This is a genomic window from Actinoplanes sp. NPDC048967, from assembly GCF_040649415.1.
GTDB lineage: Bacteria > Actinomycetota > Actinomycetes > Mycobacteriales > Micromonosporaceae > Actinoplanes.
Genome location: NZ_JBEZFL010000006.1, coordinates 390,355 through 447,008 on the forward strand (window position 1 = coordinate 390,355; position 56,654 = coordinate 447,008).

General features: G+C 71.9%; 48 protein-coding genes and 2 pseudogenes (2 of these 50 only partly in view). 23 read left to right on the forward strand and 27 right to left on the reverse strand.

Translation table 11 applies throughout. The features are described from left to right. From AB0C12_RS27385 to AB0C12_RS27415, 7 genes are all read right to left on the reverse strand, one after another. A protein-coding gene (locus AB0C12_RS27385) for an ATP-binding cassette domain-containing protein (RefSeq protein ID WP_360552680.1) crosses the window boundary here: on the reverse strand, window positions 1-596 show its 5' portion. Its footprint begins 154 nt before the window's first position; 596 of the gene's 750 nt are visible here — the first part of the coding sequence; its start codon is at window positions 594-596; its stop codon lies off the left edge, out of view. Next, window positions 593-2,539, reverse strand: a complete 1,947-nt coding sequence (locus tag AB0C12_RS27390) for a dipeptide/oligopeptide/nickel ABC transporter permease/ATP-binding protein (RefSeq protein WP_360552681.1) — start codon at window positions 2,537-2,539, stop codon at window positions 593-595. The genes AB0C12_RS27385 and AB0C12_RS27390 overlap by 4 nt, the downstream gene beginning before the upstream one ends. A gap of 1 nt (window position 2,540) precedes the next feature. Next, complete coding sequence (locus AB0C12_RS27395; protein WP_360552682.1) at window positions 2,541-3,578, reverse strand: ABC transporter permease; 1,038 nt, start codon at window positions 3,576-3,578, stop codon at window positions 2,541-2,543. Beyond that, the gene (locus tag AB0C12_RS27400; RefSeq protein WP_360552683.1) at window positions 3,575-5,137 is read right to left on the reverse strand and encodes an ABC transporter substrate-binding protein; all 1,563 of its coding nucleotides are present in this window, start codon (window positions 5,135-5,137) and stop codon (window positions 3,575-3,577) included. Before AB0C12_RS27400 ends, AB0C12_RS27395 begins: the two co-directional genes overlap by 4 nt. Before the next feature lie 62 nt (window positions 5,138-5,199). After that, window positions 5,200-6,603: a serine hydrolase domain-containing protein gene (locus AB0C12_RS27405; protein ID WP_360552684.1), complete on the reverse strand. Its 1,404-nt coding sequence runs from the start codon at window positions 6,601-6,603 to the stop codon at window positions 5,200-5,202. Between the two features lie 120 nt (window positions 6,604-6,723). Further along, the gene (locus AB0C12_RS27410; RefSeq protein WP_360552685.1) at window positions 6,724-7,599 is read right to left on the reverse strand and encodes a hypothetical protein; all 876 of its coding nucleotides are present in this window, start codon (window positions 7,597-7,599) and stop codon (window positions 6,724-6,726) included. A gap of 139 nt (window positions 7,600-7,738) precedes the next feature. Continuing rightward, entirely contained in the window at window positions 7,739-8,977 is a 1,239-nt protein-coding gene (locus tag AB0C12_RS27415) for an alpha/beta fold hydrolase (protein ID WP_360552686.1), read from the reverse strand. Window positions 8,978-9,082: 105 nt separating this feature from the next. Between AB0C12_RS27415 and AB0C12_RS27420 the strand changes: the two genes are divergently transcribed. The 5 genes from AB0C12_RS27420 to AB0C12_RS27440 all read left to right on the forward strand — a co-directional run bounded on the left by AB0C12_RS27420 (window position 9,083) and on the right by AB0C12_RS27440 (window position 13,171). Continuing rightward, entirely contained in the window at window positions 9,083-9,541 is a 459-nt protein-coding gene (locus AB0C12_RS27420; protein WP_360552687.1) for a hypothetical protein, read from the forward strand. A gap of 11 nt (window positions 9,542-9,552) precedes the next feature. Further along, entirely contained in the window at window positions 9,553-10,569 is a 1,017-nt protein-coding gene (locus AB0C12_RS27425) for an alpha/beta fold hydrolase (protein WP_360552688.1), read from the forward strand. 50 nt (window positions 10,570-10,619) lie between these two features. Next, complete coding sequence (locus AB0C12_RS27430; RefSeq protein ID WP_360552689.1) at window positions 10,620-11,252, forward strand: methyltransferase domain-containing protein; 633 nt, start codon at window positions 10,620-10,622, stop codon at window positions 11,250-11,252. A 21-nt stretch (window positions 11,253-11,273) separates the two neighbouring features. After that, window positions 11,274-12,137: a TIGR03620 family F420-dependent LLM class oxidoreductase gene (locus AB0C12_RS27435; protein ID WP_360552690.1), complete on the forward strand. Its 864-nt coding sequence runs from the start codon at window positions 11,274-11,276 to the stop codon at window positions 12,135-12,137. 98 nt (window positions 12,138-12,235) lie between these two features. Then, window positions 12,236-13,171 carry a cyclase family protein gene (locus AB0C12_RS27440; protein ID WP_360552691.1) on the forward strand — a complete coding sequence of 312 codons (936 nt, stop codon included), beginning with the start codon at window positions 12,236-12,238 and terminating at the stop codon, window positions 13,169-13,171. A gap of 21 nt (window positions 13,172-13,192) precedes the next feature. Here AB0C12_RS27440 and AB0C12_RS27445 read toward each other — a convergent pair whose 3' ends face one another. After that, window positions 13,193-13,498, reverse strand: a complete 306-nt coding sequence (locus AB0C12_RS27445; RefSeq protein ID WP_360552692.1) for a MarR family winged helix-turn-helix transcriptional regulator — start codon at window positions 13,496-13,498, stop codon at window positions 13,193-13,195. A gap of 281 nt (window positions 13,499-13,779) precedes the next feature. On the opposite strand from AB0C12_RS27445, the gene AB0C12_RS27450 reads away from it, so the two are divergent. The 3 genes from AB0C12_RS27450 to AB0C12_RS27460 are packed head-to-tail and all read left to right on the forward strand — an operon-like array spanning window position 13,780 to window position 16,403. Continuing rightward, window positions 13,780-14,721 carry a TerC family protein gene (locus AB0C12_RS27450; RefSeq protein ID WP_360552693.1) on the forward strand — a complete coding sequence of 314 codons (942 nt, stop codon included), beginning with the start codon at window positions 13,780-13,782 and terminating at the stop codon, window positions 14,719-14,721. A gap of 37 nt (window positions 14,722-14,758) precedes the next feature. Then, window positions 14,759-15,271, forward strand: coding sequence for a hypothetical protein (locus AB0C12_RS27455; RefSeq protein WP_360552694.1), 513 nt, complete (start codon window positions 14,759-14,761; stop codon window positions 15,269-15,271). A 34-nt stretch (window positions 15,272-15,305) separates the two neighbouring features. Then, a complete protein-coding gene (locus AB0C12_RS27460) occupies window positions 15,306-16,403 on the forward strand; it encodes a hypothetical protein (protein WP_360552695.1) in 1,098 nt (365 codons plus the stop codon). Window positions 16,404-16,436: 33 nt separating this feature from the next. Here the strand turns inward: AB0C12_RS27460 and AB0C12_RS27465 are convergent, their stop codons facing one another. Together AB0C12_RS27465 and AB0C12_RS27470 are read right to left on the reverse strand one after the other, a co-directional pair. Further along, entirely contained in the window at window positions 16,437-16,637 is a 201-nt protein-coding gene (locus tag AB0C12_RS27465) for a hypothetical protein (protein ID WP_360552696.1), read from the reverse strand. A 79-nt stretch (window positions 16,638-16,716) separates the two neighbouring features. Further along, window positions 16,717-17,769 carry a nitroreductase family protein gene (locus tag AB0C12_RS27470; RefSeq protein WP_360552697.1) on the reverse strand — a complete coding sequence of 351 codons (1,053 nt, stop codon included), beginning with the start codon at window positions 17,767-17,769 and terminating at the stop codon, window positions 16,717-16,719. Between the two features lie 206 nt (window positions 17,770-17,975). On the opposite strand from AB0C12_RS27470, the gene AB0C12_RS27475 reads away from it, so the two are divergent. From AB0C12_RS27475 to AB0C12_RS27495, 5 genes and pseudogenes are all read left to right on the forward strand, one after another. Then, window positions 17,976-18,395: a cupin domain-containing protein gene (locus AB0C12_RS27475; protein WP_360552698.1), complete on the forward strand. Its 420-nt coding sequence runs from the start codon at window positions 17,976-17,978 to the stop codon at window positions 18,393-18,395. Between the two features lie 599 nt (window positions 18,396-18,994). Continuing rightward, window positions 18,995-19,732, forward strand: a pseudogene (locus tag AB0C12_RS27480) (alpha/beta fold hydrolase); the annotation flags it as partial. A gap of 95 nt (window positions 19,733-19,827) precedes the next feature. Next, on the forward strand, window positions 19,828-20,292 hold the full coding sequence (locus tag AB0C12_RS27485; protein WP_360552699.1) for a GyrI-like domain-containing protein: 465 nt from the start codon (window positions 19,828-19,830) through the stop codon (window positions 20,290-20,292). Window positions 20,293-20,407: 115 nt separating this feature from the next. After that, window positions 20,408-22,864: a glycosyl transferase gene (locus AB0C12_RS27490; RefSeq protein ID WP_360552700.1), complete on the forward strand. Its 2,457-nt coding sequence runs from the start codon at window positions 20,408-20,410 to the stop codon at window positions 22,862-22,864. Between the two features lie 105 nt (window positions 22,865-22,969). Continuing rightward, on the forward strand, window positions 22,970-24,616 hold the full coding sequence (locus AB0C12_RS27495) for a glycoside hydrolase family 44 protein (protein ID WP_360552701.1): 1,647 nt from the start codon (window positions 22,970-22,972) through the stop codon (window positions 24,614-24,616). Window positions 24,617-24,668: 52 nt separating this feature from the next. Here AB0C12_RS27495 and AB0C12_RS27500 read toward each other — a convergent pair. The 4 genes and pseudogenes from AB0C12_RS27500 to AB0C12_RS27515 form a co-directional block, all read right to left on the reverse strand. Continuing rightward, window positions 24,669-25,630: pseudogene (locus tag AB0C12_RS27500) on the reverse strand (FAD-dependent monooxygenase). A 47-nt stretch (window positions 25,631-25,677) separates the two neighbouring features. After that, window positions 25,678-26,793 carry a hypothetical protein gene (locus AB0C12_RS27505; RefSeq protein WP_360552702.1) on the reverse strand — a complete coding sequence of 372 codons (1,116 nt, stop codon included), beginning with the start codon at window positions 26,791-26,793 and terminating at the stop codon, window positions 25,678-25,680. A 2-nt stretch (window positions 26,794-26,795) separates the two neighbouring features. Then, window positions 26,796-27,236, reverse strand: a complete 441-nt coding sequence (locus AB0C12_RS27510; RefSeq protein ID WP_360552703.1) for a hypothetical protein — start codon at window positions 27,234-27,236, stop codon at window positions 26,796-26,798. 273 nt (window positions 27,237-27,509) lie between these two features. Then, window positions 27,510-27,992, reverse strand: a complete 483-nt coding sequence (locus tag AB0C12_RS27515; protein ID WP_360552704.1) for a hemerythrin domain-containing protein — start codon at window positions 27,990-27,992, stop codon at window positions 27,510-27,512. 87 nt (window positions 27,993-28,079) lie between these two features. Here AB0C12_RS27515 and AB0C12_RS27520 point away from each other — a divergent pair, with 87 nt between their 5' ends. Then, the gene (locus AB0C12_RS27520) at window positions 28,080-28,790 is read left to right on the forward strand and encodes a helix-turn-helix domain-containing protein (protein ID WP_360552705.1); all 711 of its coding nucleotides are present in this window, start codon (window positions 28,080-28,082) and stop codon (window positions 28,788-28,790) included. Further along, the gene (locus AB0C12_RS27525; protein ID WP_360552706.1) at window positions 28,787-29,557 is read left to right on the forward strand and encodes a YwiC-like family protein; all 771 of its coding nucleotides are present in this window, start codon (window positions 28,787-28,789) and stop codon (window positions 29,555-29,557) included. The genes AB0C12_RS27520 and AB0C12_RS27525 overlap by 4 nt, the downstream gene beginning before the upstream one ends. A gap of 131 nt (window positions 29,558-29,688) precedes the next feature. Here AB0C12_RS27525 and AB0C12_RS27530 read toward each other — a convergent pair whose 3' ends face one another. From AB0C12_RS27530 to AB0C12_RS27550, 5 genes are all read right to left on the reverse strand, one after another. Beyond that, on the reverse strand, window positions 29,689-32,541 hold the full coding sequence (locus AB0C12_RS27530; protein ID WP_360552707.1) for a glycoside hydrolase N-terminal domain-containing protein: 2,853 nt from the start codon (window positions 32,539-32,541) through the stop codon (window positions 29,689-29,691). Window positions 32,542-32,561: 20 nt separating this feature from the next. Next, complete coding sequence (locus AB0C12_RS27535; RefSeq protein ID WP_360552708.1) at window positions 32,562-34,259, reverse strand: ThuA domain-containing protein; 1,698 nt, start codon at window positions 34,257-34,259, stop codon at window positions 32,562-32,564. A gap of 26 nt (window positions 34,260-34,285) precedes the next feature. Continuing rightward, window positions 34,286-37,102, reverse strand: coding sequence for a PQQ-dependent sugar dehydrogenase (locus AB0C12_RS27540; protein WP_360552709.1), 2,817 nt, complete (start codon window positions 37,100-37,102; stop codon window positions 34,286-34,288). A 297-nt stretch (window positions 37,103-37,399) separates the two neighbouring features. Continuing rightward, window positions 37,400-38,410, reverse strand: coding sequence for a molybdopterin-dependent oxidoreductase (locus tag AB0C12_RS27545; RefSeq protein ID WP_360552710.1), 1,011 nt, complete (start codon window positions 38,408-38,410; stop codon window positions 37,400-37,402). A gap of 245 nt (window positions 38,411-38,655) precedes the next feature. Next, window positions 38,656-38,889: a hypothetical protein gene (locus tag AB0C12_RS27550; protein WP_360552711.1), complete on the reverse strand. Its 234-nt coding sequence runs from the start codon at window positions 38,887-38,889 to the stop codon at window positions 38,656-38,658. A 46-nt stretch (window positions 38,890-38,935) separates the two neighbouring features. Here AB0C12_RS27550 and AB0C12_RS27555 point away from each other — a divergent pair, with 46 nt between their 5' ends. The 5 genes from AB0C12_RS27555 (at window position 38,936) to AB0C12_RS27575 (ending at window position 43,258) form a co-directional block, all read left to right on the forward strand. Continuing rightward, window positions 38,936-40,198, forward strand: a complete 1,263-nt coding sequence (locus AB0C12_RS27555) for an amidohydrolase (protein WP_360552712.1) — start codon at window positions 38,936-38,938, stop codon at window positions 40,196-40,198. Window positions 40,199-40,292: 94 nt separating this feature from the next. After that, window positions 40,293-41,075: an SAM-dependent methyltransferase gene (locus AB0C12_RS27560; RefSeq protein WP_360552713.1), complete on the forward strand. Its 783-nt coding sequence runs from the start codon at window positions 40,293-40,295 to the stop codon at window positions 41,073-41,075. A gap of 10 nt (window positions 41,076-41,085) precedes the next feature. Continuing rightward, on the forward strand, window positions 41,086-41,640 hold the full coding sequence (locus tag AB0C12_RS27565) for a hypothetical protein (RefSeq protein ID WP_360552714.1): 555 nt from the start codon (window positions 41,086-41,088) through the stop codon (window positions 41,638-41,640). 83 nt (window positions 41,641-41,723) lie between these two features. Then, a complete protein-coding gene (locus AB0C12_RS27570; protein ID WP_360552715.1) occupies window positions 41,724-42,071 on the forward strand; it encodes a YciI family protein in 348 nt (115 codons plus the stop codon). A 2-nt stretch (window positions 42,072-42,073) separates the two neighbouring features. Next, on the forward strand, window positions 42,074-43,258 hold the full coding sequence (locus tag AB0C12_RS27575) for a sigma-70 family RNA polymerase sigma factor (protein ID WP_360552716.1): 1,185 nt from the start codon (window positions 42,074-42,076) through the stop codon (window positions 43,256-43,258). 426 nt (window positions 43,259-43,684) lie between these two features. On the opposite strand, the gene AB0C12_RS27580 is transcribed toward AB0C12_RS27575, so the two are convergent. Further along, window positions 43,685-45,568 (reverse strand): DUF4132 domain-containing protein, encoded by a 1,884-nt coding sequence (locus AB0C12_RS27580; RefSeq protein ID WP_360552855.1) that lies wholly within the window; start codon window positions 45,566-45,568, stop codon window positions 43,685-43,687. A gap of 158 nt (window positions 45,569-45,726) precedes the next feature. Further along, window positions 45,727-46,941: a hypothetical protein gene (locus AB0C12_RS27585; RefSeq protein ID WP_360552717.1), complete on the reverse strand. Its 1,215-nt coding sequence runs from the start codon at window positions 46,939-46,941 to the stop codon at window positions 45,727-45,729. Window positions 46,942-47,039: 98 nt separating this feature from the next. Here AB0C12_RS27585 and AB0C12_RS27590 point away from each other — a divergent pair, with 98 nt between their 5' ends. After that, window positions 47,040-47,504, forward strand: coding sequence for a hypothetical protein (locus AB0C12_RS27590; RefSeq protein WP_360552718.1), 465 nt, complete (start codon window positions 47,040-47,042; stop codon window positions 47,502-47,504). 2 nt (window positions 47,505-47,506) lie between these two features. On the opposite strand, the gene AB0C12_RS27595 is transcribed toward AB0C12_RS27590, so the two are convergent. Next, complete coding sequence (locus AB0C12_RS27595; RefSeq protein ID WP_360552719.1) at window positions 47,507-48,010, reverse strand: putative immunity protein; 504 nt, start codon at window positions 48,008-48,010, stop codon at window positions 47,507-47,509. Beyond that, complete coding sequence (locus AB0C12_RS27600; protein ID WP_360552720.1) at window positions 48,010-48,567, reverse strand: putative immunity protein; 558 nt, start codon at window positions 48,565-48,567, stop codon at window positions 48,010-48,012. Before AB0C12_RS27600 ends, AB0C12_RS27595 begins: the two co-directional genes overlap by 1 nt. 95 nt (window positions 48,568-48,662) lie before the next feature. Here AB0C12_RS27600 and AB0C12_RS27605 point away from each other — a divergent pair, with 95 nt between their 5' ends. Next, complete coding sequence (locus tag AB0C12_RS27605) at window positions 48,663-52,205, forward strand: hypothetical protein (protein ID WP_360552721.1); 3,543 nt, start codon at window positions 48,663-48,665, stop codon at window positions 52,203-52,205. Here AB0C12_RS27605 and AB0C12_RS27610 read toward each other — a convergent pair. Further along, the gene (locus AB0C12_RS27610) at window positions 52,196-52,672 is read right to left on the reverse strand and encodes a hypothetical protein (protein WP_360552856.1); all 477 of its coding nucleotides are present in this window, start codon (window positions 52,670-52,672) and stop codon (window positions 52,196-52,198) included. The genes AB0C12_RS27605 and AB0C12_RS27610 overlap by 10 nt on opposite strands. Further along, window positions 52,606-53,058 carry a helix-turn-helix transcriptional regulator gene (locus tag AB0C12_RS27615; RefSeq protein WP_360552722.1) on the reverse strand — a complete coding sequence of 151 codons (453 nt, stop codon included), beginning with the start codon at window positions 53,056-53,058 and terminating at the stop codon, window positions 52,606-52,608. Before AB0C12_RS27615 ends, AB0C12_RS27610 begins: the two co-directional genes overlap by 67 nt. 145 nt (window positions 53,059-53,203) lie before the next feature. Here AB0C12_RS27615 and AB0C12_RS27620 point away from each other — a divergent pair, with 145 nt between their 5' ends. Then, the gene (locus AB0C12_RS27620; RefSeq protein WP_360552723.1) at window positions 53,204-53,890 is read left to right on the forward strand and encodes an SDR family NAD(P)-dependent oxidoreductase; all 687 of its coding nucleotides are present in this window, start codon (window positions 53,204-53,206) and stop codon (window positions 53,888-53,890) included. 1 nt (window position 53,891) lies between these two features. On the opposite strand, the gene AB0C12_RS27625 is transcribed toward AB0C12_RS27620, so the two are convergent. Together AB0C12_RS27625 and AB0C12_RS27630 are read right to left on the reverse strand one after the other, a co-directional pair. Continuing rightward, window positions 53,892-55,094 (reverse strand): hypothetical protein, encoded by a 1,203-nt coding sequence (locus AB0C12_RS27625; RefSeq protein ID WP_360552724.1) that lies wholly within the window; start codon window positions 55,092-55,094, stop codon window positions 53,892-53,894. Beyond that, window positions 55,094-56,654: the 3' portion of a hypothetical protein gene (locus tag AB0C12_RS27630; RefSeq protein WP_360552725.1), read on the reverse strand. 80 nt of this gene lie beyond the right edge of the window; the window shows 1,561 of its 1,641 coding nt (coding positions 81-1,641); its start codon lies off the right edge, out of view — the gene reads right to left on this strand; its stop codon occupies window positions 55,094-55,096. Before AB0C12_RS27630 ends, AB0C12_RS27625 begins: the two co-directional genes overlap by 1 nt.

A 56,654-nucleotide genomic window follows, 5' to 3' on the forward strand; every position in this document is an offset into this window, starting at 1 on the left:
CGGACGACGGCCAGGTTGTGCGAGATGAACAGGATCGACAGGCCGAGCTCGCGTTGCAGCTCGCGGACGAGGTTGAGGATCGCGCCCTGGATCGACACGTCCAGTGCGGAGGTGATCTCGTCCGCGATGACGACCCGCGGCCGGCCGGCCAGGGCCCGGGCCAGCGCCACGCGCTGGCGCTGCCCGCCGGAGAGCTGTCCCGGGTAGGCGCCCGCCCGGCCGGGGTCCAGGTGTACCAGCTCCAGCAGCCGGGCCACCTCGGTGCGGCGCTGCGGCCGGGACATCCCCGGCGGGATCGCCTCGGTGATCGTCTCGCCGATGGTCATCCGCGGATCCAGCGACGAGTACGGGTCCTGGAACACCATCTGCAGGGGGCGGTGCCGGCCGTGGGCCCGGATCGGCTCGCCGTCCAGCAGGATCCGGCCGCCGGCCGGGGCGACCAGGCCGACGGCGGCGCGGGCCAGCGTGGACTTGCCGGAGCCGGACTCGCCGACCAGGCCCAGGACCCCGCCGGCGGGCACGCTCAGCGTCACGCCGTCGACCGCCGTCAGCCGTCCGTAGCGGACGGTCACGTCCTCGAAGGTCAGTTCGCTCATGACGTCTCCACCACCGAGGCCGGCCGGACGGTTTCCGCGTGGACCGGTTCGGGACGCGCGTGCCAGCACGCCACCCGGTGGCCCGACGGGTGCTGCGCGAGCGGCGGGTCCTCGTCCCGGCAGCGCTGCGAGGCCAGCGGGCACCGGGCGGCGTACGCGCAGCCCGGGGGCACGTCGGCCGGGTCCACGGGACGTCCCGGGATCACCGGCAGCGGCCGGTCCAGCGGCGAGTCCATCCGCGGCACGGCGGCGGTCAGGGCCCGGGTGTACGGGTGCAGCGCGCCGGTGGTCAGCCGGTCCGTGGGCAGGTCCTCGACGATGCGGCCGGCGTACATGACCAGCACCCGGTCGCAGACCTCGCTGACCACGGCGACGTCGTGGCTGATGAGCAGCAGGGCGACGTCGTCCGACCGGCGGATCGCGGTCAGCAGGTCGAGCACCTGCCGCTGGACCGTGACGTCCAGGGCCGTGGTCGGCTCGTCGGCGACGATGAGCGCCGGGGAGCCCATGAGCCCCATGCCGATCATCGCGCGTTGCCGCATGCCGCCGGAGAACTCGTGCGGGTACTGCCGGGCCCGGCGGGCCGGGTCGGTGATGCGTACGGCCCGCAGCCGGTCGACCGCGCGGCTGAACGCGGCGCGGCGGCCGAGGCCGTGGTGATGCCGGGAGGTCTCGGCGAGCTGGCGGCCGATCCGCTGGGTCGGGTTGAAGGAGCTGGCCGGGTCCTGGAAGACCATGGCCAGGGAGCTGCCGAGCAGGCGGCGCTGGCCGGCGGAGTCGGGCTCGCGCAGGTCGGCGCCGAGCAGGTGGAGGCGGTCGGCCTCGACCCGGCCGGCCGCGTCGATCAGCCGGGACACGGCCAGGGCGGTGAGCGACTTGCCGGAGCCGGACTCGCCGACGACGGCGACCGCCTCGCCCCGGCGGATCGAGAACGTCACGCCGCGTACCGGCCGGATCGGTCCTCCGGCGGCGGGGAAGCTGACGGTGAGGTCCCGGACGTCGAGGACCACGTCGGACGCCGGGCTGTCGTCCGTGCTCTCGGGTGCGGGTGGCGCTGTGCCCATGGGCGCGGCCGGGGAGGGGTGCGCCGAGGCGGGCAGGCCGACCAGGGCGTCCATCCCGAAGCCCTTGGCCACCGACTCACCGAGCAGATTGAGGGCCAGGCCGGCGACGAGAACGGCCAGCGCCGGGGCGATCGCGGCGGCCGGGTTGAGGTAGAGCACGCCGATGCCGTCGTACAGCAGCCGTCCCCAGTCGTAGGCGGGCGCCTGCACGCCCAGGCCGAGGAACGACAGGCCGGCGAACGCGAGCAGCGCTCCCCCGGCGCCCATGGTGGCGTTGACCACCAGCGGCTCGGCGATGTTGGGCAGCAGGTGGCGGATCAGGATGCGGAAGCGGCCCACGCCGGCGATCCGCGCGGCGGCGACGAAGTCCCGGGCCGCGACCCCGGCCAGCAGGGTCTGCACGAGCCGGGCGAACGTCGGCGCCCCGGCCAGCCCGATGGCCAGCACCGCCCCGGTCGCGCCGACGCCGAAGACGACCGCGAAGAACAGCGCGAGCAGCAGGCCCGGGAAGGCGATGGCGATCTGCACGGCTCCGGTCACCAGCCGGCCCAGGCGCCGCCCGAGCAGCCATGGCGCGGTGCCCAGCAGGAGTCCGACCAGCACGCCGATGGCGGTGGCGGCCAGCGCGAGACCGACCGAGAGCCGGGTCGCCTCCAGCACCCGGAACGCGATGTCCCGGCCCAGGTTGTCGGTGCCGGCCCAGTGCCGCCCCGACGGGCCGGCCAGGATGTTCGCGGTGTCCACGGCGTCCGCGCGGGCGTTCCACGGCGCCGGCCCGATGACGGCCAGGACCAGGACCACGAAGACCAGCGCGGCCGCGGCCCGGCCCATGGGCGTGCGCAGCACGCGGAGCCAGCGATGCGCGGTACGGCGGTTCACCTCAGTCCTCCCGGATCGTCGACCGCGGGTCGAGCAGCGCGAGCGCGACGTCGACGGCGGTGTTGATCAGCAGCACGCCCAGGCCGTAGACCAACACGATGGCCTGGACCAGCGGATAGTCCTTGCTGAGGATGGATCGCACGATCGTGGTGCCCAGACCGGGCCAGGCGAAGACGTTCTCGACCAGGACGGTGCCCGCGACCATCGCGCCGAGGATCAGGCCGCTCAGCGTCAGCGAGGCCGTGGCGGCGTTGGGCAGGGCGTGACCCAGGTACAGCGAGCGGGCCGGCAGGCGCTTGGCCCGGGCCGTCCGCAGGTAGTCGGCGTCCAGCACGGCGACCATCTCCACCCGCAGGATGCGCGCGAGGATCGCGGCCGGGCCCACGGCCAGGGACAGCACCGGCAGCACATAGCCGGCCGGGGTGGCGTTGCCGGCCACCGGCAGCCATTGCAGCGTGACGCCCAGCAGGTAGACCAGGCCGACGCCGAGCAGGAAGTCCGGGATGGTGCCGAGCACGATGGTGCCGGAGGTGAAGGCGGCCTCCGTCCTGCGGCCGTGCCCGCGCCGGGTGAGCACGCCGATGACGACGCCCACCGGGACGGCGATCACGACGGCGGCCAGGAACGCCAGCGCGGCCAGGGCCAGCGTCGCGGGCAGGCGCTGGCCGACGACGTCGCTGACCGGCAGCCGGGTCAGGATCGAGGTCCCCAGGTCGCCGCCGAACAGTCCCTTCACGTAGGTGAGGTACTGGGTGAGCAGCGGGTCGTCCAGGCCGAGGGCGGCCCGGCGCTCGGCCACCAGGGCAGCCGGGGCGGTGGGACCGAGGGCCGCCCGGACCGGGTCGCCGGGGACCAGGTGGATCATCAGGAACGACGCGGTGACCAGGACCCAGAGCGAGACCAGCAGGCGGCCGGCGCGCCGCAGCGCGAACCGGGACCACGGGTGGCCGGCGATCCGCCGGAGCCGGGACGCCCCGGTCACCGGCGCGTGCTCCGCGTCGGCTCCGATCTCCGGCGCGGGCGCCGGCGCCGCCGTCATCGGTCGAGCATCCGGATGCTCGTCGGGATCAGCTGTCCGGGGGTCTCGAAGCGGGCCCTGGCGCCGTACGTGGCGATCTGCTGATTGGCGAACGGCACTATGTCGGCCGCCTTGACCAGGGCGGTCTCCGCCTCCAGCCAGGTGGCGCAGCCCGCGGCGCCGTCCATCGCACTGGCCCGCTTGACCGCGGCGTCGTAGTCGCTGTTGCGGATGCCGGCGAAGTTGGTGCCGTCGGGGACGCCGGGGCCGGACAGGAAGGGCACGATCTGGTCGGGACTGTTGACGTTCACCTGGGCCCAGGCGATGTCCCAGTCGCCGGTGCCGAACAGGGTCTGGTTGAGGGCCTCGCCGCTCTGCGGCTTGGGGGTCACCGTGATCCCGGCGGCCTTCCACTGCTGCACCGCGAGTTCGGCGGTGGCCGTGGCCGCGCTGCCGCCGGCGCTCGAGTACGCGAAGGTCAGCGTCTTGCCGGCGATCTTCTTCAGCGCTTCCGTGGCCGCGGCCGGGTCGTGGGCCGGCAGCGCCGAGGCGAGCGTTCCGCCGGGGCAGGCCAGCGGCTCGATCGCGGCGAGCGTGGTGGGCGGGGTGGCCTGGCCGGCGCCGAGCACGGTCCGCAGCTGTTCGAGGTCGAGCGCCTGGGTCAGCGCGAGCCGGACGGCGGGGTCGCGGGTGGCCCGGCCCTCGGCCTGGTTGTACCACTGCTCACCGAGCACCGCGGCGGTACGGGCCGCGAACAGCTTGGCCTTGTCGAGCCGCTGCGCGTCCGGGCCGGTGACCTGGGCGGCGTTGATCTCGCCGGACAGCAGCAGGTTGGCGGCGGTGGCCGGGTTCTCGACGACCCGGACGGTGACGGTGTCGGGCATGCCGGGCGTCGCGGTGGACGCGCCGTTGGGTCCCCAGGTGTAGCCCTCGCGGATCGCGTACGTGTAGTGGTCGCCCGGCACGGCCTCGGTCAGCTTGTACGGTCCGGTGCCCGCGGTGGCCTTGGCCAGGCTCGTGCGGTCGCTCATCCCGCCGGAACACACGATCGGCAGGCTGGCCAGCCCGTTGAGCACGAACGGGGCCGGCGCCGCCAGCGTCAGGGTCACCTCGCCGGTGGCGTCGTCGGCGGCGGCCTTGGCCCCGGCCGGCAGGAACGTGCCCAGGAACGGGCTCTTGTTCTTCGGGTCACCGACGTAGGTCAGGTTGTCGGCGACCGCCTTGGCGGTGAGCGCCGTACCGTCCGCGCACGTCACCCCCTTGCGCAGGGTGAGCTTGACGGTGGTGCCGGCGGCCGACCACTTGTCGGCCAGCTGGGAGCGGATCTGGCCGCCGGCCGGGTCGACGCCGACCAGCGTGTCGTACGCGAACTGGCTGATGGTGAACAGCGCACTGGCCGCCGAGGACTGGGGGTCGAGATTGCCCGGGTCCGCGTTCAGGGCCATGGTGAACGTACCGCCGTCCACGACCTGCCCTTGGGCCGGCGAGCCGGAGCCCGATCCGCCGCCGCATCCGGCCAGGGCCAGCGCCGCGCAGAGCGCCGCGCTGCCGGCGATCCTCGACGTGGTGGTCAGCTTCATGAGGGGTCCTCTTCCGGCCTGCCGGCTCCGGTTCGACGGGGTGGGGGTGGTCGGTCGCCCGGTCAGACCGGGGCGACGGTGGACTCGGCCCGGCGCACGGCCCGGCCGACGTGCAGGAACCGGGCATGGCCGGCACCGTCGTCGCCGACGAACGCGTGCGGCACGTACATGCCGTGCTCGGGTTCGACCGGGATGAGGAAGTCCTCGCGGTAGTGCACGAGCTCCTTGCGGACCGCGTGCCCGACCAGCTCGGCCAGCTCGCCCTTGGGCGTCTGCTCGAGCCAGATCCGGCCGTCCTGGTCCTGGCTCAGCGTCAGGTCGGCCACCCGCGACGAGTACGTCCCGACGTAGCGGCCCGCGTCCACGCGCTCGGGCTGTGCGGGCGGGCGGGGCATCTCGGGCAGCGGGATGCGGCCGAGCTCGCCCAGCACGAGACCGAAGATGTCCCGGTACAGCGACATCGCGTCGCCGCCGTTGGTCAGCAGCGTCACGGCCAGTCCGTCCTCGACGACCAGGCGCAGGAACGCGGACTGCCCGATGGTGTTGCCGTCGTGCCCGGTGAGTGTCCCGGCCGGGGTGTCGAACCGTTCGAAGCCCAGCCCCCACGAGGTGCCCATCACCCCGATGTCGGGCAGGTCCACCTCGCGCTCCCGCATCCGGGCGGCGGTGCCCGCGGCGAGCACCCGCGTACCGTCGGCGGCGCGGCCGTCCTCGAGGTGCATCCGGGCGAAGGCCAGCAGGTCGCGGGGGCGCATCGCGAGCATCGCCCCGGCCGGCGCGTTCGAGCGGGCGAGCGCCCAGACCGGCGCCGGCTGGTGACCCGCGCCCGGCTCGAGCTCCAGGTGACCGACCGCGACCCGGTGCAGGATGGCCTCGTACGGACTGGGCGCGGCATGGGTCAGGCCCAGCGGTGTGATCAGGTGCCGGCGCAGGCACTCGTCGTACGGCAGCTCGCGGACGACCTCGACGAGGCGGCCGAGCACGCAGTAGCCGGCGTTGTTGTACGAGAACTGCTCGCCGGGCGCGAACAGCTGCGGAAGGTCGTGCAGGGTCTCGACGAACCTGGCCACGCAGTCGTCGCCCGGCCCGGTGTCGGTGAAGATGTCACCCTCGAAGCCGGCCGTGTGGTTGAGCAGCTGCCGGGTCGTGATGACCGCGGCGGCCGCCTCGTCGCCGAGCCGGAACTCCGGCAGGTACGTGCGTACCGGCGCGTCGAGGTCGACCTTGCCCTCGTCGGCCAGTTGCAGGACCAGGGTGGCGGTCCAGAGCTTGGTGATCGAGCCGATCTGGAACAGCGAGTCCGCCGTGGCCTCGATCCTGGTCGCGGTGCTGAGCAGCCCCGCGGCCCCCTCGACGATCTCCCCGTCGTGCAGGATGCCCCACCCCGCGGCCGGCACCTGGTGCTCGCGGAGCAGGCCGGGCAGGCGGGCCGCCACGATGTCCCGCACCTCTGTGATCGTCGTCATAGCGGGATCGTAGAAGCGCGGACCGGCATCGGTGTTCGTCGATCGCGACGAAAAAGCGCCGGCGTCTTGGTCCGTTGGCACAACAACGCTGCGGGGCCGAAGGCCGGCCCCGCAGCGCGGTCACAGAGCCCAGCAGATGTCGTACGCCGACAGGTACCAGCTGACGCCACCGCCGGGGTTGCGGCCCTCGACCGCCTCGGCGGTCGCCGTGTCCTGGGCCGCATTGCTGCTCATCTGGTTGACGAACACGTACCCGCCGATGGTGGCTCCGGCGGCCGAGCCCCCCACCCCGGTCGTCGCCGTGCCGGCCGGGCAGGCGCCGGACTGCTGACTCTTCGCGTCGACCGGGTCGGCGCCGCCGAGCGTCGACCGGGCCTCACGAACCGGAGCCGCGCCCGGCGGCGTGCCGCAGACGGCGTAGGCGATGAGCTCCCAGGCGCCGGCGAAGCCGAACGCCGCGTCGGCGACGACGGTGTTGCTGGTCAGGGCGAAGTTGGGCAGGATCGAACGGTAGAACGCCTGCCCGTTCGCCCCGATGATCTCGGCCCCGGTGCCGAGCAGCCGGGTCCCGCCCTGGCAGGTCGCCACGACGGCCTTGGTGGTGTCGGCGTTCGAGCCGGTGCTCTGCGCCTCGAGGTGGTAGCCGGCGGGCGGCGCGCCCGGCCGGCAGATCGCCTGGGCCACGGTGGAGTATCCGGGCGCTCCGCCGGGGTTCGTGTGGCCCCACACGGTCACGGAGTTCGTGGCGAGGTCGGGGATGACGTCGGTGAGGGTCACGTTCCGGCCGGCGCCGACGATTCCTCCGGCCGCGCCGGTGAGGTACTCCCCGGCCGGACAGGTGGCGGTGGCCCTCTGCGCCACCGTGCCGGCAGGCCCGGCGACCGCGACGTCGACCACCGCGGCCTGCGCCGGTGCGGCCGTGGCGAAGACGGCGCCGACGCCGGCCAGGGTGGCGCCGGCGAGGACGGCCAGCCGGGCCGATCGTGTGCTGTTCATGGGTGCTCCTCAGGTCTGGGGTGTGACCCGCTGAGCGTCGGCGCCCGGCGTTGGGCGTTCGTTGGGCGATCGTTGAATCTGGCGCGGACGCGCCGGGGGCGGCTCACCGGATCGGTGGCCGCCCTCGGGGTCGCGCGGGTCAGCGGTGGGACCTGAGCCAGCCGCGGATCTCGGTGACGACCTGGTGGTCGGGCTCACCGAAGGCGGGGAAGAACTTCGGGGTGATGTTCATGGTGTGGGCCATGCCCGGGTAGATGACGATCTTGTGATCCTTGTTGCCGGCCGCGGCGACCGCGGCGTCGGCGACCAGCGCGGCGCGGGCCGGGGTCTGCAGGTCGTTCTCACCGTTGAGCATCAGCGTCGGGCCGGAGAACCTGGGCAGGGCCTGCGCGACGGTCGGGAAGCGGGCGATGTCGTCGAGGTAGTCGACCACGGGCTGGTCCAGGCCCGGGACGTTCGGGTAGGCGTCGATGCCGGTGGCCTTGCGCAGCACCGGGCCGGCTTCGGCGTCGATGGCCACCTGACCGTCGTGGTCGGTGTCCGTGCCGGCCGCGACCTTGTCCCCGTCGAGCAGGACCGAGCGGAACTGGTCGGCGGCCTCCTTCGGCTGCCCGGTCAGGCCGTTGACCGCCTCGGTGGCCGTCAGCCGGCCGTCGGCGTCGACGTCGAACTCGTCGTGCAGCTGCAGCAGCAGCCGGCCGTAGATCTGCAGGGTCAGCAGCTGCTTGATCTCGAGGCCGACGACGCCCATCTCTATCACGCCGGCCGGCTTCGGGATGCCGAACTTCTTCGGCTCGGCGGCGAGGTTGGCCGCCACGTTGGTGCCCTCGCTGTGCCCGAGCAGGAAGATCCGCGACGGGTCGATCCGCGGCGAGCGGGCGGCGAAGCGGATCACCGCGGCCGCGTCCCGCTGGATCCGGTCGTACGGGTTCTTCGGGTTCAGCTGGGCCGGGTCGGTGCTCTCCACCGGGCCGATGTCCGTCACGCCCCGCTTGTTGAAACGCAGCGTCGCGTATCCCTCGCGGCCGGCCGCCTGGGCGAGCGGGACGAAGGTCGAGCCCTTGCCCTCCGGCAGGGTCTGGTTCATGTCGTTGTGCCCGCTGCCGTGCAGCATCACGACCACCGGTAGCCGGCCCTGGGCGTTGCTCGGGTAGGTGAGCTCACCCTTGGTGACCCAGCCCTGACCGAAATCGATCTGTACGGCCTCCCGGGTCACGCCGCGCCAGCCGGACTGCTTCGTGGCCGGGCCGGCTTGCTGGACATCCCCCGCGACCGCGCTCGGTGTCACTGCGGCGTTGGCGACTCCCACTCCCCCGGCGAGCACCACCGCGGTGCCGAGAGCGACCGTCAGGTTCCGGAACTTCTTCGTCGTTGTCATGCCGGTAACGCTATTTTTCGGGGCCGCCGCCGACGATCCCGACAGCTACCAAGCACTGGTACCGCTAGCGCTACCGATCACCGGCGTTCCTACTACTGTGCAGGCATGCTGACCGCTGAACGGATGGGTATGTGGCGTGGCCGCTACCAGCTGGTCTCCGACGGCACGCCGGTGGCCGTCTGGGACCCGTCGTGGTGGCGCACCGGGGGCGACTTCGAGGTCGAGGGCCGCCGGTACCAGGTGCGCGCCAACGGCTGGGGCACCAGGTACCGGATGGCCGACGACCAGGATCAGGAGGTCGCCCTGGTCGAGCGGGCCGGCCGCAAGCACTGGACCGTGCAGGCCGGGGGACGCACCTACGAGTTCCGCCGTGAGTCGATGTGGGGCAACCGGCAGGCGTGGATCGCCGACGGGGTCAAGGTGGGCTCGTTGCGCCGCACGAGTGCCTGGTCGGGCGCCGTCGAGGCGGACCTGCCCGGCATGCCGCTGCCGGTGCAGATCTTCGTGCTGGGCGTCCAGATCGCGATCTGGCAGGCCCAGCAGTCCGCCGCGGCCGGCAGCTGACGCCTCGGCCGATGGTGCAGCAGCGGCTCGCTCAGGTGGTGACAGCAGGCGGCGCCACCGTGGCGTACGCCTCGGTCGGTGCCGGGCGGCCGCTGGTCTACGTGATGGGCTGGCTCACGCATCTGCGGCTCGGCTGGGAGCTGCCGCCCGAGCGCGCGCTGTACGAGGCCCTGGCGCAGGGCTGCCGGCTCGTCCGCTACGACCGTGCCGGGTCCGGGCTGTCACCGGCTGTGGATCGTCCCGCGTCACTGGCCTTCGAGCTGGAGCAGCTGGCCGCCGTGGCCGCGACCCTGGACGAGCCGTTCGACCTGATGGGCACGTCGATGGGCGCCCCGGTGGCCGTGGCCTGGGCCGCGGCTCACCCCGGCACCGTCCGCCGCCTGGTTCTCTACGGCGGCTGGGCCCGCGGCGACGACGTGTCCCCGCCCGAGGTCCGCGCACACGTCCTGGGTCTGGTCGAGTCGCACTGGGGGCTCGGCTCCGACGTGCTGACCGACATCTTCGCCCCCGACGCCGACCGCGCGACCCGCGCCGAGCTGGCCCGCTACCAGCGTGCGTGCTCCGATGCCGCCACGGCACGGGCGCTGCTGGCGCTGAGCTACGAACTCGACGTCACCGACCGCCTCGGCCAGGTGCGGGCCCCGACGCTGGTGGTGCACCGCACCGGCGACCGCGCGGCACCCGTCGCGCAGGCGCACGCCCTGGCCGACGGCATCAGCGGCGCCGAGCTGGTGCTGCTGCCCGGCCGGTCGCACCTGCCGTACGCGGGTGACCGGGACGAGCTGGTCCGCGCGGTCCGCCGGTTCCTCGGCCTGCCCGTCCCCCGGCGCCGCGCCGACGGGTTGACCGCCCGCCAGCGCGAGGTGGCCGAGCTGGTCAGTCGCGGGTGCACGAACCGCGAGATCGCGACGCGCCTGGGCATCGACGAACGCTCGGCCGAGGGCCACGTCGAACGGATCCGGCTGCGACTGGGCTTCCGGTCCCGCGCCCAGATCGCCGCCTGGTACAGCGCCCAGCGCCGAGATTGAGGTATTTCCCCGCCTGACACCCGCCGGGGATCGGCGCAGAGTTTCCTCTCGTGACCTTCGAACTGCACCGGGCGCGCGGGCCCTTCAACGCCGCGTTCTTCAGCATCATGGGTCCGTACATCGAGTGGAACGTACGGCACCACAAAGGACGGGTGTTCGCCGGCCTGCCGCCGACGGTCGTCGAGCTGGGCTCCGGGGTGGGCGCCAACCTGCGCTACCTGTCCCCGGGGTCGACGCTCATCGCCGTCGAGCCGAACGTCGCCATGCACCGGCGGCTGCGGGCGGCGGCCGGGCGGCGCGGCGTACGCCTGGACCTGCGCGACCGGCTCGCCGAGCGCACCGGCCTGCCCGACCGCAGCGCCGACAGCGTGATCTCCTCGCTCGTGCTCTGCACGGTGAGCGACCCGGCCGCGGTCCTGGCCGAGGTCCGCCGGATCCTGCGTCCCGGTGGGACCTTCCGCTTCGTCGAACACGTCGCCGCCCGGGCCGGCACGCCGACGCGTGCGCTTCAGCGAGCGCTGCGCCGGCCGTGGGCCTGGACCTTCGAGGGCTGCTCCTGCGAGCGGGACCTGGCCGCTTCGGTACGCGCGGCCGGCTTCACCCGCGTCGAGCTCGAGCCGTACCGGCTGCACAGCCCGTTCGTCACCTTCAACACCCAGATAGCGGGCGTCGCCCACGCCTGAGCGCGCACGTATTGTTGCGGTATGACCCAGCGACTCGTCAGCGTGTGGCAGCCGTACTTCCTCGAGAGCCCGACTCCGGACGCGGCCGTGGCCGCCGCGAAGGAGCTGGAGGAGCTCGGCTACTCGCGGATCTGGTTCTCGGCCGGCTTCGACCAGCACGTCCCGCCGCGCTTCCGCGAGATCCTGGACGGGACCGAGCGCATCGGGGTCGCCCCCGGCATCGTGAGCATCTGGCACACGTCGCCGGCCGAGGTCGCGGCGTACGCCCAGGACGCGCAGCGCGCCCACCCCGGCCGGTTCCTGCTCGGCCTCGGCGCCAGCCACGCCGTGCTGGTGGAGAGCAACGGCACCGACTACCGCAAGCCGTACTCCAAGATGGTGGATTATCTCGACGCCCTCGACGCGGCCGGCCTGGGACCCGAGCAGCGGGTCCTGGCCGCCCTGGGGCCTCGGATGCTGGTGCTCTCCCACGACCGGGCGGCCGGCGCGCACCCGTACTTCACCCCGGCCGAGCACACCGCCGAGGCGCGGACGGCGGTCGGCCCGGACCGGCTGCTGGCCGTCGAGGTCGCGGTGGTGCTCGAGGCGGACCCGGCCGCGGCGCGGGCGACGGCCCGGCAGTACACCACCGGCTATCTCTCGCTGCCGAACTACACCAACAACCTGCGCCGGTTCGGCTGGACCGACGAGGACCTGGCCGGCGGCGGCAGCGACCGCCTGGTCGACGCCCTCATCCCCTGGGGTACGGCCGACCGGGTCGCGGCCGGGATCGAGAGGCACTTCCAGGCGGGCGCGGACGAGGTGGCGATCCAGGTCCTCAACGGCGGTGACGCCTCCACGTTCCCGGCCGAGGCGTTCCGGGCGCTGGCCGCGGTCCTGATCTGATTCCTCGAGAAAAGTCCCGCCGGGATGTCGAGCCCGGCGCGGCGGCTCCGTCCCAGCGGTCGGATGAGGACGCCGATGACCGAAGGGCTGATGCCGGGATGACCACACAGGACGACGTACTGGGGTACTTCGACACCTTGTCGAACTGGGGGCGGTGGGGTGACGACGACGAGCTCGGCACGCTGAACCTGATCACCGACGACGTCCGGCTGGCGGCCGCGCGGGCCGTGCGCCACGGCCGGAGTGTGTCGTGCGCGTGGGAGGTCGCCGTACCGGACGACATGGAACGGTCGACGACGGCATGCCCGTGCGCCGCCGAGATGCCGGGGGCCGAGAACATGCCGGCCGCCTTCCACGCCGATCGGCGCTGGGGCTTCTCGAACGAGCGGCTCGGCATCATGTTCCACGGCAACACCATCACGCACGTCGACTCCCCGTGCCACCTGTTCTGGGACGGCAGGATGTACAACGGGCGCTCCCACTCCTCGGTCGACGCCACGACGGGATCGGCGTGGGCGGCCGTCACGGCAGCGGCCCACGGGATCGTCACCCGCGGTGTGCTGCTGGACATCGCGCGGGTCCGTGAGGTGCCGTGGTTGGAACCGGGCCAGGGCGTGTTCCCCGAGGATCTGGAAGAGGCCGAGCGGCGCCAGGGCGTACGGGTGCGGCCCGGTGATGCGGTCCTGCTGCGGACCGGCTACGGCCGCTTCCGGCACGAGAACGGCGCAGCCGGCGGCATCACGCAGGCCGGCTGGCACGCCTCCTGCCTGCCGTGGTTGCGGGAGCGCGAGGTCGCCCTGATCGGCGCCGACACCCCGCAGGACGTCCAGCCGTCGGGGTACCCGGACGTGCTGATGCCGGTGCACGCCGTGAGCCTGGTCGCGATGGGTCTGTGGCTGCTCGACAACTGCGACCTGGAGGCGTGCGCGAGCACGGCGGCCGAGCTCGGCCAGTGGGACTTCCACCTCGCGGTCGCGCCGGTCCGGTTCGCCGGCACCTCCGGCAGCCCGGTCAACCCGATCGCCACCTTCTGACCACGGGATTCGCGACCCGCATCAGGTCACCGAGGTCCCGGTGAACAGGTCGAGCAGCTCACCGATGCTGTGGTCCGCCTCAGCGGGGTGCCGGAAACGGCCGGCCGGGTTGAGGGTGTACTGGTTACGGCGCCCGACGCGTTCGTGCTGGAGGTAGCCGGCTGCTTCGAGATCGGCGACGATCGCTTGCGCGGCGCGCTCGGTGATGCCGACGTGTTCGGCGACGTCACGCAGCCGGGCGGTCGGGTCACGAGCGATGGCCAGCAGCACGTGGGCGTGGTTGGTCAGAAACGTCCACCCCTTGACCGGGTGAGCTGTCTGAGACATGTGGTCGCCGTCCCCGCCTTCGTACCGAGCTGTGCCCTCAATGTACGCACACCAAGTCACGAAATCAGCTGCACCCCTCTTGACATACGAACGCAACTTCGTGAATAGTTGAACGTAGTTCGAGGGGGAGTACCCGACGCACCACGCGCCACCGTCAGTACGGACCCGGCAGATCCGGGTCTCGGTGGCGCAGCCACCGCCGCGGTGGCCCGGGGAGACCTTCGTCCAGCATTGCCGGCCCGCCGCCACGGGCCCGGCTGGGCGAAAGGTCTCCCCTTCCCATGTCCGTGTCCTGGTGGGTCTGGGCGCTGCTCATGCTCGCGGTCGCCGCGATGCTCGCCGTCGACCTGTTCCTGCACCGTGACAACCACGTGATCGGTTTCCGCGAGGCCGCCCTCTGGTCCGGCATCTGGATCGCCGCCGGACTGCTCTTCGGCGTCGTCCTGTGGGCCTGGCAGGGCGGCGAGGTCGCCGGCACCTACTACGCCGGCTACCTGATCGAGAAGGCACTGTCGATCGACAACGTCTTCGTCTTCGCCCTGATCTTCACCTACTTCGCCGTCCCCGCCGCCTTCCAGCACAAGGTCCTGTTCTGGGGGGTCATCGGCGCCCTGCTCTTCCGGCTGGTCTTCATCTTCGTCGGCGCCGAGCTGCTGGAGACCTTCTTCTGGACCGCGTACCTGTTCGGCGCGTTCCTCATCTACACCGGCTACAAGATGGCGTTCCGCCACGACGAGCAGACCCCACCGGACCGCAATCCCGTCGTCCGGCTGGTCCGCAAGGTCATCCGGACCGACCCGGCGTATCACGGTGACAAGTTCTTCACCCGCATCAACGGCCAGCGCGTCGCAACCCTGCTGTTCGTCGTGCTGATCGCCGTCGAGGCCACCGACCTGATCTTCGCCGTCGACTCCGTCGCGGCGATCCTGGCCATCACCACCAGCACCTTCATCGTCTGGACGGCCAACGCGTTCGCCATCCTCGGCCTACGCAGCCTCTACTTCTGCCTCGCCGGCCTGCTGCGCCGCTTCGTCCACCTGCACTACGGCCTGGCCGTGCTGCTCGCGTTCGCCGGCCTCAAGCTGATCCTCTCCGAGACCCCGGTCGGCAAACTCCCCATCCCCGTCACCCTCGGCGTCATCGTGCTCACCATCACGGTCTCGATCGTCTGGAGCCTGCGCAGCACCCGCCAGACCACGACGACGCCGGAGCCTCGGCTCTGACCCCGTCCACGCCGCACGGGAAGGAAACGATCACCCGATGACCCGCCGCCCGGTCCCACCGCACGCCTACGACGACACCCGCCGCACCCGCGGATCCGGACCCGTGCTCGCCGTCCTCACCGACTCCCCCACCGACCTGCTCGTGGCGGCCCACGCCGCGGACATCGCCGCCCGCACCGGCACGCTGCTGATCGCCGCTGCCACCGTCCACACCACCGGGTGCAGCGTGAACGCGCTGCTGCACCACGCCCGCAACCGTCGCGTTCGTTTCCGGACCGTCGCCATCGTGGCTCGCATCACGCCGATCCTGCACGCCACCGGAGTCGCCTACTTCCGATCCACACTGCTCGTCCCGGCCGGTACCGACACCCGGCTGTCCCTCCCGACCGACGCGGTGAGCCGGCTCGTCGACAGGTTCGGTGCCGTCACCGTGGTCACCGGCCAGCCGCTGCACGACCCCACCGGCGTGCTCCAGCCCACGCCCGACCGTGGCCGCCCATCATCCGTCGCACCGACGAACCCCGGCACCGAACGACACGCCCCCATCTGAGCCGACCACGCCAAGCCCACCGGGAGGAATCGCGATGACCACCGCCACCGCATCAGCTCCGGCCGCCGCCCAGATCACCGCCCTGCAACAGGTCCGCGACTACCCGGCGATCAGCGTACTGCTGAGCACCACCCCCGCGGCGCAGCTCACCCGCGCCGACGCGCTCCGCCTCGAAGCGCTGGCCGATCAGGCCGTCGACCGGGTCCGCGCCGAGCTGCAGACCGCCGTCGCGGCACCCGCCGTACGGCGGCTGCGTGCCCTCGTCGAGCAAGCCCGCCGCGGACCCGCCGCCCAGTCCCTCGCCCTCTACGCCTGCGCGGGCACCGACGCCCTCATCCGATTGCCCATCGTGGTCCGCGACCGCGCCGTCGTGGACCCCACCTTCGCCACCCGCGACCTCGTCCGCGCCCTGCACCGCACCCCACGGCACCTCGTCCTGGCCCTCAACTCCGGCCACGCCCGGCTGTTCGACGCCGCCGGTGACACGTTGCTACCGGTCCTGTCCACCACGTTCCCGCTCACCGCCGTCCGGCCGGAGGCCCGCAGCCGAGGACGCGCCGACCGGCCCGCCCGCGCCTCCGGAGGTGACATCGACTTCTACCGCCGGGTCGACGCCGCCCTCGGGACCTACCTGCGCCTGCACCCGGCACCCCTGGTCCTGGTCGGTGGCGAACGCGCGACCGCGGCGTTCCGTCGCATCTCCACCAACTGCGCCCGGCTCGCCGGCATCGTCCCCGGAAACCTCACCCATGCCAACCTCAGCCAGCTGACCACCCGCATCCGGAGCGTCCTGGACGCCTACCTGTACCGCCGCCAGCGGGAAGCCCTCGCCCTCGTCGAGCAGCGCGCCGTCGCCGGCCGCGTCGTCTCCGGTATGCCCGCGGCATGGTTCGCCGCCCGCACCGGCCGGCCCGAGGTGCTCGCCGTCGACGAGTCGTTGTTCTGTCCCGCCCGCCTGTCCGACGACGGCGACACCCTCATCCCCGCCCAGGACGTCGACCATCCCGACGTGATCGACGACGCCGTCGACGAACTCATCGAACTCGTCCTGCTCCGCGGCGGCTGGATCGCCTTCACCGGCGCCGGTGCTCTCGACCATCATGACGGCGTCGCTCTGGCCACCCGGCCCTGAACCGCTGCCCCGCCGGGCAGTGGAGAAGAATCGTCAGCCGGACATGAACCGGAACAGGTCGTACACCATGAAAGCCGGCCAGACGAAGGCCTTGAGCATGCCGATGACCCCGGACCCGAAGCTGTCGGCCTGGCCGATGTAATGCACCAGCGCGCCGATGACGCCCAGGCCGTAGACGGCGTCCCCGCTGCCGGGGCTGCGGACTGCGCTGCGGCGTTGCTTGGTGTCGTTCATGAAAGGCCCCTTCCACTCGCCGACCCGGTAAGGGGCGGACGCCTTCACCGTGGCCCGCACGACGGGGTCGCCGACAGAGTCATTGGGCCTGGAGGGCCGGGTCCGGCGTGAAGCGACGGCGGGAACGGGCGGCACGGGGAGCTGCCGAAGCCGCCCGGCCCCCGGACGGCAGCAGCCTGTCCTCCAGCGGCTGCCGCGGTGTGGCCGCCACCGGTCGCCCGTGCCCCACCCGCAGGACCATCTGGGGGCAAGCGCCGTAGATCATGTCCGCCAGTCGTTCCCGGGCGGCGGCCAGCTCCGTGGGCTGACTGATCGGGGTAGTGGCCAGCCCGAGCGACGTGGCGGTCAGCAGGACGCGTTGCAATGCCTGTCCCGCGCGGACATGGTCGAGGGCGGTGTCGCCGGTGGTGCCCAGGACCAGGATCGTCGGAGCAGGCTCGAACGCCACAACGGGCGTCGGGAAGGGCAGCATCTCAGCGAAGTGCCGGACGGGCAACTCGCGGAGTACGTCCCTCGGACCCATCGCTCCCACCGGTACGCCGTCGCGCTTGCGCGATCCGGTCGCTGTCCAGCGGGCCAGTTCGGTGCGGTAGCCCGGCCTGGCCCTCAGGGCCCGATCAGCCGACCGGGCCAGACCGAGGATGGTCCCGGTGGCTTGCGATCCCGCCGCGGCCAGAAATGCTCCTTCGCGCCGAGCGGCATCCCGCAGCGGGTCGAGCAGCCTCGCGGCCACGGCGGGCCCGGCGAACGGCCACCGGTTGGTGTGACGTCGGGAGATGGTTTCGGCGAGCACCTCGACGGCCGGCGTCGGGGTGGCGAAGCGAGCCGCGCTGATCCGGGCCACCAGGTCGCACTCGCCGAGATCGGGGAACAGGTCGAGCCGTGAGACGAAGCCGCGGCGCCGCAGGGCCAGGCGCAGGTTGAAGATCGCCGCGCCGACACTGATCATCATCTCCCGGCCGAACGGGTCCAGCACGGCCAGTTTGCGGCCCCGATCGGCGTACACGTCGACCTTGCCCCGTGCGACGCGGAACCGCCACGGCTGGCTGTTGTGCAGCGACGGCGCCAGCACGGCAGCACCAACACATTCCATCAGCACCGACCGGGACGGTGTAGCGACCTTCACCGCCATGATCATTCTCCCTCCGGCACGAGTCCTGCTTTCATGCTTCAGGAAACGGTGACAGGAACGCAGGGCCGGAGGTCCTGGTGGCTGCTGACACCCGGACCAGCCGGGAGCCCTTCGGCCCTTCCGGACGGCGCAGCGTCGCGTGATGGTGGGATGAGCCGCCGACTGCTCGCACGGACCCCGTACCGGCGCGGGGCGAAGGAGATGTCATGAACACCACGATGGCCCGACGTCATGGCGGACCCACCCCACTGATGACCCTCGACCCCATGGAGATCGATCAACTGCCGTGGTGGCCGGTGCCGGAGTGTCCCGGTGTCATCGCGAAGGAGCTGTGGGCCGCCGGCGACCGGCATGACGCGCTGATCTCGTACGGGGCGGGTTGCGTCACGCCAGGAAGATCTCACCCGGGCGCCGAGCACCACATCTGGGTGGTGTCCGGGTCGGCGTCGATAGCCGGACGGCACGTCGTCGCCGGCTCGTACCTGCACGTTCCGCCCGGCACAGCCCATCCGATCACCGCCGGTCCCGGCGGTTGCCTGCTGCTGCAGATGCACCGTTCCACCTGGGACACCCCTCACCCGAGCGAGAAGCGTGCACCCCGGCCGCTGGTCCCCACCGAACGGTAAGGACGATCCTGGCACCGCCGATCCGGCGGGCGAACGATGAGAGCACGCGAACCTCGGTCCTCAGACGTTCGCGGATCGTCGCGAGCAGACCTGGCGTGATGTCGTCGCAGTGGACGACCAGCTCCTCGGGCGCGCTGAGCCCGCCGTGCCGCTCCCGCGCGGCCCCGATCTGTGCCGCCTGGGTCTCGGTCAACCCGGCTCCGCAGTACGAGGACGTGTGCGACGCCGCCTGCCGAGGTCAGTCATTGCCGGCCTCCCGCTGTTCTGCGTCCACTGCACCTCGCCCTCGCCCGACAGGCCAGAGTCCGCGGTCCCGATGTCACCCGGAATCCCGGCCCAGCACGGCCGAGCCGGGTCCGGCCACACAGCGGTAGCCTGAGTCCAGCGTCCCAGCCCGGGAGGTGCGATGGTCCGACGCGGTCGGCGAGCGGCCGAGGCGATGACTGCCGCGCTGGCAGTCATGGTGACGCTCGCCTGCGGCTCGGCCGATGCTCCCGGGCCGTCGTCCCAGGCGATGCCGGCGAGTGGCACCGCCACCGTGCAGGTCGGCGGCCGGCAGGTAACCGTGCACGTCCCCGGACCTCTACGATCCGGCCCGGCCCGCGCCGCTGATCGTCGCGTTGCACGGATACACGTCCGACGCCAAGGAACTGGAGACGTATCTGAGGCTGACTCCCGAGTCGGACCGGCGAGGGTTCGTCTACGCCTACCCGGACGGGACCACCGATGACCGCGGCGAACGGTTCTGGAACGCCACCGACGCGTGCTGCGCCTTCTCCGGCTCGGCGCCTGACGACTCGCGTTACCTCAGCGAGCTCATCGCCACGATTCAGGGTTCGTACCGGATCGACCGCGCCCGCGTGTACCTGATCGGCCACTCGAACGGCGGTTTCATGGCGTTCCGGATGGCCTGTGACCACGCCGACCAGGTCACCGCGATCGTCTCTGTCAACGGCGCGAGCTGGAGCGACGCATCTCGGTGCCGGCCCTCCGAGCCGGTGGGCGTGCTGGCCGTCCACAGCAGCGGCGACGAGACCGTGGCGTTCGGCGGCGGTGTCATCGGGCGCGCCGCCTATCCGTCGGCGGCCACGACGGTCACCCAGTGGCTGGGCTACGACCGGTGCGCCGGGACCGGCCGGGACGCACCCGAGCTCGACCTGGTCACCGACCTGCCGGCCGCCGAGACGTCGGTGCGCACCTACGCGCGGGGCTGCGCCGGCGGGTCGGTCGTCCAGTCCTGGACGATAAACGGTGGCGCTCACGTGCCCCGGCTGGGGCCTGCCTTCGCACCGGCCGTCACGGATTTCCTGCTCTCCCAGGTCCAACCGGCCCCGTAGCCGGGGACAGGGCCGGGCCGGGCCGGGCCGGGCCGGAAGACCCTGGCACGTGACCACCGAGCGGGCCATCGTCGAGAGTGACGCGGAGGTGGCACATGACCTATCTCATCGAAGCCCGCACTCTGACCAGCCAGGACACCGCTGTCGTCCGATCGTGCGTGCCGAACGCTCAGCTTCACGCATGGCTGATCGGTGTCTACCGGGAGCTCGACCGCTACCTGACGGATCTCGGGGTCCGGGTCTGCGGGCCGCCGTTCGCCCGGTGTGCCGGCCACGGAGACGTGGTCGATGTGGAGGCCGGCTATCCGGTCCCCGGGCCCGTGCCGGACAAGGGCAGAATCACCGCTTCGCGGCTGCCCGGCGGACGGGCCGCGGCCACCGTTCACCACGGCTCCTGTACGGATCTCGACCCTGCCGAGCGGGCGGTCGCCGACTGGTTGACGAAGCGGGGACTCGTGGCCGCCGGGCCGCCCTGGGACGTGTACTACACGAATCTCGCCGCTCAGCCGGACGACGCCGTGGTCAGAACGGACGTGGTGGCGCCCTACCGGTCCACCTGAGGCGCGACCGGAATGTCAAGGGTCGTATGTGCCGGACTTCACCCATAGCATCGTGACTGTGGGAGCGCTCCCAATCTGTCGCGGAGCGTGGACTGCTGAGCAGGGAGGAGACCCCGTGCGCTACGGACACTTCGACGATGAGCGCCGCGAGTACGTCATCGACCGGCCGGACACGCCACTGCCCTGGATCAACTATCTGGGCACCGAGGCGTACTTCGGCATCATCTCCAACACCGCGGGCGGATACTCGTTCTACCGCGACGCCCGGCAGCGCCGTCTCACCCGGTACCGCTACAACAACGCGCCGTTCGACCTCGGCGGGCGCTACCTGTACGTGCGGGACGACGCCACCGGTGACTTCTGGTCACCGACCTGGCAGCCGACGCGCAGCTCCCTGGACGAGTACGAATGCCGGCACGGCCTGTCGTACACCCGGATCGCTTCCGCGCGGGGCGGCATCCGCGCCGAGACGCTGTACTTCGCGCCGCTGGGCGAGACCCTCGAGGTCTGGCGCTGCCGGGTCACCAACGAGCGCGACACGGCGGCCGAGCTCTCGCTCTTCTCCTCGGTCGAGTTCTGCCTGTGGGACGCACAGGACGACGCGACCAACTTCCAGCGCAACTTCTCCACCGGCCAGGTCGAGGTGGCCGACGGGGTGATCTACCACAAGACCGAGTACCGCGAACGGCGTGACCACTTCGCCTACTTCGCCTGCTCGGAACCGCTGGCGGGCTTCGACACCCAGCGGGACACCTTTCTCGGGGCGTACCGCGGCTGGGACCAGCCGGCGGCGGTGGAGCGGGGCGCGTCCTTCGACTCGGTGGCCCAGGGCTGGGCGCCGATGGGCAGTCACCACGTACGGCTGAGCCTGGCGCCGCGGGAGACCCGCGAGGTGATCTTCGTGCTCGGCTACGCGGAGAACCCCCGCACCGACAAGTTCGACCCCCCGGGATCACAGACGCTCAACAAGCGCAATGTGCGCCCGGTCATCGAGCGCTGGCTGCGGCCGGAGACGGTCGCCGAGGGCTTCGCGGCGCTCGGCGCCTACTGGGACCGGCTGCTCGGCACCCTGAGCGTGACGACCCCGGACCCGGACACCGACCGGATGGTCAACATCTGGAACGCCTACCAGTGCGTGGTCACCTTCAACATGAGCCGCTCCGCGTCGTTCTACGAGTCCGGGATCGGCCGCGGCATGGGCTTCCGCGACTCGAACCAGGACCTCCTCGGCTTCGTCCACATGATCCCGGAACGGGCCCGGGAACGGATTCTCGACATCGCCGCCACCCAGCTGACGACCGGCGGGGCCTATCACCAGTACCAGCCGCTGAGCAAGCGGGGGAACAACGACATCGGCGAGGGCTTCAACGACGACCCGCTGTGGCTGATCCTGGGCGTCGCCGCGTACCTCAAGGAGACCGGTGACCGGACGATCCTGGACGAGCCGGTGCCCTTCGACAACGCGCCGGGCAGCGAGGCGCCGCTGTACGAGCACCTGCGCCGTTCGCTGCGCTACACCCTCCAGCGGCTCGGCCCGCACGGCCTGCCGCTGATCGGGCGGGCCGACTGGAACGACTGCCTCAACCTCAACTGCTTCTCCGACACCCCGGGTGAGCCGTTCCAGACCACCGAGAACGCCACCGGCGGCGCCGCCGAGTCGGTCTTCATCGCCGGGCAGTTCGTGCTCGCCGGCAAGGAGCTGGCCGCGATCGCCGCGCTGCGCGGGCTGGACGACGAGGCGGCCGAGTACCGCGCCGCCGCCGAGAAGATGACCGGCGTCATCGTCGAGCACGGCTGGGACGGCGCCTGGTTCCGCCGCGCGTACGACTTCCACGGCCGCCCGATCGGCTCGGCGGAGAACGACGAGGGGCAGATCTTCATCGAGCCGCAGGGCATGTGCGTACTGGGCGGCGTCGGCCTCGACGACGGGCTGGCCGTGCGGGCGCTGGACAGCGTGGCAGAGCGGCTGGCCACGCCGCACGGCATCGTCCTGCAGCAGCCGGCGTACTCCGGCTACCGGATCGAGCTCGGCGAGATCTCCTCCTATCCGCCCGGCTACAAGGAGAACGCCGGCATCTTCTGCCACACCAACCCGTGGATCATGATCGCCGAGGCGATGGCCGGCAACGGCGACCGCGCCTTCGACTACTACCAGCGGATCAACCCGTCCGCCCGGGAGGCGATCAGCGAGGTGCACCGATGCGAGCCGTACGTGTACGCGCAGATGATCGCCGGCCGGGACGCGCCGGCCCACGGCGAGGCCAAGAACTCCTGGCTGTCCGGCACCGCGGCGTGGAACTTCGTCGCCGTCACCCAGTGGATCCTCGGCGTCCGGCCGGAACTGACCGGGCTGCGCGTCGACCCGGTGCTGCCCGCGAGCTGGTCCGGCTTCCAGATCACCCGGGTTTTCCGGGGCGCCACGTACCGGATCTCCGTCCGCAAGGCCCCCGGAGAGACCGGTCGGGTCACCCACCTGCTCGTCGACGGTGAGCGGATGGAGGGCACAGTGCTGCCGGCCGCACCCGCCGGCTCCGTGGTGGAGGTGCAAGCCGTCATCGCCGGCTCGTCCTGAGCGGACACCGGGTCCGGGCGGGCCGGACTTGACGAGGGGTTGACATCGGACGAAGCTGGCTCCCATCGATACTTGTCGATGAAAGCCGGCTTCGAGGGGGCTGTCATGCGCGCTCGGCGGCAGCGGAGACTGCGGCACGTCACGGCCACCGGGGCGGTCTTGTCCGTGGTGGCGACGTTGGTGACCATCCAGGTCGCCCCGGCGCCGGCCACGGCGGTCGCCGGGCTCACGCTGTCCGTCGATGTGTCCGCCGCGCGGCACAGGATCAGTCCGGACATCTACGGACTGAACGGTGCCGAAGCGGGATTCGCCGCCGAGATCGGCCTGCCCGTGGCACGCTGGGGCGGCAACGCCAGCAGCCGCTACAACTTCAAGAACCACACCTACAACACCGGCAGCGACTGGTTCTTCGAAAACATCGTGGCCGGGCCGGAGAACACCGTCGAGGCCTTCGTCGAGCGGAACCGGGCCCTGGGGGCCAAGCAGATCGTCACCGTCCCGATGATCGGCTGGGTCGCCAAGGACTCCCCGTCATCGCACCCCTTCCACTGCGGCTTCCCGGCGACCCGATTCCCGGAGCAGGACCAGTTCGACCAATGGGACCCCAACTGCGGCAACGGCCGGCTCCACGACACGAACCTCACCGGCGCGGATCCGGCGGACACCTCCGTTGCGGCCGGCGCGTCGTTCGACGGCGAGATGGTGTCCCATCTGGTCGGCAGGTTCGGCACGGCGGCGCAAGGCGGCGTCCGGATCTATGAGCTGGACAACGAACCCGTGCTGTGGGCCGCCACGCACCGCGACGTGCACCCCGAGGTGGTCAGCTACGACGAGCTGGGCAGCAAGAGCACGGCTACCGCTGCGGCCATCAAGAAGGCCGACCCCTCCGCGGCGGTGCTGGGCCCGTCCGGCTGGGGCTACTGCGAGTGGATCTCGTCCGGGGTGGACGGGTGCGCGCTCGGCGCCGACGCGGCAGCGCACGGCGGGCTCAACCTCTCCCAGTGGTACCTGAAGAACATGAAGGACTACAGCGACGCACACGGCGGACGGCGCTTGCTGCACTACTTCGACCAGCACTACTACCCGCAGATCGGCGGGGGCACAGATGCCGACGCCAACGCGCTGCGGTTGCGGTCCACCCGGTCGTTGTGGGACCCGACCTACGTCGAGGAGTCGTGGATCGGCCCCAGCGGCGTCAACGCCCCGCCCCTGCATTTCATCCGCACGATGAAGTCCTGGATCGCCGAGCAGTACCCCGGCACCCGGACCGCCATCTCCGAATACAACTTCGGCGCGCTGGACCACATCAACGGCGCCCTGACGCAGGCCGACGTGCTCGGCATCTTCGGGCGCGAGGGACTCGACCTCGCGACCATGTGGGGCGAACCCCAGCCGGCGCAACCCGCTGCCTACGCGTTCCGGATGTACCGCAACTACGACGGCGCGGGCGGCCGGTTCGGCGACGTCAGCGTGTCGGCGACCAGCAGCGACCAGGGGCAACTCGCGGTGTACGCGGCGCAGCGCTCGTCCGACAAGGCGCTGACCCTCATGCTGGTCAACAAGACGAGCGACGATCTCACGTCGGCGCTGTCGATCAAGGGCTTCCCGGGCGGCACGGCGCGGCGTTTCACGTACAGCCCCGCCGACTTGACCTCGATCGTCCGCGGCACCGACGTGGCCGCGAAGCGGGGCACCATCAAGGCGACGTACCCGGCGAACTCCATCACTTTGCTCGTCCTGCCCCGGCGCTGACGCCGAGCACGCACCGCGGGTGAACCGCATGCAGCTCAGCTCCATGACTGCACTACAGTCGAGCGATGACCGGGTCGCGCCGGCAGCAACCTGCTCCGCTGTGACGCCGCTGCGGACGAATGTCCCCGGCTTCTCGGTGGTCCCCGATCCGCGCGGGGCGCGGCATGTCGTCGGCCTGCGCCTGACCGACGGCACGCAACAGACCCAGGTTGAGGCCGACCCCACCAGCCGGGAAGTGCGTGTGGGCGGCATCCCCCGCGAGCAGCACACGACCCGGCGGTACTGCGCGGCGACTCTGGTGGCATTGCCGAAGCGGCTCAACCACACCGGATCGTGCAGGCCGAAGTCGGCACCCCCGATCCGGGCGGTGATCTCCCGCAACTCCGCCAGGGTCAGCTCATGGCGCCCGGCGCCCTGATCCCGCGGGTCGTAACCGGTGAAGCGCAGCAACCCGCCCGGCGCCGGCGCCACGATCAACGCGCCCTTCTCGTTCTGCACGCCGTAGCCGGGCTGGGGCGGCGCGCCGGCCCGGACGTCACCCAGGTAGGCGTCGGTGCCCGGGAAGTCGATGCCGGCGCTGCGCCGCACCGTACTGCCCGCGCCGTCCGCCTCGATCACCCAGGAAGCGCGCCAGCCAGGGCCGTCGGCGACGCTGACCCGCACGCCGTCCGCGTCCTGGACCAGGCCGGTGACCGGCACGCCGCGCAGCACCCGGGCGCCGAGCTCCAGGGCCCGCTGTTCGAGGATGGCCTCCGTGCGGTGCTGCGGAAACGCCAGCATGAACGGGTACGGGCTGTCCAGGCGCGTCAGGTCGAGCCGCTCGCGCAGGAAGCCGACATGCCAGGACGGCACGCGAACACCGGCCGACAGGAACGGTTCCTGCAGGCCGCGCATGGCAAGCTGTTCCAGGGTACGGGCGTGCAGCCCAAGGGCACGGGCATGCGGGGCTGGTGCGGCCGCCCGCTCCGGGACCACCGTGGACACTCCCGCCAGGCGAAGCTCCGCGGCAAGCATGAGTCCTACCGGTCCGGCCCCGACAACGATCACTTCAGTCTCGTTACTCACCAGAACGACGCGGCAGCCAGCAAGGCATCCGCCTCAACAAGTGGCAGCAGTCGTTCCCGGCGGCAGATCCGTTGTGCCGTTCGTACCGCCTCCCGGTGCCCGCCCTGATCCCAGGCGTTCCGCACCCTCGAAACCAGTTCAGCGCGGGGATCCCCGTCGTAGAAAGTTTCCTTGATCCGCTGCCACCACGCGTCGAGGCACCGAACCAGGTCCTCGTCGAGCTGCCGTGCCGCGCCGCGTGCACGCTCCCGAAGTTCCTCGTCACCGTGCCGCGGATGCCCCACCAGCCAGTGCGACCACATCAACGCCAGCGTCCCGACCGGTCGGGCCTCATAGAGCGCGTCGACATAGCCCGCAGGGTTCGGCGCCGCGAGCGCCGCCTCCAGCCGGGCCTCGAACTCCTCGTGCGCGCGCTCCCATTCGCCGATAACGACGTCGAGGCGTCCAGACTGGTCTGCCGTATTCGTAGCAAGCATCAGCAGCTTCTGCGCGGATTCCGTGAACCCTGTCGCAAGCTCGTACGCAACCTGGTCGAGCTCTTCTCCGTCCAGTGCTTGAAGAAGCCGGAATGTGCCCAGTAGCCGTCCCGTCAGGTCCCCTGGGACCATGTTCTGCCTGTGTGATAGCAGCAGGCTTTCAGTCATCGCCGGCAACGGACGGCGGCCCGACCATTCGTAAGGTCGTTCTGCGGTGCTGAAGCTGAGGAGGGTGTCGAGTTCGAACGTAGGCGAGGCCACCGCCAGCGGACCCATCAAGATGTAGCGCTCAAGTTCGGACGGCGCCCGGTCCGGCCACCTTCCATCCTCGATCAACTCCCACTGCTCCCGAAGCCAGCCCGAGAGCGGCTCCCCACGCGCGTCGAAGATTACTTTGACCGGCTCGTCCGGCGGCTCGGTTTGCGTCCGGCCGGTGGTACTGGCTGCGTCGGTCCAGTGGTAGTACACCTGGCCACTCGGGTACCGTACGCCGTGCCAATGCCCGGCCAACGGCCCATGCATCTCCTGCCAGTCAGCTCTGGCGTTGATTGCGGAGGTCATCAGGTCAACTAACTCGGGAGCGGCCATCATGAGAAACCGGGCCGCGGTGAGCGCCCGGTCCAGCGGCCCAGCCATAGCTACTCCCTGAACAATTCCTGTGCGACCTGCCGGGTGAGTCCTGCAACCCTGCTTGCCTTCGTCCGCGTCAATCCGCGCCGGACCAGAACCTCCGTCAGCTCCTTTTCAACGTCCTCAGCAGCTTCCGGGTCGGACGCTGTCGCGTCTCGCACCTCGGCGGGGACAAGTGGCGACTCGGTGGGCGTAGCGTTTCGGCCCAGCGCGGCGGCGAACCGGTCAGCGATCCAGTCGCCGGTTGTCTTCCCCCACCCTTCGAGCCCGTCTCCGAGTCGGCTGGCGCCTAGTCCATTGACGAACCGCTCCAGCAGTAGGCCTCCGAGCAGCACCAGGGCACCCTCAGCTAGGAAGAACTGTTGCCCAGGCGGTGCGAACACGTAGAGATCCTCGCCGACGTCGTCTCGCATCCGCTCTAGAGCGGCAGTCCACGCCTCGTTCTTCACGCGTCGAACCGTCCCACAACAGCAACCGAACGGCAGGTAGCCACGCACCATGGCCGGTTGGGATCCCACCTTCGAGCGATCCGAACTCCGCCTTTCCGCCCCGCTCCGGCTACTCCAAGTGCCCAGGCTGTACGCCATCGCGAGGTCGTGCCAGCCCACGCCGGAAGGGCACCAGCGCCGAGCAGTGCCGACACGTGCGGCAGATTTCGCCGGGTTGCCGGCCGGCTGACAACCGGGTGGCCCCGCGTCCCCGGTCCGGCTGCGTCCGGAGGGTCAGCCGGTGCTGTCACCCATCGCCGGCAGGCGACTCCCCACCTCGGTGCGGACGGCGTCCACGCTGTCCCAGTCGGCGCCCCCGAGTGTGGTCAGTGCAGCCGGGAACACCCCGTCCTGCTCCTTGAGGATGTGGTCGCGCAGCAGGTCGAGGGTCTCCATCAGCTCTCCGGGCCAGCCGGGGTCGGAGGGTGTCCCCGCGCTCGCGGCGCCAAGGACCGCTTCGATGTGGCGGTGTTCGGCTTCCAGCGCGGCCACATGGTCGGGGAAGTCGTCGGCCAGCAGGGGGAACAGGCCGTGCTCCTCGACGTGCGTGTGCGGGCCCAGCACGGCGGCGATCCGGCGTGCCAGTTCAGCCTGTCGGGAGACGTCACCGGCGGCGTGAGCGCCACGCACGTCACCGATCATGGCGACGACCATGTCGTGTTCGCGGGTGAGTTCCTTGATCGCGGTGATCGACTGGCAGCCACAGTATTCACACATGAGCGGCACCCGAAGGACGAAGAGCGGGCTGTGACATGGAACCCTCCCGGGGTTTTGATGCCAATCGACGTTATAACGTTAACCACCATGGAAACCCCGCGTACAGGGCCCAGCGGCGAGACGATCGACACCCCACGCCATCGCGCGCTCGGATCGACCAGCCGAGTGGCCATCCTGCGGCTGGTCCGGGCGACGGCGGGTGGCATCACCGCCGCTGAGGTGGCGGCCCGGACCGGGCAGCACTTGTCCACGACCCGCGCTCACCTGGACCGGCTCACCGAGGCCGGATTGCTGGTGAAGGCCCGAGCCGGCGGTGGACAGCCTGGTCGGCCCGCGTGGCGATACCGGGCGGCGGCCGCGGACCCGGCGCCGGCGCCGTACCGGGCTCTGGCTGCCGCTCTGCTGGATCATCTGGCCGGCGACGGGGGCGATGTCCGTGCGGCCGCGGCGCGGGCCGGCCGGGGGTGGGGTCGGCAGCTGGCCGCGGCCGGTGCCGAGCACGACGACCCGGTCGCATCGGTGATCACCGTGCTGGACGGGCTCGGCTTCAGCCCTCGGCTTCAGCCGCCCGACGCCGACGACACCGCGCGGGTACACCTGTTCACGTGCCCGTTCCTGGAGCTGGTCGGCCAGAACCCCGACGCGATGTGCGGCGTGCACCTCGGCGTCGTCCGCGGGATCCTCGACCACGGCGGCGCGGCGGCGGAGTCCGTGGTGCTGGAGCCCTTCGGCGCGCCGGCCGCGTGCGTCGTACGCCTCCCGGCACAGGCCGGGCCGGCGGGCGGAGTGCAGTCGTGACCCGCTCGACCGGGGCCGTTCCGGTGGCGGCGGCTCGCGGACCACAGGGACGCCGCCGGACCGTGCGGCAGTTCGTCCCACCTCAGCACGGCGCGTGGGCCATGCTCCTGGTCCCCTGGCTCGCCGGGGTCCTGGTCGCCGGATTCCACTGGGCCCACCTGCCGCTGCTCGGGGCCTGGTTCACCGGCTACCTGCTGTCCTATTACGTCCTGCAGGCCGTCAAGACCCGGAAGCTGGCCCGCTTCAAGGCGCAGGTGCTGCTGTACGGTCCGGTCACCGCCGCCCTCGGCCTCTTGGTCGTCGCCGTCCGGCCGCCGGTGCTGGCCTACGCCCCCGCCTACGCTCTGCTGCTGGCCGTCAACGTCTTCCATGCGCGGCGACGCCGGGAACGGGCGCTCCTCAATGACCTGATCTTCGTCGTGCAGAGCTGCCTCATGGTCCTGGTCGCGGCCACCGTCGCCGGCCTCGGCATCAGCTCGGTCATGTCGGCGTTCACCGCTGTCCTGCTGTACTTCACCGGCACGGTCCTCTACGTCAAAACCATGATCCGTGAACGCGGGAACGCGGCGTACCGGAAGGCATCGGTGGTCTACCACGCCTGCGCGCTCGCCGCGGCGACCCTGCTCAGCATTCCGGCCGCGGCTGTCTTCCTGCTCTTGCTCGTCCGCGCGATCGTGCTCCCCCGATACCGGCCCGCGCCGAAGCACGTCGGCATCATCGAGATCGTGGCCTCCGCGCTGGTGCTCATCACCGCCGTGGCCGCCTGACGACGCGGTGAACCGCGATCGCACTCGCGGCCCGGCCGCCCGGACAAGGCGCTGCCCGGGCGGCTCGGGTTCCGCCGCGCGGACAGCGCCCCTGCCGGCCGGGCCGCCGCACCTCTTGGCACGGAGTGAATTCAGATTCGCTGGAGCTGGAACCGCTGGTTGGTGCTGCCGGTGACCGTCCACGTGGAGATGCGGGCGCCGTCGGTGGTGGAGGCTTGCCAGACGTCCATGGCCAGACCGCTCTGCCGGTTGACCAGGCTGCACACCTGGCCGCCCTGGTCCACCACCCGCCACTGCTGGGCGGCGGTGCCGGTGTCGGGCTGCTGGGTGATGTCACCGCCGCCGCTGGTGCCGGTGGCCTGCAGGACCAGACCGCTGTGCCGGGCCCGGATGCGGTGGTAACCGCCGTCGGAGGGCAGGAACTCGAACTGCTGGTTGAGTCCGGCGGTGACCGGCCACTGGACCAGGGCGGCGCCGGCGGCGGTCGAGGCGCCATTGATGTCGGCGGCCTTGGCGCTGTGCTGGGCCACCAGCCGGTAGTAGACGCCGGTCTCCACCGGCCCCGACCGCAGCGCGGACGCCCGGTACGTGTGCCCGGCCTGAGCGGTGAACTCGATGAGCCCGGATTCGGGCCGCGCCGGCTGGACCGGCGTGCCGCTGGTCTCGTCGCGCAGCTCGAAGTCGCCGGTCAGCACCTGGCTGCGCATCCGGACCGGACCCGTACGGTCGGCGGTGACGACCAGCTCGGCGCCGGTGCTGCTCCAGGTGGCACCGACGGTGTATCCGCCGCGCGCCCGCAGACCGCTGACGCTGCCGCTCGGCCAGGCCGGCGGTAGCGCGGGCAGCACGTGCAGCTCGTTGTTGTGACTCTGCAGCAGCATTTCGGCGATGCCCGAGGTCGCGCCGAAGTTGCCGTCGATCTGGAACGGCGGGTGCAGGTCGAACATGTTGGGCGCGAGCCGGTCCGTGCGGACGAGATCACGCAGGAGCTTGTGCGCCCGGGCCCCGTCCTCCAGCCGGGCCCAGTAGTTGATTTTCCAGGCGAGGGACCAGCCGGTGCCGTCGTCGCCGCGCAGCTCCAGGGTGCGGCGGGCGGCCGTGTGCAACGCCGGTGTCCCCCGCCGGGTGATCTGGTTGCTCGGGTGCAGCCCGTACAGGTGGGAGACGTGCCGGTGGTTGCCCTCGGTCTCGACCCAGTCGGCCAGCCATTCCTGGATGTTGCCGCGTGTGCCGACCCGGGTCGGCGCCAGCCGGTCCCGGGCCGCGAGCACCTGGGTACGGAAGGCGGCGTCCACACCCAGCGTCTCCGCGGCCCGGGCGCAACCGTTGAACAGGTCCCGCAGGATCTGGTTGTCCATGGTCGGGCCGGCGCAGACGCTGGCGTTGGCGTGGTGGGGCAGCTCCGGGGAGTTCGACGGGTTGGTGACCAGATGGCCGAGCGTCGGGTGGGTGACCAGGGTGTCGAGGAAGAACTGGGCGGCGCCCTTCATGGCCGGGAAGTTCGCGCGCAGGAAGTCGAGGTCACCGGTGAACAGGTAGTGCTCCCAGATCAGGGTGGCCAGCCACGCGCCGCCGGTCTGCCACATGCCCCACAGTGCACCGTCCACGACCGAGGAGCCCCGCCAGGCGTCGGTGTTGTGGTGGGTCACCCAGCCGCCCGCGCCGTACTGGGCCTGGGCCGTGCGGGCGCCGGTCACGGTCAGGTCCTTGATCATGGCGAAGACCGGCTGGAAGCACTCGGCCAGGTTGGTCGTGTCGGCCGGCCAGTAGTTCATCGGCAGGTTCGCGTTGATGGTGTATTTCGAGTCCCAGGACGGCGCCATCTCCTCGTTCCAGATGCCCTGGAGATTGGCCGGCTGGGTGCCGGGCCGCGAGGAGGAGATGAGCAGATACCGGCCGTACTGGAAGAGCAGCGCGGACAGCTGCGGGTCGGTGGTGCTGGCGTGCTGGGCGATCCGTACGTCGGTGGTCTGATCGGCCGCGGCGGTGCGGCCCAGATCGAGCGTCACCCGGTTGAACAGCTTCTGATAGTCGGCCAGATGGCGGGCGAGCAGCTGCTCGTAGCCGACAGCGCCGGCAGCGCTCAGCCGGGTCCGCGCGATGCTCTGATAGTCGCCGTTGACGGTACGGAAGTCGACGTAGCTCGTGCCGATCGAGACGAGCAAGGTGACGGAGGTGGCGCCGGAGACCCGCAGCGTGCCACCGGAGCTGCTGACCGTACCGCCGGTGACGGCGGCCTTGGTCAGGGCGAGGAACCGCACCGAGCCGGTCTTGCCCTCCATGGTGCCGGAGATGCCGTCGAGGCCGATCGTCGCTCCGTCGGGGCTGGACACGCTGGTCCGTTGCGGGCTGTCGAAGGTGGCGGTGAAGCTCAGCGCGTTGGCGCGGTCGGCGGTCAGCCGGACCACGATCACCTGGTCGGCAGCGCTGGCGAACACCTCACGCTGATATCGCACACCGTTGAGGACGTACGTCGTGGTGACGGTCGCGGTGGTCAGGTCGAGGGTCCGGCGGTACTGGGAGGCACCGGCGGCACTGCCGAACGCCAGCCGCAGATTGCCGACCGGCTGGTACGCCAGCTGCCCGGCGGGACTGCCGAGCATCGTCTGGTTGATCAAATCCTGAGCCTGGGTCCACTGGTCGGCGAAGACCCGCCGCCGGATCTCGGCCAGGTTGGCGGCACCACGAGGATTGGCGGAATCGTACGGGCCGCCGGCCCACACCGTGTCCTCGTTGAGCTGCAACCGGTCCGTGTCCACGTTGCCGAACACCATCGCGCCCAGCCGCCCGTTGCCGACCGGCAGCGCCCGCAGCCAGTCGGTGCCGGCCGCTTCGTCGTACCAGAGGGCGAGATCACCGGCCGCCAGCACCTGCGGCGGCGCTTTCGCCCCGGCCCGGGCGACGGCCGTCCACCCCGGCAGCAGCGCGGCCCCGGCGCCGGCCGCCCCGGCGGCGAGAAGTTTCCTTCGAGTCACTTCCGGCATGGTGCTTCTCCAAGCGGTCGTCACGGGAGGGTCCAGCGTTGGTTGGTGCCGCCGTGGCAGGTCCAGACGATCAGCTGGGTGCCGTCGGCGGAGCTGCCGCCGTTGGCGTCCAGGCACCGGCCCGACTGCGTGTTGACCAGCGAGCCGTTGGCTCCCGCGGTCCAGTTCTGCCCGCCGGCGCCGGTGCAGGTCGACAGCTGCACCAGGCTGCCGTTCGCGGTGCCGGCCACGGTCAGGCACTTGCCGAGGGACCGCAAGGTGCTGCCGGTGACCGTCCACTGCTGGTTGGCGCCGCCGTGGCAGGTCCACAGCTGGACCTTCGTGCCGTCGGCGGAGCCGGACCCGCTGACGTCGGCGCACTTGCCGGCGACACCGGTGATCGGGCCGACCCGGGGCGTGGTCGAGCCACCGAGCTCCTTGATCCGGATGTTGCGGAACGACACGTCGTCACCGGTGCCGTGGTTCTGGATGCCGACATGGCCGGAGCTCAGCGACCGCAGCGGATCCGTGTTGACGAAATCGTTGATCTTGACGCCGTTCAGGAGGACCTGCAGATGCTCGCCTTCGACCAGCAGCTCGTAGGTGTTCCACTCGCCGGGTGGGTTGAGCGCGCTGTCGCGGGCGGCGAGGTCGGCCGACTGGACGCCGTACACCGAGCCGGTGGTCCGGTCCGCGCTGTCGGTGGCGTCGATCTGCACCTCGTAGCCGTTGGCCATGGCCGCGTCCGGGTCGTTGCCCGCCGGGAAGCCGATCAGCACGCCGGAGTTGTCGTCGCCGGGCATCATCCAGTCGAGCTTCAGCGAGTAGGAGCCGAACTCCTTGGTGCTGTACCAGAGCATGCCCAGCCCGCCGACGGAGGTCAGCGTGCCGTTGCTGTTGCTGAAGCTGCCCGGCCCGGCCTGCGACCAGCCGGTGGTGGCGCCGTTGTACAGGGTGGTGTAGCCGGTCTCCGGGCGGCAGTCCGCCTTGGTGCGGTTGGCCGCGTACCGGATGCCGCCCAGCAGCAGCGACCGGAAGCCCGCCTCGGTGTAGCTGCTCTGCGTGTGACCGGCTCCGGTGTAGAAGGACCGGCCGCCCTGCAGGGTCTTGCACCAGGTGTGCGGGTGGTCGGCGCCCATCGTGCCGCCTGAGTAGGTCGACTCGTCCAGGGTCGACAGCACCCGCGCCGACGAGCGGGGGTTGGTGCGGAAGTTGTACCACTCGTCGGTGCGGGTCTGGGCCGGGCTCAGCCCCGCCGTCGCCGCGTGCGCCCGGTTCTCCGTCCGGACGGTGGCCGGCTGGATCGCCGGGTGCGAGGCGAAGTACGCCCCGACCAGCTCGCCGTAGAACGGCCAGTCGTACTCGGTGTCCGCGGCGGCGTGCACGCCCACGTACCCGCCGCCGCCCCGGATGTAGTTCTCGAAGGCGGTCTGCTGGCCGGCGTTGAGCACGTCACCGGTGGTGTTGAGGAACACCACCGCCTCGTACCGGGCCAGCTCGGTCCCGGTGAACTGGGCCGGGTCCTCCGTCGTGGTCACCGTGAAGCTGTTGGCCGCGCCCAGCTCCCGGATCAGCTGGATGCCGGCCGGGATGGCATCGTGCCGGAAGGCGGCGGTCCGGGAGAACACCAGGACGTCGTAGGGCGCGTCCGCGGCGTGGGCCGGCGTGCTGCCGGTGCTCGCCAGGATCATCAACGTCGCCGCCGCGACGCCGAGCAGGCTGCGGATTCTCAGGCGCATGGCGGTTCCTCTCAAGGCAGATCCGGTCAAGGCAGGGTCCAGCGCTGGTTGGTGCCACCGTGGCAACTCCAGATGATCAACTGGGTGCCGTCCGCGGAGCTGCCGCCGTTGGCGTCCAGGCACTTGCCGGACCCGGCGTTGACCAGCGAGCCGTTGGCTCCCGCGGTCCAGTTCTGCCCGCCGGTGCCGGTGCAGGTCGACAGCTGCACCAGGCTGCCGTCGGTGGTGGCGCCACCGGCGACGCCCATGCACTTGCCGAGCGCCCGCAGGGTGGTGCCGTTGCGGGTCCACTGCTGGTTGGCGCCACCGTTGCAGGACCACAGCTGGATCTTCGTGCCGTCGGCGGAGCCGGCTCCGTTGACGTCGACGCACTTGCCGGCCGCGGCGGTGATCGGGCCGGTGCCGGTGCTCGGCGCCGTACCGAAGCTGAACGCGTCCACGTCGAACAGCGTGCCGCTGCCGCCCTGGAAGGTCAGATACAGCGTGGTGGTGCCGGCCGGAGCCCCGGACAGCGCGGTGGACACCTCGGTGAAAGTCTCCCAGCCGCCCGTGACCGGAACGGTGACCGAGCCGAGCACGGTGCCGGTCGGTGAGCCGGCGCGCACCGAGAGCGTGCCGCCCGAACCGGCGGAGGACACCCGCGCCGTGAACCTGTTCTCACCGGCCAGGGCATAACGCTGGAACGCGATCCAGTCGCCGTTGTTGATGTCGCCGACCGTCTGCCCGCCCTCGGCGGCCGCCTTGCTGTACACCGTGGTGCCGGACTGGGTGGTGCGGTGTTCGGCCTGCCGGTGGCGCGGTTGCAGCACGTTCTGGGAGTGGGTGGTCAGCGCCGGCTGGCCGTTGGCGCCGTTGTCGGTGTATTCGGCGTCGAAGACCGCGAACAGGTTGGCCGCCGTGTCGTGCTCACCGTCCACCGGGATCGGCAGCGTCCCCGAGCACCCGGTACGCGAGCTGATGGCGTGGCCGTGGTCGTCGTGGCCGAGCAGGTAGGTCAGCTTCACCCGGTCACAATCGACCGTGCCGTCCTCGGCATCCGACACTGTGATCGTGTACGGCACGCTGTCGCCGAAGGCGAACAGGCTCCCGTCGACCGGCGTGCTCAGGGTCACCGTGGGAGCGGTGTTGCCGACGGTGATGGTCACCGTGGCGCTGCCCGTACGGCCGGCCGGATCGGTGACGGTGAGCGTGACTGCCCGCTGGCCGCTGTCGGTGAAGGTGTGGCTCGGATTGGCCTGCGTGGACGTGCTGCCGTCGCCGAAGTTCCACAAGTAGGTCAGCGCCCCGCCTTCCGGGTCCGAGGATCCGGCGGAGGAGAAGTTGACCGTCAGCGGTGCGGCGCCGGAGGTGCGGTCGGCGCCGGCCCGTGCGACCGGTGCCTGGTTGCCGGCCGGGTTGTACTCGATGCGGTACACCGCGGAGCTGGCGTCGCCGCTGCCCCAGCCGGTGCCGTAGTCGAGCACGTACAGGGCACCGTCCGGTCCGAACGCGCTGTCCATGACCTGCGTGCCACGCCACGGGAAGTCGCTGATCTGCCCGGCCGACCCGTCGGCGTTGACGTCGATCGTCTTGATCCAGCGCCGCCCGAACTCCATGGCGAAGTAGTGCCCGTCCAGGGCGGGCGGGAACTTGACCGACGAGGGGTTGGCCGCGTCGTAGCGGTACACCGCGCCGCCCATCGGCGATTCGGAGCCGCAGCCGAAGGCGGCCAGCGAGCAGTTGTCGTACTTGATCCACGCGGGGCGCGCGGCCGGCAGGTTGGTCAGCCCGGTGTTGCGCGGCGAGTTGTTGACCGGCGCGGCGCAGTTGAACCGGCTGCCCGACGGCCCGGACGGGAACGTGTAGTCCACGTACGTCTCGTTGGTGGTGTTCGAGCCGGTGCAGTACGGCCAGCCGTAGTTGCCGGCCGAGGTGATCCGGTTGAACTCGACCTGACCCGCGGGGCCGCGGGTCGAGCTGGTGGTGCCGGCGTCGGGCCCGTAGTCGGAGACATACAGCACTCCGGTCGGCTTGTCCACGCTCAACCGGAACGGGTTACGCAGGCCCATCGCGTAGATCTCCGGCCGGGTCCGGGCGGTACCGGGCGGGAACAGGTTGCCGGACGGGATCGAGTAGCTGCCGTCCGCGTTGACTTTGATCCGCAGCACCTTGCCGCGTAGGTCGTTGGTGTTGCCCGCGCTGCGCTGCGCGTCGTAGACCGGGTTGCGGTTGGTGCGCTCGTCGATCGGGGTGTAGCCGCCCGAGTCGAAGGGGTTCGAGTCGTCCCCGGTGGACAGGTAGAGGTTGCCGGCCGCGTCGAAGTCGATGTCGCCGCCGACGTGGCAGCACATGCCGCGGTTCGTCGCGATCTCCAGCACTGTCACCTGACTGGACATGTTGAGCGAGAAGTCGGCGTTGAGCGTGAACCGGGCCAGGCGGTTCACGCCGTTCCACGACGAGAAGTCCGTGCCGGTGGCCGGGGCGTCGCCCCCGGGGGTCGACAGCGGTGGAGAGAAGTAAAGATAGATGAAACGGTTGCTGGAGAAGCTCGGGTCCACCCCTACGCCCTGCAGGCCCTCCTCGTCGTGGGTGTAGACCGGCAGGGTCCCGATCACGCTGGTGACCCCGGCGGCGGTGGTCCGGCGCAGCACCCCGTTGCGGGCGGTGTGCAGCACCGAGCGGTCCGGCAGCACCGCCATCGACATCGGCTCGCCCAGCTCGGCGACGCCCCGGGCCAGCTCGACCTGCTGGAAGTCGGCCGCATTGACCGGATGGGCGGCGGCTGGAGAGGCGGGGACGGTGACGGCCGCCGCGGTGCCGGCGGCGAGCAGGAATGCGACCGCGGTGGCGGTCAACGCGCGCATTGTCATAGGGCGGTCGCCTTCTGGTGGGCAGCTTCGAGGACGGGAAGCGCGTCGCAGGCTCGTCCGGCGGCGCGGGTGGACGGTCCCGCGCTGCTCGCCGCCAGCATCGACGTCAGACGTCATACGTTATAACTGTCGATTGGCGTCGGTCAATGCATCGTCATGCGAATGCTCCGGTCCCCGATCGGAGATTTATTTGCCGGAGATGACAATGCGCGACTGGAGAAAAACCGTTCCGAAAAGTGTTACGCGGGACCTCATCGCGAAATGGCATCCGGGCCGGCGGAGGCGGCCGGCTCAGCTCAGCGGGAAGATCGACTGGGCCCAGGGCGGCCGGGCCGACGGCTGGATCGAGGTCACCCACTTCACCCACCAGAAGCCGCGTCGCCCGGGAGCGACGATCCGCGCGGGATAGCCACTGCCGTACGGCAGGCTCCGGCCCCCGACAGCCGTCACGAGCCACACGTCGTCCAGCGTCGACGCCCCGAACCAGCGGGCGTAGCCGGTCACCGACCGCACTTCCACACTGCGCCACTCACCCCGGGCGACTCCCGCCGCGGTGAGCAGGGCGCTCAGCCGTACGCCGTCCCACTCCTGGCGGCTGAACCAGCCGCTCGTGCAGTCCAGGACCGCGGTGAACCGTTCGTGCGGCAGGGCGGTCACGGCGTCCAGGTCGAAGGCCGCGGAGCCGACGCGCAGCGTCCAGCCGTCCCGGTCGACGCGCTGGATGCCGTCGTTCAGCCAGGAGGTGAAGAGCAGCTCGTCCTTCGGCACCGAGCCGGTGAACCGCCGGGCGATCGCCGGGCCGGTGTCCCAGGCGGCGGTGGCCACGGCGGCGCCCGCACCGAGGGTCAGCAGCCCCAGCATCGCCCGCCGGTCCGCGTCCGCGCGCCGGGGCCGTACCGCGTGCAGCAGGAAGTGCGCGACCACCGCGGCCAGCGCGCCCACCGCCGCGCCGACGTGGATCTGCATCAGGGTGAGCGGACCGGCCCGTTCCAGGTGGCCGGTCGAGTGGACGAGACCGCTGGCGATCGTGATGACCACGAGCGCGGCCAGGGCCAGCGACAGCGCCTTGATCGCCGTGGCCCGCCGCGGCCGGCGCAGACCGCGGCGGATCACCGCGTACTTCCACGGCGTCAGCAGCAGGATGGCCAGCGCACCGGCGGCGTGCAGCTGGATGAGGTCCAGCCACCAGTTGACGCCGATCGTGTTGGCGCCGAGCCCGGTCAGGACGCCGGCCCCGAGCAGCAGCCCGAGCAGCAGGTCGGTGCGCCGGCCGGCCTGTCTGCCGCGCAGCCGGTTCCGCATGACCTGACGTTAGCGCGGCCTTCTCCCACAGCCGGTCGCGCCGGTACGGCCTCTCCTGCCGGTCCGGGTCGTCGACGATCCGGCACTCGGCGTCGAGCCACATCGTGGCGCGCCGTTCGCGCGGGTCAGCGGACGCGCTGCCGACGGCGGGCCGAAGCGGGCCGGATGCCGGCCCATCATCGAGGACGAGTGGTCCCTCGTGCTCGTGTCCACCCTCGGCGCCGGGCCGCCGCATTTCGCCTGGCTCAACGACGCATCGACGGCATCAGCCAGGGCATGCTCACCGTGACGCTGCGCAACCTGGAACGCGACGCATCCTGCTGCGGACCGTGCACAACGCCATGCCGCTGAGCGTCAGCTAGAAGCTCACCCCGCTCGGCACGGGTTTCCTCGCGGCCGCCCGGCCCATACTGGATTGGGCCGAGACCAACCGGGAACTCGTCGGAAAGGCCCGCGCCGCGCACGACGGGCGACGACATCGATGAAGGTGAACCACGGCCGATGCAGCCGTCGTGAGGGGGGACGATGACGATCTCAGCTGCCGCGTCGGCCGTGCTGGCCGGCTTGACGGACATCCGCGCGGAGCAGGAGGAGCTCTATCGCTCCCTGCACCAGCACCCCGAGTTGTCGCATCAGGAGCACCGCACCGCAGCCACGGTCGCTGAGCATCTCCGTCGGGACGGGTTCCAGACGCACACCGGCGTGGGCGGCACCGGGGTGGTGGGCGTGCTGCGCAACGGCACGGGTGCCACGGTGCTGCTCCGGGCGGACATGGACGCCCTGCCGGTACGGGAACAGACCGGAGTGTCCTATGCGAGCACGGCAACCGGCATCGACAGCGCCGGGGCCGAGGTTCCGGTGATGCACGCCTGCGGGCACGACGTGCACGTGGCGTGTCTGCTCGGCGCCGCCCGGCTCTTCGCCGGCAACCTCGGCGCCTGGCGCGGCACCCTGGTTGTGCTGTTCCAACCGGCGGAGGAGGCCGGCGACGGAGCCCGCGGCATGGTCGACGACGACCTGGCCGGCATCGTCGGGGGTGTCGACGTGGCGCTCGCCCAGCACGTCATGTCGCTGCCCGCCGGTTCGGTCGGCACGCACGCCGGCCCGGTGCTGGCCGCGGCGGACAGCGTCCGGGTGACGGTCCACGGCCGCGGCGCCCACGGCTCGATGCCGCAGGCGGCGGTCGATCCGGTGGTGCTGGCCGCGATGATCGTGATCCGGCTGCAGACCGTCGTGGCCCGCGAAGTGCCGCCCACCGAGACGGCCGTGCTCACGGTCGGCAGCATCCGGGCCGGCACGAGGAGCAACGTCATCCCCGACTCCGCCGAGCTGCTGCTCAATCTCCGCACCTACAGCGAGGACACCCGGGCCACGATGATGGCGGCCATCAGGCGGATCGTGACCGCGGAGTGCCAGGCCTCCGGATCACCGCGTGACCCGGAGTTCGAGATCTACGACCGTTTCCCTCTCACCGACAACGACCCCGGGACCACCGGCCGGGTCGCCTCGGCGTTCGCGGAGTTCTTCGCCGACCGCGCCGGGACGGTCGGGCAGCAGTCCGCGAGTGAGGACTTCAGTGACATCCCCCGCGCCCTGGGCGTGCCGTACACCTACTGGTGCATCGGCGGGATCGACGCCGATGCGTACCGCCGTGCGGAGCGGGCCGGCCGGATCGCGCAGGACGTTCCGGTGAACCATTCGCCGCTTTTCGTGCCGGTTCTCCAGCCCACTCTGGACACCGGGACCCAGGCCCTGGTCGTGGCCGCCCTGGCCTGGCTCGCCCGCTGACCCGGTGGCCGGCCGGGAAGCGCGAGGGGCGATCAGCGCGATCGCCGAGGGCTAGGCTCGGAACTTCCTCATCTGCCGACTCCCGGAGCTGACGATGACCGATGCCGTCCCGCACTCCGCCCGGGTCTGGAACTACTGGCTGGGCGGCCAGGACAACTTCGAGCCCGATCGCACGGTCGGTGACCAGTTCGCGCGGCTGTATCCGGACATCACGCTCGTGGCCCGGTCGTCGCGGGCCTTCCTGAAGCGGGCCGTCACCTTCCTGGCCACCGAGGCCGGCATCCGCCAGTTCCTCGACGTCGGCACGGGCATGCCGACCGCCGAGAACACCCATCAGGTGGCCCAGGCCGCCGCGCCGGAGTCCCGGATCGTGTACGTCGACAACGATCCCCTGGTGCTGACCCACGCCCGGGCGCTGCTGACCGGCACGCCGCAGGGCGCCACCGAATACCTCGACGCCGACCTGAGGGACCCGGCGGGGATCCTGCGGGCGGCCGGGCGTACGACCCTGGACCTGTCCCGCCCGACCGGCCTGATCCTGATGAACATCCTCGGCCACGTCGGCGACCTGGACGAGGCCGCCGGCATCGTCGGGCAGTTGATGGCCGCCCTGCCGGCGGGCAGTTACCTGGTGACCGCCGACGGCACCGACGTCATCGACGGTCCCGCCTTCTCCGCGGCGATCGACGTGTGGAACGCCAACGCCCCGCTGGCCTACCACCTGCGCCGCCCCGACCAGCTCGCCCGCTTCCTCACCGGGCTGACCGTCGTCGAGCCGGGCCTCGTCCCTTGCTCGCAGTGGCGGCCGTCGCCCGATGCCACCGCCGACGACCTCCGGGCGGTCGACGAGTACGGCGCCGTTGCCGTCAAGCCGTAGGGTCGCCCGTATGCCCGACAGAGTCGTCCTCCTGCTTCCCGGCCTGCACTACTCGGCTGAACGGCCGCTGCTGCACTTCGCCCGCACGGTGTTCGTGAAGCACGGCTGGACGGCCCGGGAGGTCCACTGGCCGGAGAACCCTCCCGAGCCGGAGGGCCAGGATCTGCCGGGCTGGTCCGCTCGGCTGAGGTTCTTCGTGAACGCGCACGTCAGCCGGATCCTCGACCAGGAGTCCGGGCGGGCCGTCGCGCTGGCCGGCAAGTCCATGGGCGCGTTCGCCGCGGCGACGGCCGCGGACCGCGGCCTGCCCGCTGTCTGGCTGACGCCCATCCTGCGTGACTCGCCGGTGCCGGCCGATCTGCGCCGCGCCACCGCGCCGTTCCTGCTCGTCGGCAGTGCGGCGGACCCGTCGTGGGAACCGGAGATCGCCCGCAGTTTCGGCCGGCCCTGCTACGAGGCCCAGGACGCCGATCACAGCATGGAGACCGCCGGCGACCCTGTGCGCTCGGTGGACGCGCTGCGCCAGGTCACCGCCGCCATGGACAGCTTCGTGAGCACGTTGTGAGAAATTCGCTCAGGGAGCTGTCGATTTCGCCGCTCGCCGTTCGTCTCACTGCGACGATTCCGGACACCGACCGAGGAGTGGCGATGAAGTACATCATGTTGATCTATCAAGGCCCGGCGATCGAACGGCAGAACGCGCTTCCCGAGGAGGACCGCAAGCAGGTCTACGCCGACTACCAGGGAATCAACGAGACCCCCGGCGTCACCCCCATGCCACCGATGGGACTGCCCGAGAACGCGACCACCGTACGGGTCGAGGGCGGCAGGACGCTGACGACCGACGGCCCGTTCGCCGGGATGAAGGAGTCCGTCGGCGGCCTGTTCATCCTCGAGGCCGACAACCTCGACGCGGCCATCGAGGTGGCCGCCCGCGTCCCGGCGGCCCGCTACGGCGGCGCGGTCGAGATCCGGCCCTCGCAGGTGTACTGGTAACGATGCTCGACGAGGTCTTCCGCGAGGAGTGGGGCCGCGTCCTGGCCACCCTGATCGGCGTCCTCGGCGACTTCGACCTCGCCGAGGACGCCGCTCAGGAGGCGTTCGCCATCGCGGCGGACCGGTGGCCCCGCGACGGCGTGCCGAGCAACGCCCGCGCCTGGCTGATCACGACAGCCCGCAACCGGGCCACCGACCGCATCCGCCGCGAGCGGACCCTGGCCGCCAAGGCCGGCCTGCTCGCCGCCCAGGAGGCCGAGGTGCCGATGACCACCACCGCGTTCCCCGACGAGCGGCTGGAGCTCATCTTCACGTGCTGCCATCCCGCGCTCGCCGTCGAGTCACAGGTCGCGCTCACGCTGCGTACCGTGGGCGGCCTGACCACCGACGAGATCGCCCGCGCCTTCCTGGTCCCGGAACGCACCATGGCGCAGCGCATCGTCCGGGCCAAACGCAAGATCAAGGCGGCCAGGATCCCGTTCCGGGTGCCGCCCGAGCACCTGCTGCCCGAACGTCTCGACGCCGTGCTGGCTGTCGTGTACCTGATCTTCAACGAGGGCTACGGCGGCCGCGACGACCTCGCCGCCGAGGCGATCTGGCTGGCCGGTGCGCTGACCGAGCTGCTGCCGGCCGATCCGGAGGTCCGCGGGCTGCTGGCGATGATGCTCCTGCACGACTCCCGCCGCGAGACCCGGTTCCGGGACGGTGAGCTGGTGCTGCTGCCGGATCAGGACCGGTCCCGGTGGAACACCGCGCAGATCGGCCGAGGCCGGGCCGAGCTCGACCGGGCGATCGCCCTCGGTGGCCGCGGGCCGTACGTCCTCCAGGCGGCGATCGCCTCGTTGCATGCCGAGACGCCGTGTGACTGGGCGCAGATCGCCGCACTGTACGACCGGCTCGCCCACCTGACAGCCTCCCCGGTCGTGGAGCTGAACCGGGCCATCGCGGTCGCCGAGCTCGACGGGCCGGAGGCAGGTCTGCGCATCGTCGACGGGCTCGGGCTGGACGACTTCCGCTACCTGCACTCGACCCGGGCGGAACTACTGAGGAGGCTGGGACGCACCGATGAGGCGCGCGAGGCGTACCGGCGAGCCAGGGCGCTCACCGACGACGGTGCCGAACGGCGCTTCCTCGAACGCCGCCTGACGGAACTGCCTCCTCAGCCGCCCGGGTCACCGCGCGACTGATCCGACGGTCGCTTTCGCTTCCCTCGGTGTGGCCGTCCGCCAGGCACAGGAAACGCTCGCGGCCAGCTGATCCGACGCCGCGTCCATCGCCCCGCGGTCCCCCCGGGGGGCCGCGGGCCTCCGCGCGAAGCGATAACCGCCGCTGTCTCACCACGTACTCGTCGTGGTCATGCAGCCGCGGTCGCGGATCTTTTGCCACGCCCGCGCCGGTTCCCACCCTGAGCAAGGCGGCGGGCGAGCCCGGCCACCACCGCCGCCCTCAGCGGTGCTGAACCCACCGGCCGCCGCAGTTACGCCAAAAAACCGGCGCCCCGACCGGCTGAGCGGCGACCGTCACCGGCCGCGAAGGCCATCAGCGAGTCGCCAAGCTGGTCGGGCTGGAGGGTGACGCACGGACGCGGCACGCCGACCCCGTCAGAGTCTCCCCTAGCGACCGGCCGCGACGGGCTCCGCGATGATCGTCAGATCCCTGATCACCTCCGAGGCGGCGATCGCGCCGAGCGCGGTGAACGGTTGCCGGCCGGGCCGGTCGTCCAGCCTCGACCTGCCGTGGACGTGGATGTCCTCCAGGGTCTGGTCACCGAGCCCGTCGGGGTCACCGACGGCGATGCCCGGGTCGAGCTCGACGACCACGGTGAGGTCACCGGCCACCCGCTCGATCCGGCTCTGCACCCCGGCGTCCTGCGGCGCCTCCCGCCGCCAGCCGCGCCGTTCCAGGCCGAGCACGCGGGTGGCGGGCACCGCGGCCCCGAGGAACCGTTTCAGGCTCTCCTCGGTGGCCGGATAGGTCTCCCGGCTGAGCTGTGGGAACGGCTGGACGATCTCGTAGTCGGCGAAGACCTCACCCCACGCGGGCAGCGCGGCCCCGAGGTCGAGCGGGTGCGCGACACCGACCGTGGCGTCCTCGGGCAGGGCGTACGGCTCGTCGACGGCATCGGCGTAGCTGCGGTCCTCCGTCACCCGGAACGAGGCGCCGTCCGACACCGTCCAGACGAGTCGCCGCACGATGTGCCAGAGCAGCGGATGACCGGCGAGGTACCGGGCGAACTCCTCCGGCGTCCACCGCCGGCCGGTGACCATGGCCTGCTCCAGCCGCCGCACCTGATCGGCGGCGACCGTCCGCACGTCCTTCTTCAGCGCGGTGAACTGCTGGTAGGCGTCCTCGGCGAGCGGCTCCGAGGGCTTCGGCAGCGCCTTGAGCCGCTTTCCGCTGACATCCGAGACGTGCGGCCGGAGCTGCTCGTCGAAACCGACCCGGAACTGCCGGGATCCGTAGTCGAGCGTCATGCTCCCGTCGGCGGCGAGGCCGAAGTCGGGCACGAGCCGGTCGGCCAGCTGCTCGGCGGTGAGCCCGAGGGAGTCGGCCACCTCGGTGATCTTCTCCTCGGCCGCGGTCTTGAGGCCCTTGAACTTGGCCCGTTGCGAGATGCCGTACAGCCGCATCAGCGCCACATCGGTGCCGATCGCCGCCAGTGCCCGGACGCCGGCGACCGCCTTGGTGTGCCCGCCGTCGCCCGGCCACGCGAGGATCCGCGGGGTGAGCCGCCGCACGGTGGTGTCGTCGCCGAGCAGCGCCAGGGCGTCGAGCACCCAGCTCTGCTTGGCGTCGGCCCCGGCGAGCTCCCAGGCCTCGAGCAGGCCCCACGCGAACTCGGCCAGGTCGTCCGGCTCGCAGGCGGCGGCGACGAGTCCGATCCCCGCATACGGTTCGTCCAGCTTGGAGACAGCCAGCATGGTGATCAGCGCGTCGACAGCGGCGAGTGGCAGTGCTCCCGAGCCGTCGCGCAGCCGCACCGGAGGCAGCATCGCGGGCACGGCCCACGCCGGATTCACCGGCAGACGGGCGGGCAGCAGCGTCAGCGGGTCGCGGGCCAGCAGCGAGTCGATCGCCGAGGCCGCTGCCGGGCCGTACGCGGACGCCGCCGCGCGGACCGTGACAGCGGGCAGGGCCAACAGCGCCGCCTCCGCCTGCCGCCGGGCCGTCCCCGCCTTGCCGAGTGCGGCCGGGACGAGCGCCCGGGCGGCGGCCTCCGCGTGCCGCGACAGCCAGGTGACCGCCGCCGGCCGGGCGCTCTTCACCCGCGTGTAGCGATCGGCCATGAACACGGCGATCGCCGGTGACGAGTACGGCAGCAGCGCGTCGGTCAGCGCGGGCGAGCGCTCGGCGGCGCCCCGCACGAGCGGAAGCGCGTCGAGACCGAACCGCGCGGCGGCCACCTTGACCCACTCGCCGAAGACGGCCGCCCGTTCCGGCTGCCACGTGGGCAGCAGGGGTCGGACCAGTTCCTCGGGGCCGCCGGTGAACAGCATCGGCGCGAACCAGACGTTCGAACCCGACGCCACGCAGCGGGCGGCCTCCTCCCAGGTGATCCAGGGCTGTCCCCAGTCGCCCGGAGTGTCCAGCCACCGGTCGCGTTCGCCGGCCCGCCACTCCAGGGTCGCGGGGTCGTCGCAGCTCAGGCCCGTTATCACGACCGGTTTCGGGGGCTTGGCGCGATGAAGCCACGGTGGGCTCGCCAGCACCGGCGGGACGGCTGCGGGCGGCGCGTACGAGACGGCGGCAGCGGCGGCAGCCACGGCACGCACCCGTTCCGCGGCGGCGGGGCCGAGCGAGGGCAGGACCTCGTCCACGAGGTTGAGGTGGCCGAGCACGTGGGCGCGCAGCATCGGCGAACCGCCTCGGCGAACATCCGCATCGCCCGGGCCGGGAAGCGCGCGGCCGCCTCGAGCACCGCCGCGGGGACGTACTTGCGGTCGATCCGGGCGAGCAGCTCGGCGAAGACGGCGTCGTCGTCCATGTCGGTCAGGACCGAGAGCATCCGTTGCTGGGACTCGGCGGTCATGTACGGGACGTCGAACCAGACCAGCACCGCGCCGGCCGCACCCGGACCGAGCCCGTCGGCGAGAGTGGCCAGCACCCCGGGCATCGGCAGCGACCACCAGTTGTCGAGGTGCGGCGCGAGGGCGCGCGCCTGCTCCGCCGTGCCCGCAGCGAGCAGCAGGAGCGCGGCCAGCTCCGGCTTCGGGGAGCCGTTGGCCAGGACTGTCCGCACATCCTGCTCGACCCAGTCGCGCTCGCCCGGCAGCAGGACGGAGGTGGCGACAGCCGCACTCCAGTGCCGGTCGCGGTACGGCCGCAGCGTCTCGACAACCTCCGCGTATTCGTCTTCCGTCGTCACGGCGAGCGCGGCCCGGACCCGGAGCAGGATCTGCCCTCGGGGGCCGCGATGGGCGGCCTCGCCGAACGCGACCGGGGCGAGGGAGAGGTCACCGTAGGTCGCCGGATTGACGCGCTCGCCTTCCTGCACGCCCAGCAGCGCCTGCTCGACCGCCGCCTGTGCGGCGAACAGCAGGCCGTGGCGGGCGATCCAGAGATCGGCGAGCGGCGTGAGGATGTCCGCGCTGTTCTCCGGATAGTGAATGCGGATGCTCAGCGCCGTGAGGGCCCCCGCCGCGCCCAGCGGCGTCACGTCCGGATCGCCGTCGAGCCAGGCCCGGGCCGCCGCGGCGAGCGGCCGGGCAGTCCCCGGCTCGTCGAGGATCGCCAGCACCGCGGCGCGTTCCGCGGCCATCCGTTGCTCGGCCGCCTCGCCGCCCTTGACGTCGATCACGAACGGCGGGGCATCCACACTGCCCCGCCGCACGAACCGGTGCCGCCGCACGAACGCCGGAACATCGCCCACTTCGATCCACGCCTCCCCATGAGAACTGTCCGAAGGCTAGCGGTGGGATACGACAAGACGGGGGCCGGGACGTGGCGCCGGTCGCCTAGGCTCCGGCTGTGCGGATCGGTCGACGGCGCCTGGGCGCCGCCATCGCGGGAGTCCTGCTGGTCGTCCTGCTCACCCTGGGCGCGCTTGCTCTCGTACGGTGGCGAGCCGCCGGCGTCCCGCACGCCATCTCCCCGCCCGCCGGGGCGGTGGTGGAGTCCGCGGGCGACGAGCGGGTCGTCCTCGACCGCGCCGGCATCATCGCCCGCGGCCTGCGCAACGACCGCGGGGCGGCGACCGTGCGCGCCTACGCGATGCCGCCGGGGTCCCCCTGGCTGCAGTCGCGGCAGATCGTCGCCACCCAGCTCGATCACTGGGAGCAGCTCGGCGACTGTGCCGACGACCCGCGGGCCCGGATCGTGGAGTGCGCCTGGCGGGAGCCGACCCGCTGGTGGCCGCGCGAGGTCCGGCTCACCATGATGCGGCCGGCGCCGGACCACACGTTCGTGATCATCGGTTCCGGCCGGGGCGGATAGCCTCAGCAGTCGAAGACCGACCAGCAGATGTCGTTGCGCAGGCGCTGGTCGTCGAGGACCAGCTCGCGGATCGGCTCCGGGAGCTGATCGCGTTGCCACCGGCACTCCCGTCGCCCGGCGGCCTCCCCCTCGGCCGCCCGGGCCGCCTTGATCGCGTACGCGGCCGCGCCGAGCTCGTGCGCGGCGACGTGGGCGACGACCGCGGCCTGACCGGCGGCGTACGCGGCGTGCCGGGCCGCACCGGTCAGGTCTCGGGCCGCGCCCATCGCGTGTCCGCCCGCCGCGCGGGCCCGCATCATCCTGACCTCGCCGCGGACCCAGGCCCGGGCGTGCTCGATCGCCTGGCGCGGCCGCGGGTCCGCGGGCCGGGCCGCCTCGAAGAACGGCAGGACGTGCTCCGCGCACGAGGCAGCCCACAGCGCGAGGAGCCGGTGGTCGGCGTCGGTGAGGGTGCCGCCCCGGCGGATCGTCACGAACCGGGGGTCACGGATCTTCGGCAGAATCATCAGGCCTGCCCGCCCTGGCGCAGGGCCCGGTCCAGCGCGCTCATCAGCTGCGCGACCCGGCTACGGCCGGTGGTCGCGGGTGGGTAGCGGCGCAGAACGTCGATCAGCGCCGGTGTCGCCCGGTGCAGAGACCGTTCCAGCAGAGCATTCCCGGCCGCGGGATCGTCGCCGGCCGCCAGCTCCCCGATGCGCGCGGCGCTCGCCGCCGCACGCAGGATGTGGCCGACCTGGCCGGCTCGGGCGATGGGGTGCAGGTACGCGGCCGACGCGGCGTCGCCCGCGCATCGTGCGGCCAGCCGCGCCGGTTCGGAGGGCGCGGTACGGGCGGCCCGATGGGCGTCGAGGGAAGCGACGCGCTGCCGTTTCGTCCGGCGGGCGCCGTTGATGAACGCCCAGCTCGCCTCGATGGCCGCCCGCGGGCGCGGATCGCCGGGGACAGCGTTCTCGAAGATCGGCAGGACGTCCTCGGCGTGCTGGACCACGTAACGCGCCACGACGCGCAGCTCGTCCATCGCCAGGTCGAAGTCCCCGGACACGGTGTCGGTGCTCAGTGCCATGTCCATGAATCGTATCGTTGAACCGCCGATGGAGACTTGGTCAGCACCCGGGAGGCGTCGGCCGGTGGGTCCGGCGGATGTGCCAATCTGGACCGATGGCGATCGCCGGCGACCGCGCCGACCCCGGGGCGAAGGTGGAGTTCTGCCGGCGGCTCGGCGACAGCTGGCGGGACGTCGCCGATCTGGTCGGCGTCCCCGCGCACGAACGCCGAAGCTTCAAGGCCGGCGACGAGCCCCGGGAGCTGTGGGAGTGGGCCGAGTCCCGGCGCCGGCTGGCCGACCTGCGCGCCGCGCTGCCCGATGCGGGCCGGGCCGACCTGGTGGAACTGATCCGGTTCGACGATCTCGCCGTCCCGCGCCACTACGCGCCGACCAGGGCGGCGCTCGACGGGGCGGGGATCGTGCCGCCGCAGCGCCGGTCGATCGTCGACGGCGTGTTCGTGCCGCGGATGACCGAGGTGATCGACCGGCCCGCGGTCATCGCCGTGGTCGCCGACGCCGGCATGGGCAAGAGCGTGCTGCTCGGGCAGCTCTACGACAGTGCCGCCGAGCGCGAGGACCTCGGAGTGGTCCTGCTCAGCTGCGCGGCCCTCGTCGGCGGACGCCCGGCCGACGTGCCGGAGCTCGACCGGGCCGCCGGACAGGCCACCGGCTGCGGTGACTCGCTGCTCGCCGCCCTGGCCGGCCTGCGCGACGCGTACGGGCGGGTGGTGCTGCTGATCGACACGGTGGACCTGATCCTGGACTCCTCGACCGTACCGGTCCTGTCCCAGTTCCTGCGGCGGGTCGTGGACGCCGGGGTCGCCGTCGTGTGCACCTGCCGTCAGTTCGAGTTCGAGACCTTCCTGCAGGGCGTGGACGGACGGGCGCCGCTGCTGGCGGGACTTCTGCGATCCGTACGCCTGGATCCGCTGAACCGCGCGGAGGTCCGCTCGTTCGCCCGCGAGTTCCTCCGGCACGGTCCCGGCGCCGAGGATCCGGAAGCGTTCGTGGACCGGCTGCTGTACCTGGGCGCGCGGCGCAGCGCGGTCCTGGAGATCTGCAGCAACCCGCTGCTGCTGTCGCTGGTGTGTGAGTTGTTCGCCCCGGCGGGTGAGCCGCCCGAGGACCTGACCGTCTCGCGGCTGTACCGGGCCTACTGGGAACGCAAGATCAAGGTCGATCGGGCCCGGCCGGCCGCGGACCCGGGCGCCGCACCCGCGCGGGTCGAGGTGTGCCTGAACGCGGCCCGGTACCTCATCGCCGCCGCGACCACGACCTTCGTGGAGGAGTTCGAGGATGCCGACGTGGTCGGCGACGACCGCCACCGGGCCGCCCTCGACGGCCTGCGCAGCTCCGGCGTGATCGTCGGCGGGTCCGGCGACGACCGCCTGCGCTTCTTCCACCAGACCTGCGCCGAGTTCGTCATGGCCCGCTACCTGCTGCGCGACCTCACCGCCCGGGAAGCCTTCCTGGCCACGCTGGACCGCGCCGGCGCCGACAGCCACCTGTGGCCGGTCATGACCCAGCTGCTGTACGCGACCGGCCGCGACGGAGACAGCGCCAGCTTCTCGGAGCTGCTGGACCGGCTCGACCCGCAGGTGCTGCGCGGCTGGCACGCGGCCGTGACGGCGTGCCTCGCCCGCGGGGACAGTGACGCCGTACGCCGGCTGGCCGCCACGGCGAAGGATCTGCCGGCCACCCACCAGGAGCTGTTCCTCGCGGGGCTCGCGACCATCGACGAACGCCTGGCCCTGACCTGCGTGGAGGTGGCGGCCGACCTCCTGGGCGAGTGCGCGACGAGCGTGCTCAACCTCGCCTCGAACACGGCCGGCGCCCTGCTGGCCCGGATACCGTCCACCGAGCGGACCCGGGTGCTCAGCCGCCTGCTGGACGTCGTGGCTCAGGTGGGCAGCGGGCTGGACGCCGCGCAGCGCGAGAACCTGGGCCGGCATCTGCTCGTGCGGTTGGCACCGGGCGACCTGGACGCGGCCGGGCTGCAGGTGCTGCGGGCCGCGTACCGTGGCGCCGGCCACCTGGGCCGCGTCGAGATCGTCCGCCTGCACCAGGGCGCCGGGCCGGTCGAGCTGGCGCAGCTGCTCGGCGCGGCCCTGTACCGCACCATGCCGGCGCCCAAGGTCTCACCCGCCCGGGAACGGCTGGTCGAGGCGGTCGTCCGGGTGCTCGGCGATCCGGCCGCACGGGCGGTCCTGGGCTGGCCGGGTTGGCGCGAGATGATGGTCCGGAGCTATCACCGGGGCTGGCACGACATCCAGTGCGCCGCGGTGGTGCGGCTGGCCGGCGCCGGGGGGCCGGACAGCGCGCCGCGCATCGGTGACCTGCTGCCGCTGCTGTGGGACGACGACCAGCAGACCCGGCAGCGGGCTGTCTACGTCTGCGGCACCCTGGCCGAGCAGCGACCGGTCGACGTCGCGGACGCCCTCGCTGCACTGCCGGCGCCGCGGACCCGCGCGGTCGTGGAGGCCGCCCGGTCGCTCGCGAAACGGCTGGGCGAGCTGCCCGAGCCGCAGGCCCGGCGCCTCGTCCACTGGCTGCTCGCCGCCCTCGACCCCGAAGAGCCCGCCGACAGCGCGAAGCCCGGGGACGGCGCCGAGCCCGGGGACGGCGCCGAGCCGCCGGCGGCGGACGCCCCGGCAGTCGAGCAGGTGCTGCAGGGAGCGGCGAACTTCGCCCGCAAGGAGATCCCGCTGCTGGCCGCCGTCCTGGGCCGGATCGAGCAGGTGCCGCCCGGCAAACGGCGGGACCGGGTCCTGGCCGCGGTGTTGAACGCCCCGCCGCGCGGGATACCCGCGCTGGCCCCGGCGTTGCGCGCCGCCCTCGTCCCCGGCGGCTCGCTGGAGCTGCAGGCCCGGCTGGCGGGCCTGCTCGCCCCGGTCGACGAGCAGGCCCGAGAGGAAGCCACCCGGTTCATGCTCGGTCCGGACGCCGCCCACGCGCGCGCCGCCGCCCGGCGGATGGCCGCCGCGGCGACGGCCTGGGACTGGTACGACAACGCCTACCTCGCTCGCCTGCTCACCGCCCCCACCGACGGCGTGGTCGAAAGCGCCGTGGAGGTGCTCGCCGCGGGCCGGGAACGCGGGGAGCCGCTGGGTCCGGAGGTCCGCGCGGCCCTGCGGAAAGCGCTGGCCGCGACGAACTCGTCCCCGGTGTGCGGCCAGATCGTTTCGATGCTGCGGCTCGACCCCGCCACCGATGGCCCGGCCGACGCCGCGTCGCTGCCGGAGACCGTTGACCTGATGGCCGCGCGAGCCCGCGAGCTGCCCCGCCGGGATCAGCAGGACCTGCTGGCCGCACTGGTCCGCGGAGCCCTGGCCCTGCTGGCCGACGCGCTACGGGCGGGACTCGACGACGGGGCCGTCGACCGGGTCCGGCTGCTGCTGCGGGACCTGCCGCTCGACAAGGTACGCCGCGGCGAGGAACCGGTCCGCACCCTCTGCGCCGCCCTCGACCTGCGCGTGCCCGGGGCCCTCGAGTCCCTGTCCCGGGTGATCGGCGACTTTTCGGCCGGCGCCCAGCTCGGCCTGGCCCAGGCGGTGGAGCGCAAGTACGGTGTCGCCTCGGCCCTGTTCCGTGATCTCGCCACCCGGGACGGGGTGGACCCCCAGGTGGTGGCCTACGTCGTCGGCCGTCAGAATTGACTTCTGGCTTGCCTGGCCCGCTGGGCGTGCGACGTGGGCAGGTCCGCCGAGGCCAGCAGGGCCAGCTTGTCGGCGTCGCTGGAACCGGCGTCCGGGTGGTAGACGACGAGCATCAGCGCGTCGGTCCCGCCGATGCCCAACCGCTCCCGGTTGAGGGTCAGCCCGCCGAGCTGGGGGTGGTTCATCCGGATCGGCGTGCCGCGCTGCCCGCGTACCTCGTGGCGGGCCCAGAGCTGGCGGAAGCGCGGGCTGGCCAGGGACAGCTCGCCGGTGAGCTCGATGAATCGGGGATCGCCGACGTCGTTTCCCACGGCCTGCCGCAGGTTGGCGACGAAGCACTCCGTGACGGATTCCCATTCCGGGTGCAGGGCCTGCTCGGCCGGATTCAGGAACAGATCTCTCAGCTGATTGCCGCCCACCGCCAGGCCGGGAGACAGCGCCCGGGCCAGGCTGTTCGAGGCGAGGATGTCGAATACCGGTCCTCGATGAAGGCGGGCTGGATGAGGGAGTCGACGAGCTTGAGCACGCCGGGCGGCGGGGTCTCCTTGCGCGGCCGGCGCCGGCGCTGCCGGGACACCTCGGCGACCAGCGTCAGCAGGTGCGCGAAATGGTCCTCGTCGAGGTGCAGGACGCGGGCGATCGATTCGAGCACCTGCATCGAGGGGTGGCGATTGCGTCCCCGCTCCAGCCGCAGGTAGTAGTCGGCGCTGATGCCGGCCAGCATCGCGACCTCCTCGCGCCGCAGCCCCGGCACCCGCCGTACGCCCACCTCGGGGATCCCGGCCTGCTCGGGTGTCACCAGCTCGCGCCGGGCCCGCAGGTACGCGCCGAGGGGATTGCTCGTCTCGCTCACCGGGCCAGCTTAGGGCCCGGCGCGGCCGGCAGAGGGGGTCCTGTCGTTCCCCTGGCACCAGAGGGCTCTGGCTCGCCCGGGCAGCCGTGCATACCGTCGCTGACAGCCCCGATCGGGCAGCCACCGCGACAGGAGAGACAGACGAATGACCATCACACTGATCACCGGGGCCAACAAGGGCATCGGTTTCGAGACGGCCAGGCAGCTGCTGGACCTGGGTCACGTCGTCTATGTCGGCGCGCGTGACGCCGAGCGGGGTGAGAAGGCCGCGGCGACGCTCGGTGCTCGCTTCGTGCAGCTCGACGTGACCGACGACACCTCGGTGCGGACCGCGCTGGCGACGATCGGTGCGGCCGAGGGCCGGCTCGATGTTCTCGTGCACAACGCGGGCGTTCTCGCCAACGACGATCTGGACGGACCGGCGGCGCTGCGGGCGTTCGACACCAACGCGGTGGGGATCGTCCGGGTCACCGAGGCGGCCCTGCCGCTGCTGCGCCGGTCGTCGAATCCCACGGTGGTCACCGTGTCGAGCAGCGCCGGCTCGTTCTGGGCGGTGACCAACCCCGAGCGGCCGGAGTACCACCTGCCGCTCGCGCTCTATTCCGCGTCCAAGACCGCGGCCACCATGCTCACCGTCCAGTACGCGAAGGCGCAGCCGGGCATCAAGTTCAACGCGATCGAGCCCGGCACCACCGCGACCGACATGACCGCGGACTTCGGCATCGGCCGGCCGGTGGCGCAGAGCGCGGCCGTCGTGGTGCGCTTCGCCACGCTCGGCCCGGACGGCCCGACCGGCACCTACCAGGACGAGAACGGCGTCCTGCCCTGGTGACTCAACCCTCGAACGTCACGTCGTAGAACAGCTCGTCGCGGCGGTCGAGGGTGGACAGCAGGGTCGCCCGTTCGGCGAGGCGGCTGTTGGTCAGCTCGTGCGGGATGCCGGCGTACGTGTGGTCCCAGGTCGAGATCGCCGCCCGGCGCGGGCGGTCGTCGGGTGGCACCGCCGGCATGATGGCCTCGAAGACCTCGTCGGTGGGCGTGCCGTTGTGGCTGCCGTGATGCGAGACCTTGAGGAAGTGGACGGGCTTGAGCACGTTCTGCCGGGCCATCGTCCGCCAGCTCCGGATCTCCGCGTCGCCGGAGAAGAGCAGCCGCCAGCCGCGCCATTCGAGCGCGAAGACGATGCTGGTGTTGTTGGCCGCTCTGTCGATCGCGAAGAGGTTGTCGACGGCGCCGGCCCGGCGGGCCGCGACGAGTCCGAGGAAGGCACCCGCGTCGACACCCGGGGGCGGCAGCGGATCCGGCGCCGGCCGGGTCCGGCGTTCCGGCGGCCGCTCCGGTACGGCACCGGAGTCGAGCGGCAGCATCCGTCCGTAGTAGGCGGAGGTGTCCTCCTCCGGCGCCCAGACCGACAGCTCGGCCTCGCGGAACGGGTGCGTGCCCCGCAGCTTCGTCTCGCGGTGCACGTAGTGGGTCCGGGCCAGGTTGAGCGTCTGCAGGTACGCCACGCACTGCCGGGTCCTGGTCGGGTCGTTGTTGGCGAGCATGTCGAGCACTCCGGGCGCTGCCGCCGCGGCCGTACGGGAGGTCATCATCGCGGCCACCCGGCGGTACATGGCGTCGAAGGCCAGGCGCTGCTCCTGGGCTTTCGGGTGCTTGCCGTTGTCGTAGTAGTCGGGCGCGGCCGAGGCGGTCAGCCACAGGTGCCGGATCTTGAGCCGGTCCGCGAGTTTCAGGTCCGGCAGGCGTTCGGCGGCGTAGCACAGGCCCTGGACGTGGTCGAGGTGCTCGTGGGTCATCACGTACAGGTCGAGCGGGTGCCCGTCGAGCTGGTCCAGGATGTCGCCGACGACGGCCTCGAACACGTCGTCCTCGCCGCCGCGGCCGGTGCCCGCGACCTTGGGGGCGTTGCCCACGTCGATCAGGATCCGCCGGGTGACGGTACGCCCGGTGGCCGGGTTCCGGTCCGGGACGGTCACCAGGATGGCGTCGCCGAAGCGGACGTTGTACATGCGGACGACCAGGTCCTCGGACATCAGCGTTCCCCGGCCGTGATGTGCAGCATCCGGGCCATCCCGTGCACGCGCAGGACGCCGGAGGAGACGTCCGCCTCGATCGCGCCGTGCAGCGGCGACGGGCGGCTGACCGGCGCCGCGGACACGTGCAGCTGCTCCCGTTCGATCAATTTCTTGAGCATCGCGTCGGTGGCGTCGCGGTCGGGCTGCGAACGGGTGGAGGTCAGCAGCGCGCGCACGTACGGTCCGGCCGGGCGGTCGAGGCCGATGGCCAGGGTGGTGCCGGCGCGGTACCGGCGCTGGGTGGGCAGGCCGCCCGCGGAGCCGTTGTCCTCGGTGCCGGACCACGAGACCTTGAACAGCACCTCGCGGACCATGCTGTCGCCGTCGCGGTGGTAGTACTTCTTGGTCACGTCGAGCCGGGGGCGCACCTCGAACGGGGTGTCCGGCGGGATCCCGAGCCACCGGCGGTTGCGCTGGGCGAACCGGTAGGCGGCGAAGTCGGAGGCGATGAGCCCGGGGATGTCGGCCTCCCGGACGGCCCGGTGGGTGAAGCCGGTCCGGACGTCGAGAGCCTTCGGCGTGGGCACGATGCCCCGGGTGAGGCACTCCTTCACGAAGCGCGTGCGGACCTGCGGGTGGTCGGGGTGCGAGGCCTCGTCCGCGGCCAGCACGGCCCGCACGAGGTCGGCGAAACTGACGTCGCCGGGCGGCAGGTAGTCCAGGCCGCGGATCAGCATGCGCTTGATCTGTCCGGCGGCCTCGAACAGCGCCTTCGGCGCCACGGCATGCCCGCGGAGCTCCTCGTACGTGTGGACCAGCACCCGGTAGAAAGCACCCGACAGTACGCTGGAGAGCTCGTGCGGCTCGTGATCGGGGACATCCGGGAGGGCGACGCCGCTGTTCAGGTTGCGCAGGTAGTGGCGTTCGGGGTCCAGCGCGATGGCGAACTCCTCGGCCAGTCCGCTGAAGACGTTGGTGTCGTCGATCCGCCCCTGGTAGTCGGCGAGGACGCGTTCGGTCAGCTCCTTGCAGCGCAACGAGACGAGCAGCGAGGCGAGGTCGGCGACCGCCTCGTGGATGGCCAGCGACTGCGGTGAGATCGCGGAGTACAGGTCCGGGGCGATGCCGTCGAGCAAGGCGTGCGCGGTCTCGTGGGCCACGATGTCCTGCGAGTTCGCGGTACGGACCCAGGTGCCGGGCCGGTTCGCGACGGTGAACTGGAAGAACTGCAGGCTGTGCGAGTCACGCTCGTAGTAGGCGTTGGCCATCTCGCCGGCGCGGGGCACGACCAGCAGCTGCGGGCCGTCGAAGGCCCAGTCGACGGCGCGGCCGAGCGCGTCCCGCTCCTCGAACATGGTGATCGTCTTGTGCACCGCGCCGAACACCGACACCGCGGTGGCGATCGTGTCGACGTCCTCGGCGTCCAGGCTCACCGGGCGCGGCACCTCGTACGAGCCGCGCTTGGCTCGTCCCCTGGGCGGGACGAACCGGGCGGACGGTGCCAGCGCTCCGCTCGCGGGCTCGAAGTCGAGCACGGCGACCCGCGGTGAGACCGGGCCGTCGAGGAACAGGTCGGCG

What these genes read in the sequence shown, in the direction of transcription:
- AB0C12_RS27450 (WP_360552693.1), top strand. Translation starts at nt 13,780, where the DNA reads ATGTCCGTGTCCTGGTGGGTCTGGGCGCTGCTCATGCTCGCGGTCGCC.
- AB0C12_RS27570 (WP_360552715.1), top strand. Translation starts at nt 41,724, where the DNA reads ATGAAGTACATCATGTTGATCTATCAAGGCCCGGCGATCGAACGGCAG.
- AB0C12_RS27485 (WP_360552699.1), top strand. Translation starts at nt 19,828, where the DNA reads ATGACCTATCTCATCGAAGCCCGCACTCTGACCAGCCAGGACACCGCT.
- AB0C12_RS27565 (WP_360552714.1), top strand. Translation starts at nt 41,086, where the DNA reads ATGCCCGACAGAGTCGTCCTCCTGCTTCCCGGCCTGCACTACTCGGCT.
- AB0C12_RS27440 (WP_360552691.1), top strand. Translation starts at nt 12,236, where the DNA reads ATGACCACACAGGACGACGTACTGGGGTACTTCGACACCTTGTCGAAC.
- AB0C12_RS27530 (WP_360552707.1), bottom strand. Translation starts at nt 32,541, where the DNA reads ATGCCGGAAGTGACTCGAAGGAAACTTCTCGCCGCCGGGGCGGCCGGC.
- AB0C12_RS27465 (WP_360552696.1), bottom strand. Translation starts at nt 16,637, where the DNA reads ATGAACGACACCAAGCAACGCCGCAGCGCAGTCCGCAGCCCCGGCAGC.
- AB0C12_RS27495 (WP_360552701.1), top strand. Translation starts at nt 22,970, where the DNA reads ATGCGCGCTCGGCGGCAGCGGAGACTGCGGCACGTCACGGCCACCGGG.
- AB0C12_RS27535 (WP_360552708.1), bottom strand. Translation starts at nt 34,259, where the DNA reads ATGCGCCTGAGAATCCGCAGCCTGCTCGGCGTCGCGGCGGCGACGTTG.
- AB0C12_RS27625 (WP_360552724.1), bottom strand. Translation starts at nt 55,094, where the DNA reads ATGTCCGAGGACCTGGTCGTCCGCATGTACAACGTCCGCTTCGGCGAC.
- AB0C12_RS27395 (WP_360552682.1), bottom strand. Translation starts at nt 3,578, where the DNA reads ATGACGGCGGCGCCGGCGCCCGCGCCGGAGATCGGAGCCGACGCGGAG.
- AB0C12_RS27420 (WP_360552687.1), top strand. Translation starts at nt 9,083, where the DNA reads ATGCTGACCGCTGAACGGATGGGTATGTGGCGTGGCCGCTACCAGCTG.
- AB0C12_RS27400 (WP_360552683.1), bottom strand. Translation starts at nt 5,137, where the DNA reads ATGAAGCTGACCACCACGTCGAGGATCGCCGGCAGCGCGGCGCTCTGC.
- AB0C12_RS27415 (WP_360552686.1), bottom strand. Translation starts at nt 8,977, where the DNA reads ATGACAACGACGAAGAAGTTCCGGAACCTGACGGTCGCTCTCGGCACC.
- AB0C12_RS27425 (WP_360552688.1), top strand. Translation starts at nt 9,553, where the DNA reads ATGGTGCAGCAGCGGCTCGCTCAGGTGGTGACAGCAGGCGGCGCCACC.
- AB0C12_RS27555 (WP_360552712.1), top strand. Translation starts at nt 38,936, where the DNA reads ATGACGATCTCAGCTGCCGCGTCGGCCGTGCTGGCCGGCTTGACGGAC.
- AB0C12_RS27520 (WP_360552705.1), top strand. Translation starts at nt 28,080, where the DNA reads ATGGAAACCCCGCGTACAGGGCCCAGCGGCGAGACGATCGACACCCCA.
- AB0C12_RS27545 (WP_360552710.1), bottom strand. Translation starts at nt 38,410, where the DNA reads ATGCGGAACCGGCTGCGCGGCAGACAGGCCGGCCGGCGCACCGACCTG.
- AB0C12_RS27455 (WP_360552694.1), top strand. Translation starts at nt 14,759, where the DNA reads ATGACCCGCCGCCCGGTCCCACCGCACGCCTACGACGACACCCGCCGC.
- AB0C12_RS27435 (WP_360552690.1), top strand. Translation starts at nt 11,274, where the DNA reads ATGACCCAGCGACTCGTCAGCGTGTGGCAGCCGTACTTCCTCGAGAGC.
- AB0C12_RS27550 (WP_360552711.1), bottom strand. Translation starts at nt 38,889, where the DNA reads ATGTCGTCGCCCGTCGTGCGCGGCGCGGGCCTTTCCGACGAGTTCCCG.
- AB0C12_RS27410 (WP_360552685.1), bottom strand. Translation starts at nt 7,599, where the DNA reads ATGAACAGCACACGATCGGCCCGGCTGGCCGTCCTCGCCGGCGCCACC.
- AB0C12_RS27505 (WP_360552702.1), bottom strand. Translation starts at nt 26,793, where the DNA reads ATGGCTGGGCCGCTGGACCGGGCGCTCACCGCGGCCCGGTTTCTCATG.
- AB0C12_RS27595 (WP_360552719.1), bottom strand. Translation starts at nt 48,010, where the DNA reads ATGATTCTGCCGAAGATCCGTGACCCCCGGTTCGTGACGATCCGCCGG.
- AB0C12_RS27600 (WP_360552720.1), bottom strand. Translation starts at nt 48,567, where the DNA reads ATGGCACTGAGCACCGACACCGTGTCCGGGGACTTCGACCTGGCGATG.
- AB0C12_RS27560 (WP_360552713.1), top strand. Translation starts at nt 40,293, where the DNA reads ATGACCGATGCCGTCCCGCACTCCGCCCGGGTCTGGAACTACTGGCTG.
- AB0C12_RS27605 (WP_360552721.1), top strand. Translation starts at nt 48,663, where the DNA reads ATGGCGATCGCCGGCGACCGCGCCGACCCCGGGGCGAAGGTGGAGTTC.
- AB0C12_RS27405 (WP_360552684.1), bottom strand. Translation starts at nt 6,603, where the DNA reads ATGACGACGATCACAGAGGTGCGGGACATCGTGGCGGCCCGCCTGCCC.
- AB0C12_RS27540 (WP_360552709.1), bottom strand. Translation starts at nt 37,102, where the DNA reads ATGCGCGCGTTGACCGCCACCGCGGTCGCATTCCTGCTCGCCGCCGGC.
- AB0C12_RS27575 (WP_360552716.1), top strand. Translation starts at nt 42,074, where the DNA reads ATGCTCGACGAGGTCTTCCGCGAGGAGTGGGGCCGCGTCCTGGCCACC.
- AB0C12_RS27620 (WP_360552723.1), top strand. Translation starts at nt 53,204, where the DNA reads ATGACCATCACACTGATCACCGGGGCCAACAAGGGCATCGGTTTCGAG.
- AB0C12_RS27470 (WP_360552697.1), bottom strand. Translation starts at nt 17,769, where the DNA reads ATGGCGGTGAAGGTCGCTACACCGTCCCGGTCGGTGCTGATGGAATGT.
- AB0C12_RS27445 (WP_360552692.1), bottom strand. Translation starts at nt 13,498, where the DNA reads ATGTCTCAGACAGCTCACCCGGTCAAGGGGTGGACGTTTCTGACCAAC.
- AB0C12_RS27475 (WP_360552698.1), top strand. Translation starts at nt 17,976, where the DNA reads ATGAACACCACGATGGCCCGACGTCATGGCGGACCCACCCCACTGATG.
- AB0C12_RS27580 (WP_360552855.1), bottom strand. Translation starts at nt 45,568, where the DNA reads ATGCTGTTCACCGGCGGCCCCGAGGAACTGGTCCGACCCCTGCTGCCC.
- AB0C12_RS27460 (WP_360552695.1), top strand. Translation starts at nt 15,306, where the DNA reads ATGACCACCGCCACCGCATCAGCTCCGGCCGCCGCCCAGATCACCGCC.
- AB0C12_RS27515 (WP_360552704.1), bottom strand. Translation starts at nt 27,992, where the DNA reads ATGTGTGAATACTGTGGCTGCCAGTCGATCACCGCGATCAAGGAACTC.